Origin of the sequence: Escherichia sp. XD33 (genome assembly GCF_019375075.1) — a bacterium.
Taxonomy (GTDB): domain Bacteria; phylum Pseudomonadota; class Gammaproteobacteria; order Enterobacterales; family Enterobacteriaceae; genus Enterobacter; species Enterobacter flexneri_A.
In genome coordinates this window covers 1-57,671 of record NZ_JAENDM010000012.1, presented here as the reverse complement: position 1 = coordinate 57,671, position 57,671 = coordinate 1, and the positions used below count along the sequence as shown (strand labels likewise).

The 57,671-nt window shown below is 48.3% G+C and carries 48 protein-coding genes and 1 tRNA gene (1 of these 49 running past the window's edge); 18 read left to right on the top strand and 31 right to left on the bottom strand.

The window, feature by feature from the left end; genetic code table 11:
- A protein-coding gene (gene aroC / locus K0778_RS09565; RefSeq protein WP_001333535.1) for a chorismate synthase crosses the window boundary here: on the bottom strand, positions 1–988 show its 5' portion. The gene continues 98 nt to the left of window position 1, outside the view; the window shows 988 of its 1,086 coding nt (coding positions 1–988); its start codon is at positions 986–988; its stop codon lies beyond the left edge, outside the window.
- 34 nt (positions 989–1,022) lie between these two features.
- Positions 1,023–1,955: a 50S ribosomal protein L3 N(5)-glutamine methyltransferase gene (gene prmB, locus K0778_RS09560; protein ID WP_063084751.1), complete on the bottom strand. Its 933-nt coding sequence runs from the start codon at positions 1,953–1,955 to the stop codon at positions 1,023–1,025.
- A gap of 165 nt (positions 1,956–2,120) precedes the next feature.
- On the opposite strand from prmB, the gene smrB reads away from it, so the two are divergent.
- Entirely contained in the window at positions 2,121–2,672 is a 552-nt protein-coding gene (gene smrB / locus K0778_RS09555) for an endonuclease SmrB (protein WP_000730806.1), read from the top strand.
- A 70-nt stretch (positions 2,673–2,742) separates the two neighbouring features.
- On the opposite strand, the gene yfcO is transcribed toward smrB, so the two are convergent.
- From yfcO to K0778_RS09500, 11 genes are all read right to left on the bottom strand, one after another.
- Positions 2,743–3,564, bottom strand: a complete 822-nt coding sequence (yfcO, locus tag K0778_RS09550) for a fimbrial adhesin YfcO (RefSeq protein ID WP_000698745.1) — start codon at positions 3,562–3,564, stop codon at positions 2,743–2,745.
- A gap of 1 nt (position 3,565) precedes the next feature.
- Entirely contained in the window at positions 3,566–4,105 is a 540-nt protein-coding gene (locus K0778_RS09545) for a fimbrial protein (protein ID WP_001043398.1), read from the bottom strand.
- Positions 4,102–4,590, bottom strand: a complete 489-nt coding sequence (locus K0778_RS09540) for a fimbrial protein (protein ID WP_001232541.1) — start codon at positions 4,588–4,590, stop codon at positions 4,102–4,104. Before K0778_RS09540 ends, K0778_RS09545 begins: the two co-directional genes overlap by 4 nt.
- Complete coding sequence (locus K0778_RS09535) at positions 4,587–5,099, bottom strand: fimbrial protein (RefSeq protein ID WP_001311011.1); 513 nt, start codon at positions 5,097–5,099, stop codon at positions 4,587–4,589. The genes K0778_RS09540 and K0778_RS09535 overlap by 4 nt, the downstream gene beginning before the upstream one ends.
- On the bottom strand, positions 5,099–5,851 hold the full coding sequence (locus K0778_RS09530; RefSeq protein ID WP_001281606.1) for a fimbria/pilus periplasmic chaperone: 753 nt from the start codon (positions 5,849–5,851) through the stop codon (positions 5,099–5,101). The genes K0778_RS09535 and K0778_RS09530 overlap by 1 nt, the downstream gene beginning before the upstream one ends.
- A gap of 19 nt (positions 5,852–5,870) precedes the next feature.
- Entirely contained in the window at positions 5,871–8,516 is a 2,646-nt protein-coding gene (yfcU, locus tag K0778_RS09525) for a fimbrial usher protein YfcU (protein ID WP_063084752.1), read from the bottom strand.
- 81 nt (positions 8,517–8,597) lie between these two features.
- Positions 8,598–9,161, bottom strand: coding sequence for a fimbrial protein (locus tag K0778_RS09520; protein ID WP_000033316.1), 564 nt, complete (start codon positions 9,159–9,161; stop codon positions 8,598–8,600).
- 680 nt (positions 9,162–9,841) lie between these two features.
- Entirely contained in the window at positions 9,842–10,327 is a 486-nt protein-coding gene (gene sixA / locus K0778_RS09515) for a phosphohistidine phosphatase SixA (RefSeq protein ID WP_001195819.1), read from the bottom strand.
- A gap of 202 nt (positions 10,328–10,529) precedes the next feature.
- Entirely contained in the window at positions 10,530–12,674 is a 2,145-nt protein-coding gene (gene fadJ / locus K0778_RS09510) for a fatty acid oxidation complex subunit alpha FadJ (RefSeq protein ID WP_001618735.1), read from the bottom strand.
- Positions 12,674–13,984, bottom strand: coding sequence for an acetyl-CoA C-acyltransferase FadI (gene fadI, locus K0778_RS09505; protein ID WP_001530662.1), 1,311 nt, complete (start codon positions 13,982–13,984; stop codon positions 12,674–12,676). Before fadI ends, fadJ begins: the two co-directional genes overlap by 1 nt.
- A 180-nt stretch (positions 13,985–14,164) precedes the next feature.
- Entirely contained in the window at positions 14,165–14,449 is a 285-nt protein-coding gene (locus tag K0778_RS09500; RefSeq protein WP_001296261.1) for a YfcZ/YiiS family protein, read from the bottom strand.
- Positions 14,450–14,820: 371 nt separating this feature from the next.
- Here K0778_RS09500 and fadL point away from each other — a divergent pair, with 371 nt between their 5' ends.
- Positions 14,821–16,161, top strand: coding sequence for a long-chain fatty acid transporter FadL (gene fadL, locus K0778_RS09495; RefSeq protein ID WP_001400735.1), 1,341 nt, complete (start codon positions 14,821–14,823; stop codon positions 16,159–16,161).
- 365 nt (positions 16,162–16,526) lie between these two features.
- A complete protein-coding gene (yfdF, locus tag K0778_RS09490) occupies positions 16,527–17,585 on the top strand; it encodes a protein YfdF (RefSeq protein WP_063084753.1) in 1,059 nt (352 codons plus the stop codon).
- Between the two features lie 181 nt (positions 17,586–17,766).
- Here the strand turns inward: yfdF and mlaA are convergent, their stop codons facing one another.
- Positions 17,767–18,522: a phospholipid-binding lipoprotein MlaA gene (mlaA, locus tag K0778_RS09485; protein ID WP_000776768.1), complete on the bottom strand. Its 756-nt coding sequence runs from the start codon at positions 18,520–18,522 to the stop codon at positions 17,767–17,769.
- 293 nt (positions 18,523–18,815) lie between these two features.
- Between mlaA and K0778_RS09480 the strand changes: the two genes are divergently transcribed.
- Entirely contained in the window at positions 18,816–19,727 is a 912-nt protein-coding gene (locus K0778_RS09480) for a formate/nitrite transporter family protein (protein ID WP_063084754.1), read from the top strand.
- A gap of 75 nt (positions 19,728–19,802) precedes the next feature.
- Positions 19,803–19,877 (top strand) — tRNA-Arg (locus K0778_RS09475).
- A gap of 95 nt (positions 19,878–19,972) precedes the next feature.
- On the opposite strand, the gene dsdC is transcribed toward K0778_RS09475, so the two are convergent.
- On the bottom strand, positions 19,973–20,908 hold the full coding sequence (gene dsdC, locus K0778_RS09470) for a DNA-binding transcriptional regulator DsdC (protein WP_001300996.1): 936 nt from the start codon (positions 20,906–20,908) through the stop codon (positions 19,973–19,975).
- Positions 20,909–21,125: 217 nt separating this feature from the next.
- Here dsdC and dsdX point away from each other — a divergent pair, with 217 nt between their 5' ends.
- Together dsdX and dsdA are read left to right on the top strand one after the other, a co-directional pair.
- A complete protein-coding gene (dsdX, locus tag K0778_RS09465; RefSeq protein WP_000556048.1) occupies positions 21,126–22,463 on the top strand; it encodes a D-serine transporter DsdX in 1,338 nt (445 codons plus the stop codon).
- Between the two features lie 17 nt (positions 22,464–22,480).
- Complete coding sequence (dsdA, locus tag K0778_RS09460) at positions 22,481–23,809, top strand: D-serine ammonia-lyase (RefSeq protein WP_063084755.1); 1,329 nt, start codon at positions 22,481–22,483, stop codon at positions 23,807–23,809.
- A 107-nt stretch (positions 23,810–23,916) separates the two neighbouring features.
- Here dsdA and emrY read toward each other — a convergent pair whose 3' ends face one another.
- Together emrY and emrK are read right to left on the bottom strand one after the other, a co-directional pair.
- A complete protein-coding gene (gene emrY, locus K0778_RS09455; RefSeq protein ID WP_001018731.1) occupies positions 23,917–25,455 on the bottom strand; it encodes a multidrug efflux MFS transporter permease subunit EmrY in 1,539 nt (512 codons plus the stop codon).
- Positions 25,455–26,618, bottom strand: a complete 1,164-nt coding sequence (emrK, locus tag K0778_RS09450; protein ID WP_000435167.1) for a multidrug efflux MFS transporter periplasmic adaptor subunit EmrK — start codon at positions 26,616–26,618, stop codon at positions 25,455–25,457. Before emrK ends, emrY begins: the two co-directional genes overlap by 1 nt.
- 415 nt (positions 26,619–27,033) lie before the next feature.
- Here emrK and evgA point away from each other — a divergent pair, with 415 nt between their 5' ends.
- Positions 27,034–27,648, top strand: a complete 615-nt coding sequence (gene evgA / locus K0778_RS09445) for an acid-sensing system DNA-binding response regulator EvgA (protein ID WP_000991370.1) — start codon at positions 27,034–27,036, stop codon at positions 27,646–27,648.
- A gap of 4 nt (positions 27,649–27,652) precedes the next feature.
- A complete protein-coding gene (evgS, locus tag K0778_RS09440) occupies positions 27,653–31,246 on the top strand; it encodes an acid-sensing system histidine kinase EvgS (protein ID WP_001355656.1) in 3,594 nt (1,197 codons plus the stop codon).
- A gap of 55 nt (positions 31,247–31,301) precedes the next feature.
- On the opposite strand, the gene yfdE is transcribed toward evgS, so the two are convergent.
- From yfdE to K0778_RS09415, 5 genes are all read right to left on the bottom strand, one after another.
- Positions 31,302–32,447 carry a CoA:oxalate CoA-transferase gene (gene yfdE, locus K0778_RS09435; RefSeq protein ID WP_001296867.1) on the bottom strand — a complete coding sequence of 382 codons (1,146 nt, stop codon included), beginning with the start codon at positions 32,445–32,447 and terminating at the stop codon, positions 31,302–31,304.
- Between the two features lie 73 nt (positions 32,448–32,520).
- Positions 32,521–33,465 (bottom strand): transporter YfdV, encoded by a 945-nt coding sequence (gene yfdV / locus K0778_RS09430; RefSeq protein ID WP_000955025.1) that lies wholly within the window; start codon positions 33,463–33,465, stop codon positions 32,521–32,523.
- A 69-nt stretch (positions 33,466–33,534) separates the two neighbouring features.
- Positions 33,535–35,229, bottom strand: coding sequence for an oxalyl-CoA decarboxylase (gene oxc, locus K0778_RS09425; RefSeq protein ID WP_001283499.1), 1,695 nt, complete (start codon positions 35,227–35,229; stop codon positions 33,535–33,537).
- A 53-nt stretch (positions 35,230–35,282) separates the two neighbouring features.
- Positions 35,283–36,533, bottom strand: coding sequence for a formyl-CoA transferase (gene frc, locus K0778_RS09420; protein WP_000106766.1), 1,251 nt, complete (start codon positions 36,531–36,533; stop codon positions 35,283–35,285).
- A 512-nt stretch (positions 36,534–37,045) separates the two neighbouring features.
- On the bottom strand, positions 37,046–37,681 hold the full coding sequence (locus K0778_RS09415; protein WP_000825600.1) for a YfdX family protein: 636 nt from the start codon (positions 37,679–37,681) through the stop codon (positions 37,046–37,048).
- A 295-nt stretch (positions 37,682–37,976) separates the two neighbouring features.
- Here K0778_RS09415 and ypdI point away from each other — a divergent pair, with 295 nt between their 5' ends.
- Entirely contained in the window at positions 37,977–38,252 is a 276-nt protein-coding gene (gene ypdI, locus K0778_RS09410; RefSeq protein WP_000867631.1) for a colanic acid biosynthesis lipoprotein YpdI, read from the top strand.
- A 76-nt stretch (positions 38,253–38,328) separates the two neighbouring features.
- Here ypdI and K0778_RS09405 read toward each other — a convergent pair whose 3' ends face one another.
- Complete coding sequence (locus K0778_RS09405) at positions 38,329–38,571, bottom strand: YfdY family protein (protein WP_000609275.1); 243 nt, start codon at positions 38,569–38,571, stop codon at positions 38,329–38,331.
- Positions 38,572–38,923: 352 nt separating this feature from the next.
- On the opposite strand from K0778_RS09405, the gene lpxP reads away from it, so the two are divergent.
- On the top strand, positions 38,924–39,844 hold the full coding sequence (gene lpxP / locus K0778_RS09400) for a kdo(2)-lipid IV(A) palmitoleoyltransferase (RefSeq protein ID WP_000484404.1): 921 nt from the start codon (positions 38,924–38,926) through the stop codon (positions 39,842–39,844).
- A 355-nt stretch (positions 39,845–40,199) separates the two neighbouring features.
- Positions 40,200–40,271 (top strand): membrane protein YpdK, encoded by a 72-nt coding sequence (gene ypdK / locus K0778_RS09395; RefSeq protein ID WP_010723117.1) that lies wholly within the window; start codon positions 40,200–40,202, stop codon positions 40,269–40,271.
- 64 nt (positions 40,272–40,335) lie between these two features.
- On the opposite strand, the gene alaC is transcribed toward ypdK, so the two are convergent.
- Positions 40,336–41,574 carry an alanine transaminase gene (alaC, locus tag K0778_RS09390; RefSeq protein ID WP_000785931.1) on the bottom strand — a complete coding sequence of 413 codons (1,239 nt, stop codon included), beginning with the start codon at positions 41,572–41,574 and terminating at the stop codon, positions 40,336–40,338.
- Positions 41,575–41,949: 375 nt separating this feature from the next.
- Here alaC and ypdA point away from each other — a divergent pair, with 375 nt between their 5' ends.
- Genes ypdA through K0778_RS09375 form a run of 3 tightly spaced genes read left to right on the top strand, consistent with a single transcriptional unit; the run spans position 41,950 to position 45,266 of the window.
- Positions 41,950–43,647: a two-component system sensor histidine kinase YpdA gene (gene ypdA, locus K0778_RS09385; protein WP_000544359.1), complete on the top strand. Its 1,698-nt coding sequence runs from the start codon at positions 41,950–41,952 to the stop codon at positions 43,645–43,647.
- Between the two features lie 14 nt (positions 43,648–43,661).
- Positions 43,662–44,396 (top strand): two-component system response regulator YpdB, encoded by a 735-nt coding sequence (ypdB, locus tag K0778_RS09380; RefSeq protein ID WP_001295458.1) that lies wholly within the window; start codon positions 43,662–43,664, stop codon positions 44,394–44,396.
- A gap of 12 nt (positions 44,397–44,408) precedes the next feature.
- Positions 44,409–45,266, top strand: coding sequence for an AraC family transcriptional regulator (locus K0778_RS09375; RefSeq protein WP_000646835.1), 858 nt, complete (start codon positions 44,409–44,411; stop codon positions 45,264–45,266).
- 2 nt (positions 45,267–45,268) lie between these two features.
- Here K0778_RS09375 and ptsP read toward each other — a convergent pair whose 3' ends face one another.
- The 6 genes from ptsP to glk form a co-directional block, all read right to left on the bottom strand.
- A complete protein-coding gene (ptsP, locus tag K0778_RS09370) occupies positions 45,269–47,764 on the bottom strand; it encodes a phosphoenolpyruvate--protein phosphotransferase (RefSeq protein WP_001618737.1) in 2,496 nt (831 codons plus the stop codon).
- 24 nt (positions 47,765–47,788) lie between these two features.
- Entirely contained in the window at positions 47,789–48,826 is a 1,038-nt protein-coding gene (gene ypdE, locus K0778_RS09365) for an aminopeptidase (protein ID WP_000366028.1), read from the bottom strand.
- Complete coding sequence (gene ypdF / locus K0778_RS09360) at positions 48,826–49,911, bottom strand: aminopeptidase (RefSeq protein WP_000173291.1); 1,086 nt, start codon at positions 49,909–49,911, stop codon at positions 48,826–48,828. Before ypdF ends, ypdE begins: the two co-directional genes overlap by 1 nt.
- 14 nt (positions 49,912–49,925) lie before the next feature.
- The gene (locus K0778_RS09355) at positions 49,926–51,173 is read right to left on the bottom strand and encodes a PTS fructose transporter subunit IIC (RefSeq protein ID WP_000985359.1); all 1,248 of its coding nucleotides are present in this window, start codon (positions 51,171–51,173) and stop codon (positions 49,926–49,928) included.
- A gap of 21 nt (positions 51,174–51,194) precedes the next feature.
- A complete protein-coding gene (locus K0778_RS09350) occupies positions 51,195–51,521 on the bottom strand; it encodes a PTS fructose transporter subunit IIB (RefSeq protein ID WP_000038456.1) in 327 nt (108 codons plus the stop codon).
- Positions 51,522–51,739: 218 nt separating this feature from the next.
- On the bottom strand, positions 51,740–52,705 hold the full coding sequence (gene glk / locus K0778_RS09345) for a glucokinase (RefSeq protein ID WP_000170346.1): 966 nt from the start codon (positions 52,703–52,705) through the stop codon (positions 51,740–51,742).
- Between the two features lie 203 nt (positions 52,706–52,908).
- On the opposite strand from glk, the gene K0778_RS09340 reads away from it, so the two are divergent.
- Positions 52,909–54,165, top strand: a complete 1,257-nt coding sequence (locus tag K0778_RS09340) for an ion channel protein (RefSeq protein WP_000903148.1) — start codon at positions 52,909–52,911, stop codon at positions 54,163–54,165.
- 114 nt (positions 54,166–54,279) lie between these two features.
- A complete protein-coding gene (gene ypeC, locus K0778_RS09335; protein ID WP_000490072.1) occupies positions 54,280–54,606 on the top strand; it encodes a DUF2502 domain-containing protein YpeC in 327 nt (108 codons plus the stop codon).
- Positions 54,607–54,746: 140 nt separating this feature from the next.
- On the opposite strand, the gene K0778_RS09330 is transcribed toward ypeC, so the two are convergent.
- Positions 54,747–55,985, bottom strand: coding sequence for an Nramp family divalent metal transporter (locus K0778_RS09330; RefSeq protein ID WP_000186369.1), 1,239 nt, complete (start codon positions 55,983–55,985; stop codon positions 54,747–54,749).
- A 335-nt stretch (positions 55,986–56,320) separates the two neighbouring features.
- Here K0778_RS09330 and nupC point away from each other — a divergent pair, with 335 nt between their 5' ends.
- Positions 56,321–57,523, top strand: a complete 1,203-nt coding sequence (nupC, locus tag K0778_RS09325) for a nucleoside permease NupC (RefSeq protein ID WP_000376337.1) — start codon at positions 56,321–56,323, stop codon at positions 57,521–57,523.
- The last annotated feature ends 148 nt before the right edge of the window (positions 57,524–57,671 follow it).

Genomic DNA, 57,671 nt, shown 5'->3' with positions numbered 1-57,671 from the left:
GCACTGCGCGGATCCCGACACAGGGATCGTGACGACCTTTGGTGATCATCTCAACTTCTTCGCCAAAGCGGTTAATGGTACGACCCGGCACGGTAATGCTGGAGGTCGGTTTCAGCGCCATATGGGCAATGATTTGCTGCCCGCTGCTGATACCGCCGAGAATGCCGCCCGCATGGTTGCTCTGGAAACCGTCTTTGGTGATTTCATCGCGGTTCTGGCTGCCGCGCAGCGCCACCACGTCAAAGCCGTCGCCAATTTCCACGCCTTTCACCGCGTTGATGCTCATCAGCGCATGGGCGATGTCAGCATCCAGGCGGTCAAAGACCGGCTCGCCAAGTCCGGCAGGAACGCCACTGGCAACAACGGTGACTTTAGCGCCGATGGAGTCGCCCTCTTTTTTCAGCGCACGCATCAACTCGTCTAACGCGTCGATTTTGTCGGGGTCCGGGCAAAAAAACGGATTTTGCTCGACCTGCGACCAGTCTTTGATATCCAGCGGAATGTCGCCCATCTGGGTCAGGCAGCCACGGATTTCAATACCAAATTTCTCGGCGAGATATTTTTTGGCAATAGCTCCTGCCGCCACGCGCATGGCGGTTTCGCGGGCGGAAGAACGTCCACCGCCGCGATAATCGCGCAGACCGTATTTTTGTTCGTAGGTGTAATCGGCATGGCCTGGACGGAAAACGTCCTTAATCGCACTGTAATCCTGAGAGCGCTGGTCAGTGTTTTCGATCAACAAGCCAATGCTGGTGCCGGTAGTAACGCCTTCAAAAACACCGGAGAGAATTTTGACCTGATCCGGCTCGCGGCGCTGGGTGGTATAGCGCGATGTCCCAGGGCGACGACGGTCGAGGTCATGTTGCAGGTCCGCTTCCGTCAGCGGAATGCCTGGCGGAACACCATCGACGATGCAGCCGAGCGCCAGCCCGTGCGATTCGCCGAAGGTGGTTACGCGAAAGAGTTGTCCAATTGTGTTTCCAGCCATCACGGCTCCGTTATTGTTGTGTTTGCGTGTTTACTTAATCTTTATAAATCGCGAAATGTTCTCGTGCGGCAATAAGCTGCTCTTTGGTGAGCATAAACACACCATCGCCGCCGTTATCAAACTCCAGCCAGGTGAACGGAACATCCGGATATTGTTCCATAAGATGTACCATGCTGTTGCCGACTTCACAAATCAACACGCCATCATCAGCAAGGTAATCTGCCGCGTTACCGAGAATGCGACGCGTCAGTTTCAGGCCGTCAGTGCCAGATGCCAGGCCCAGTTCCGGCTCGTGGCGGTATTCGTTTGGCAGGTCGGACATATCTTCCGCATCGACATACGGCGGGTTAGTGACAATCAGGTCGTACTGCACTTTCGGCAAGTCGCGGAACAGATCGGAACGAATCGGAATGACGTTGTGGATCAGACCGTGTTCTTCGATGTTCTGTTCAGCAACCGCCAGCGCGTCTGGAGAGATATCCACCGCGTCGACTTCTGCATCCGGGAAGGCATAAGCACAGGCAATGGCGATGCAGCCGCTACCAGTACACATATCTAAAATATGCTGCGGTTGCTTGCTGATAAGTCCGGCAAATTTATTGTTGAGCAGTTCACCAATCGGCGAGCGCGGCACCAGCACGCGTTCATCGACGTAAAATTCATGGCCGCAGAACCACGCTTTGTTGGTCAGGTAAGCCACCGGAATGCGTTCATTGACGCGGCGGATCACGCGTTCAACAATACGGTGTTTTTCGCTGGAGGTCAGACGCGCGGTGCGCATATCTTCCGGAATATCCAGCGGCAGGTAGAGCGAAGGCAACACCAGCTGTACGGCTTCATCCCACGGGTTATCGGTACCGTGACCGTACCAGATATTTGCCGCGCTGAAGCGGCTCACCGACCAGCGCAACATGTCCTGAATGGTTTGCAGCTCATTTACTGCTTCATCAACGAAAATTTTATCCACGTATTCCTCCAGGGCATGATCGCAATAATTTCGGCGGCTAGTTTGCCATGAAGATGACGATAAATCAGCATTCACGCGCGGTGAGTGAGGAAAAATACGTTTAAAACGATCGATTGCGCTACGAGTCGGGTAAACTGTAGGAAAATTAGAAATAGAGACAGATAAATGAAAAAGAAAACAACACTTAGCGAGGAGGACCAGGCTCTGTTTCGCCAGTTGATGGCGGGGACTCGCAAGATTAAGCAGGACACGATTGTCCACCGACCGCAGCGTAAAAAAATCAGCGAAGTGCCGGTGAAACGCTTGATCCAGGAGCAGGCTGATGCCAGCCATTATTTCTCCGATGAGTTTCAGCCGTTATTAAATACCGAAGGTCCGGTGAAATATGTTCGCCCGGATGTCAGCCATTTTGAGGCGAAGAAACTGCGCCGTGGCGATTATTCGCCGGAGTTGTTTTTGGATTTACACGGTCTGACGCAGCTGCAGGCCAAGCAGGAACTGGGGGCGTTGATTGCCGCCTGCCGCCGTGAACATGTGTTTTGCGCCTGCGTGATGCATGGGCACGGGAAGCATATTTTGAAGCAACAAACACCGCTGTGGCTGGCACAACATCCGCATGTGATGGCCTTTCATCAGGCACCAAAAGAGTATGGCGGTGATGCGGCGTTGTTGGTGTTGATTGAAGTCGAAGAGTGGCTGCCGCCGGAGTTGCCCTGAGGAGTTGAGCGCGTTGCGCCAGGTACGGGTAATGGCAGGGGCGAATGCCCCTGCCTGGTGTATCTAAGGGCTACAACTCATTCAGTATGTACTGGAACCGGCAAGTAGAATCGATTGGCTGCATACTGCTGGTATCAACACGCACGACCATATCGTGTAACTGTTTGTCCGTTATAGGGTGTCGATTTGGCGTGACCGAGACTTCCGCCTTGTCACATCCCGACGCGGTAAAAGTTATCATCTGTGCAACCCAGCGGCAGTAACCACCTGTTTCATTCATCTGCGTACTGTCGCACAACTTCCCATCTTTCATCAAATACGTTGAAAGCGTTTTCTCAACCACACCGCCCGTCGACTGCAGGGTGAGCAGTTTTGACTTACTGACATAATTCTCATTCCATGAAACGTCATAAGGTTGAACAGAAACGGATGGACAAATCGTGTCGTGACTATCAGGCCCCTGATACGTCACGCCCCCTGGAGAGGCTTCAGAGTCATTCATAATAACCAACCATGGACAAGAAAAGTAAGATTCAATCTCTGCAGAGACAATAACCTCAAATGTATAATACCCGCAGTTCCACCCAGACGGTAATCCAGGACAACTTGCTTTGTTGATATTTTGATGGTAGCCAATCAGCTTAACCGAAGGGGCAGGAGGAGGACCACTCCAGCTCACATTTTGCAATATTTCCCCAGTCATGAGCCATTGACTACTTTTATATTCACCAACGTACACTGCGGATGGCATCATTATTTTTAAATTAAAAGTCGCAATATTACGCGAATCACCGTTGTAACCGTAGTAAACGTCAACGCTATGCCCGGCAGCCATAGCTTCTGTAGTAGCAATAAGCATGACCAGAGCGAACAACCATCGTAGTATTTTCATTTTAAATATACTCAAATGTCGCAGTTAAAGAGGCGGTAAATTCACCGATCGTCACATCACGGCCGCTTTTCGCCTGTAGCCAGGCTCTGAAATTGATATCGTTATTGCCATTGGTTAGCGCAAAGGTCGCCCCATTTGTATTGTTGATGGCAACCTGCATTCCGTCGGTTTTTTCCATGCCAATTCCCACTCCCTGAGCGGTTGATGACGTATCCAGTGCCAGAAAACCGGGTTGTTCGCTGTCTTCTACCCCCGTGAGCGTGACTTTTACGTTGTATCCCGCCGGCCCTTTGCAATCTTTCAGCTTAAAGACTACGGGTACACGAGCGGACTGGCCTGCAACGTTCAAATCCTGACGACTGACCGTGGGAAAGCGCACCTCTGCCAGATATTGGCCATCCACCACCAGCGCACAGGATTTACTTAATAAATTACCGGAGAAATGCAGATTATTATCTGCCGCGAATAACGTGCTACTCATTGCCAATATCAGCCCCGCTAACAGGACGTAACCACCGGACTGAATCATTGATTTATTCATTGATAATCCACCCGTAATGTTGCGTAAGCCGAAAAATTCGTATCGCTTAACACAGCATCACTCGCTTTTACCGGTACGGCCTCCAGCTTCGGCTTTTGCGTAAAATCAGTGGCGTTGATAGCAAGCGGAGTATTGAGTTTAAAACGCTGACCATCGTGCTGAAGCTCGATACCAAAACCGGGTACATCAGTTTCAATTGCTGCATCATTAAAACTGGTTTGTGTACCAGTCCAGGTGAGGGTCATCTCCCAGTCTGGATGACGGGTCGTCGAGTCACAAGTGAGTTCATATGGCACCTCTTTACGACCATAGTTGCCGTTGATGTCGTCGATAATGAGATCGCGAAATTCGACTTCAATGGTTTTACCACCGCTGATGCTACAGGTTGGCGGTGACAATAATGTCCCGTGAAAGGTGATGTCTTCATCAGCAGCATGAGCTATGGCGCTACTGACACAAAGCAGGGTTAAGAAAGTCTTTCTCATTGATAGTCCACCACCATGGTCAAACTGGCGTTAAACTCGCCCGCAGCAAGTTGCGCCCCGCTTGCCTTCACAGGTACAGCCTTCAACTGTGGCTGGTTATTGATATTAAATGGCGTCCAGCTATTTTCACCGACGGCAAACAATGAGTTATCGGCGCTATTTTCTATCCGAATGCCCAGCCCGGTGATATTGGTACTGAGTACCGTTTCGCCGTTAATCGTTGAGGTATTGCCCTTAAGTTGCATCCGCAAGTCGTTAGCAAGACTGTTTGTGCAGTTCAACGTGTATTTCGCATCTTGCCGATAATTGGTGCCATCAACGTTATCAGCAATCATATTGCCGAACTCTACCTGGCTGCCCTTGATTGAACAGGGTGGCGGAGCATCGACCAACACGCGCAGAATTAAATCCACGGGTTTACTACCAGCCATAGCAGATAAACTACAGACACTGCATACCAGCAGCCCTGCGCCCACTACAAACTTTTGACTCATAACTCCCCCCGTCATCAGCCTTTGCGGCTCTGCTCTTCATCCACCTGGCAGCTGTTGCCATTGCACTGGAAGAACAGCGGCATCCGTGCGCCAAAGTCGTTGACGTAAGTCAGCACCGGTACGCTATCCATTTTCACATTCAGCGGTACCGTGGTTTTCGGCTCAATGACCAGAGGCGAGAACCCTGCAGCTGGATTACCGTTTTTCTGCGCACTGGCGTTGCTGATAATCACGTAGTACGGCGTTGGGTTATTGACGGTAAATGCCTGACCGCTGCGGGTGAGCGTCACCTTGTGCTGCCACGGACTTTTCATACTGACCTTTTCCAGCGCCTTTGGTCGCCAGAACAACTTGATACGCGTTTGCAGCGCGATTTGCAGGGTATTGGGTTTGTTTGATTTTGGCGGGATCTCGCGCACGTTAAAGTAGAACATGCTTTCACGATCGGCTGGCAATTTGTTGATATCCGGCATTCCCTGCACTTTTACCTGCCCGTTCATCATTGAATCGATGCGTTGCACTGGCGGCAGCACAGTTAACGGCGAGGTGATCTTGTTACCCTTTTCATCTTCAATCCAGCTTTGAGCCAGATAAGGGAGTTTCGGATCGTTATTACGCAGCGTCACGCTGATTGATTTGTCGCTTTCATTAAATATCAAACGGGTACGATCTGGCGTTACAGACGCCAGGGCAGACAAACTGGTAGCGCTAAGCAGTAACGCCAGCGTCATAGCACCCAATTTGGCAGAGCAAAGTAAATCAGACATGGATCATTCCTTAATCACGTTATTGGTAAGCTGAAACAGAAACAGGGGGATCGGTGGGTGTCACCTGTTGCGTCTGCTCCTGAATGACAGGCTTTATGTCATCAGGAACAACCGGCGCGACGTTGCCTTTATGCTGGCATGGCAGTAACAAGCCGTTAAACAGATCGGCAGGCAGCGGGTCCGGCAGGTTGATATCGCAATGCGCAACACCACTCCAGAACACACTCATATGTTCGCCAGGTTTCACCCCAGCCAGATAGACACTACCGTCATCATCGACAAGGCCCACTGTCTGCTCGTTATCATTTTTTACTTCTGCGCCAAACGGTGGATGGCTGCCATCTTGTAAACGCAGCACCGCCATCGCTTTTTGACCACTGATGACGGCAAATTTGCGGTAGCCAATGGCTCCTTCAGTTAGCGTGGCTTGCACCACCGACTGGGTTGCTTCGGCGTTTTCCGGCAATTTGTTGAGGTCGATATACGCCTGATTGCGATAATAATTGTTAACGTCAGAAACGACGGCTTTACCAAACATATTGGTATAAACAGCAGCCCCGTTACCTTCCACCGGAACATCGGCAACGCCATCGGCATCAATCAGCAGGCGTGTCCCGCCCATATTCTGGGTACGGTGAAGTGCGCCGCCGTGGGCAGTAAGCGTTGCGCCGCCCTGTAACGACAAGCCCGCAGAGGTGTATTGCCCTTCATGGTAGTTCGCACTGAGGTCAACCTGCGCCAGCGAACCATCATGGCTGTAGTAGCCATCAACGCTGGTGTGTTTGTCACTGGTGCCGATGTTCAACTGATAGTGAGTCGCGTCATCGACACGGCTAAAATAACCGACCTGGCTGCTGTCCGTCCCACTGCCATAGTTGCCGTTATAGCTAACGGTACTGTTGTCGCCCCACGGCATACTGAGCGAAATGTACATGCCCTTATCCGCCCGGTTGTCATACTCGTAGCGGTAGCCAGTCAGGGAAACGCTCATATTACGAATGCTGCCCATATTGAAATAGTGGGAGAGCATGATGTTGTAGTTTGTCTGCTCCTCACGATCCCAGTAGGTATGGCGGGTATAGTTGAGATAAACCGAAACACCCGCATCGCGGAAGTTCTGGTTATAAGTGGCGGTGTACATCTCTTTGTCGTTGCCCGTACGGACCATTTCGCTGTCACTGGCATCCAGATACTCGCTCATGGTCATAAAGTTCTCTTCCGAGAAGCGATATCCAGCGAAAGTGACGCGGCTGTTGAGCTGGTCAAAGTCTTTGGAATAACTCACACGGAAGGAGTTACCGTCCAGCGAACCTTTGCCATAAGCGGTGTCTTTATCCAGTTTGGTATGCGAATGAGTAACATCAAACGCGACCGCGCCGAAGGTAGACAAATCGCGACCGACGCCCAGCGCCGCAGACTGATAGTTTTCATCACCCAGCGCACCGCCATATAACGACCAGCCGTTAGCGATGCCCCAGGAGGCTTCAGCACCAGAGAAAAATCCCCCCTCGACATGGTGGCCCCACTCTTGCGGACGTCCCATCATGATCTTATAGCGAACCTGGCCTGGGCGAGTGAGGTATGGCATCGAGGCGGTGCTGATGTCATATTCCTGCACCTGGCCGTTCTGTTCTTCAATGCGAATATGCAACGTACCGGAGACGGAATCACCAAGATCCTGAATACGAAACGGTCCAGCCGGAACCTGCGTTTCGTAAATCACACGCCCCATCTGGCTGACGGTCACTTTTGCTGTGGTGTGTGCCACGCCGGAAATGTCTGGCGCGTAGCCGCGCAGGTTGGGAGGCAACATTTGATCGTCAGTGCTGACACTGCCACCAACATAATTAAAACCGTCGAAAATATCGGAATTGAGGTAATCTTCGCCCAGCGCCAGTTTGGCTTTTAATGACGGTAACGCCCGCCAGGCATAATAGCGACTCCACTCCCATTTTTTTTGTGTGTCATCGCCGCCAAATTCATCGTCATCATCATTACTGCGCGTATGTTGATAGTTGGTCTGCCAGTCAGCGCGCATACGCCATGGCCCCAGGTTAACCCCGACCGTCCCGTTGCCGCTGATCTCGTTACTGTCATCGCCGCCATTTTCTTCGTGTCGTGTTTGCGCAGTGATGCTGTAGTCCGCAATGATCCCGGAGATGCCATCATCCCAACGAGAAGGTGGATCCCAGTCGGGCCAGGTATATTCGAGGTAAGCCTGCGGTAGTGAAATGACTAATGCGGACTGGCTTAAATCAGCCTTAATTTCCATGCCTTCCAGTTGACCGGGCTTCAGGCATTTACCATCGTGGCTCCATTGCAGATTTTTCGCCACGTCTTCTTTTAAACCAAACTGCGCCACCAGTTCCGGTGTCAGACAAGCATAGCTTTTGCTAACGTCATCTTCACCAGCATACCAGTAAATATCGTACTCTTCCGCCAATGGCTGTTTATTTAGTTGAACCTGTAAATTGTATTTTCCGGGCTCAACATACCCCTGGCTGGAAAAACGCTTCAGATCAATTTTTGTGTCGCCTTTTAATTCCAGAAAACGGGAATCAAACTGAATGTCGTCTTCAGCCCAGACACTGCTATAACTCCCTGACATTGCCAGCGCAATGCACCACGGAAGAATCCGTAATCGAAAAAGAGAATGGTCAGGCATACACGTTTTTATCCGTTTTTATTCTTGTTCGGTCAAAATCCATTTAAATACCCCATAGCAGTGTCGCTATGGGGGTATGCCTTACAGGTAAGTAATCTGGAAGGTGGTATTTGCTTCGAAATTACCCAGATCTGGCGCATCAGCTGCGCCGACCAGCCAGGCTTTAAAGTTCAGAGTCTGCTTCGCTTTGCCTTTATTAGTGGCAGTATCTTTCACGATTTTCTGGTCAATACCCATGCCGCTTTTGTAAGAGGTACCCAGAGAGTCACCGATCGCCAGGCTAACATTGTTAAATGCCGCACCGGTATCGGTATTGAAAATGGTGTAATAATTGCCGCTATTTGCAGAAGAAACGGTACCAGTAAAGGTAGTGGTCATTGTTTCCTGAGTATCAAATACGCAATCTTGCAGGCGAATCTGGAAATTTTTCGGCGTGGTGGTGCCGTTATTTTTCAGTTTTTCGGCACCGATATCACCCATATCAACTTCCAGTTTGTGATCGTCCGGAACGATAGAACACACTGAGTCTTCAATGGTGCCGTAAAAACGTGCAGTACCGTTGTTACCCGCAGCGATTGTTGCCGTAGAGGTGAACGCGCCCATCACCATTGCCGCAGCAATAGCTGTTTTAACAAACTTACTCATTATTTGTCCTTAAACTATAAATAATTAAAATATAAACATTGCAATACATTGATTCAGTCAATAGCCAATGTTTATACCCAGCCATTGAATACGGCATGCGATCCAAAAAAACAGGTCGTAAAAAATGTATTCGTTGGTGTGGGGTCGAATAGTGATGTTTTCACTCCCCTGATTCAATTTAATTTTACTAATGAGTAAATGTAGATTTAATTAATATATTGATAGGGGAAAGATTATCTTAAGGATCTTCTAAAAAAACACGAAATATATATTTAGAAAAAACAGGAAGCATATCAACAATGAATGCCAATAGCTTAAAAAACAAACAATGAACATATAATGCGATTGGCATTAACCCGCTTTTGTCGATATAATATATAAACACTATAGCCAGAATTTAATCAAGTTTCAATTACGTCCTGCCTGATTATTCAACTCTATTTTCTCCATTATCTGTATTAATAAATGATAATGAGTGTCAAACAGACATTATTCATTTCAACATGTAACTTTGGGCAAAATCAAGATACGCGCAGAAGAATACTTTCCGAATGAAAGTTAAAGGTGTTTTATTTATAGATGGGGAGAGTCTTCGATAGTAGTGAGGTTGACAGATATCCGCTGCCTGATGAGCAATTATGCCCAATGAATCTACCTCATTGGGCATAATTTGGAACTCATCAGATAGCTTTTGCCATCTTCAGATTACACGGGCTCATCTGCCAGTTGAATGTGCCGTTTCCGCTTTCATCAAGCGTTACGCTGGCAATGGCCGAGGTGGTAAACATAGGCGGCGTTTCGCCCGGACATAACTCGGCAACCAGATACCCGACTAACGGTAAGTGAGAGATCACCAGTACCGAAGCAACACCTTCATTGGTCAACGCCTGTAAATAGGCACTGACCAGACCAACATCGCCGCAGGGCGTTAACTCCGGCAGAACTTCTGCACTGGAAGGCAGGTTCAGACAATCCCCTACTTCTTCCAGTGTTTGCTCGGCTCGCAGGAACGGGCTCACCAGAACGCGTTCGATTTCCACTTTTTGACCTTTCAGCCAGTTCGCCATCAGGCGAGATTCGTCACAACCATTAGTGGTCAGAGGACGAACGGAATCACTGGCGGCATCGAGGGCTGCGTCGCCGTGACGCATGATAAAAACTTGCATATTGCACCGCTTTTGTTAACCAGATTCGCCCGTTTTCTTTCATCTGAAACCAGAGAAAGAAAACGGTGGCCGGCATTGTGCCTTATCCATTCACCGAATGAAACGCTGTTTTTTACCTCAATGGCGTAAGTATAGTCAATATGCGTTTACATTTTGACCAACACTCCGCCATTCAGCGCGGATTCATATAGCTTTGACCTTCTTATTGCAGGTCAGTTGCAGTTGTTTTCCAAAAACTTTCCCCACGCGCGCCCATCTCGACCAAACGCTCGCAAGGGGTAAAACGGGAACCATACTGCGTGGCAAGTCGTTGCATTATTGCAACCACTTCGCCCGCGCCGAGAGAATCGATATAGCGGAACGGTCCACCGAGAAATGGCGGAAAACCAATGCCAAATACCGCGCCAATATCCCCGTCACGCACGCTACGGATAACCTGCTCATCAACACAACGTACTGCTTCATTCAGCATCAACATCACACACCGTTCAGCAACCTGCGGTGCGGAGATTCGCCCCTGCCCTTGTGTGCCAATCAGCGGGTAAATGGCGGGATCGACCTGTTTTTTGCTTTTACGCCCTTTCTGACCATAAAGATAGAAACCCCGGCCATTTTTTCTGCCTTTGCGATCGTCGTTCAAAATTGAAGAAACAACATTTGCAGGCGCGCTAAAACGTTCTCCATAAGCGGCTTCCAGTACAGGAATAATTTTAGTCCCGGTGTCGATTCCTACCTCATCCAAAAGTTGGATTGGGCCTACCGGAAAACCAAATTTCACTAGCGCGGCATCAATGTGCTCTACCCGTTCACCTTGGGTCAACATGCGGATAGCTTCATTAATGTAAGGCGCTAAGATGCGATTGACGTAAAAACCGGCTTTGTCACGCACGACAATTGGCGTTTTACCCTGTTTTTTCGCCAGTTTTACTGTGGTAGCGATGGTTTGCGCCGATGTCCCCGCATGAGGAATAATCTCCACCAGCGGCATTTTTTCCACCGGACTGAAGAAATGCAGGCCAATAACTTGCTCAGGTCGCGCGGCGTGAGCGGCGATATCACCAATCGGTAGAGATGACGTATTCGAAGCAAAGATGGTATGAGCGGCGCAATTTTGCTCCACTTCCGTCACCATCTGTTGTTTTAATTCGAGATTTTCAAACACCGCTTCAATAATCAGATCGCGATGGGCAAAGCCGCGATAGTCCGTCGTTCCGGAGATTAATGCCAGCTGTTTGTCACGTTCGCTGGCTTTGAGATGACGACGGCGAACTTTGCCCTCCAGCTGATCCCAACTGTACTTCAGCGCATGATTTATGCCCTGCGGGTTGATATCTTTAATTCTGACCGGAAGCCCCGCTTTACAAGCAGTGACATAAGCAATACCGCCGCCCATCAAGCCACCACCTAAAATTCCCACGCTGTTTAATGGCGCAGGCGGTGCATCACTACCGGGATCTTTCTTCACGTCCGTACTGGCAAAAAAGATACTACGCAGAGCCTGCGATTGCGGCGTCATCGCCAGTTCGCCAAAGGCGCGAGCTTCAGCGTCATAGCCGCTGCTGGTGCCCTGCGCTAATCCCGTTTCAACAACCTCCAGGATGCGTTCTGTCGCCGGATAATTGCCTTGAGTTTTGTGTTCTGTTTTCTTGCCGACCATTTTGAACAGCAGCGCACGACCTAACGGCCCCGCCAGAATACGCTCGCGTACAGGTAGAGGGCGGGAAGATGGGCGATCCTTCTTCGCCAGCTCAACAGCGGCTTCCAGCAAAATGGAGTGCGGAACAACGTCATCCACCAGCCCCAGCTTTAATGCCTGTTTCGCCCGAAGTTGTTTTCCGGTGAGAATCATCTCTAATGCTGTACTGACGCCTATCAGACGCGGTAAACGCTGGGTGCCGCCTGAACCGGGTAACAATCCAAGTTGTACTTCAGGCAAACCGAGCACCGTTTTAGGATCGTCAGTACAAACGCGACCGTGGCACGCCAGCGCCAACTCCAGCCCACCACCCAGGCAAGCGCCATGAATAGCCGCGATAACCGGAATGGGCAAAGCATGAATCTCCGCCATCAACTGTTGGCCCTGCCGCGCCAGAGCTTCCGCTTCTTGCGCCGTTTTGCAGTTGCCGATCATGTTGATGTCTGCTCCGGCGATAAAATTGTCCGGTTTCGCGGAGATAAACACCACGCCGCGCAACTCTTTGTTTTCACGGAGTTGCTTAATAATGGCGCGCACCTGCGAGGCAAATTCCGCCTTCAGGGTATTCATTTTCTCATCCGGTACGTCGATGGTGATGATAGCAATGTTGTCCAGACGAACATTAAGAGTAAACGCTGATGCCATTTCCATTATTCCGCCTCCAGAACCATTGCCGCGCCAAGCCCACCGGCAGCACAGGCGGTAACTAAACCAAATCCACCGCCGCGACGGCGAAGTTCATGCAATGTCTGGGTAATCATCCGTGCGCCGGTCGCCGCGAAGGGATGTCCGTAAGCAATCGAACCGCCAAGCACGTTAAATTTGCTATCGTCCACTTCGCCAGTGGCATGTGCACGCCCCAGTACATCACGAGCAAAACGTTCACTACCCAGCAACTGAATATTCGCCAGCGTCTGAGCTGCAAAGGCTTCGTGCATATCGATCAATGTCAGATCGCTCATCGTCAAACCGGCACGCTCCAGCGCCAGCGGTGTTGACCAGGCTGGACCGAGCAACATGTCCTGCCAGACATCAATCGCAGTAAATGCGTAGCTGCGCAGATACCCCAGCGGCACCAGCCCTAATTCTTTCGCCCGGGATTCAGTCATCAGGATCACCGCTGCCGCGCCATCGGTCAGCGGCGTACTGTTTGCCGCCGTTACCGTTCCGTGTTTGCGATCAAACGCCGGGCGCAGCTTTGCGTAATCGGCAAGCGAGGAATTACCGCGAATATTGTTGTCTTCGACAAGCGGTTGTTTATAAGGAGGGATAAAGGCAGTCATCACCTCTTCTTTGAGTTTTCCGTCTGACCATGCCTGAGCGGCACGCTGATGCGAACGGTGCGCTAATGCATCTTGCTGTTCTCGGGTGATGCCGTAGGTTTTCGCCATTTGCTCTGCGGTGTCGCCCATCCGCAAGCCGGTAGAATATTCTGCTACCGCAGGCGGTACGGGCATTAAGTCGCGCAAACGCAGGCGAGAGAAGAGTTTCAGTCGCTGGCTCATGGTTCGAGCTTTGTTGACATCAACCAGCACGCGCGCCAGTTTTTTACTGACGCCAATTGGCAATACCGAAGAGGAATCTGCCCCACCGGCAATCCCCGCTCGGATAGTTCCCGCCATCAGGCTTTCTGCGACGTTTGCAACTGCCTGGAAACTGGTAGCGCAAGCGCGGCTGACGCTGTAAGCATCGGTATGCACATTCATTCCCGTACCGAGAACAATTTCACGCGCAATGTTGGGGGCTTCTGGCATTTGTACGACCTGACCAAAGACCAGTTGTTCAATCACTTCAGCGGGGATCTCGCTGCGTGCCAGCAGTTCGCCTACCACCATCTTCCCTAAATCAACCGCGGGAATGCCATGAAAAGCCGTCGCCTGACGGGCAAAAGGCGTACGTAAACCGCTAACAATGGCGATACGATCGCCCTGGCGGGTAACCAGCGGTAAAACCTGACCCATAACACTCCCCTGTAAAAAAATAAATAAAGTGGTCTGACCTGATCATAGTCTTAACCATTTTTTTACATTTAGCCAAGTGGAGAAAAGGGAAAGTGGGAGCTATGACACAGAGAGAAAAGAAGAAGAGAAAAGAAAACGCCCCTGCCAGCAACTGACAGGGGCGTACGTACCCGAGAGGAATTAACGCAGACCCAGCTGGAAAATCAGCATTTCAGCTTCGCAGGCAAAAGTGAAATCGATATCCAGGCGCACACCGTCAGACTCTTCAGTGAAAGTCGGGGTGATTTTGCAAGGTTCAGATTCCACGCTACGGGCTTTCTCAGTCAGCGCCGCCAGCGTTTGTTCTGCTTCTGCGCGGTTTGCAAACACGCGGCTGTAAGACGCGGTGCAGTCGGAGTTGTCCATAATGGTGCCAACATCCATACAGCAGCAAACCGGGGTTTCATCAGCACTACATTTACTCATCGTTGATTTCCTCTGTATGTGCACCCAAGGTGCCAGATAAACGTTGTGGATATTTTACGCTTCCGGAAAGTGCTGCTCCAGTTGTTAATTCTGCAAAATCGGATAAGTGACCGAAATCACACTTAAAAATGATCTAAAACAAAATTCACCCGAATCCATGAGTGCGCCACCTCCAAATTTTGCCAGCTGGATCGCGTTTCTTAGATCATATTTGAAAAAAGATAGAAACATACTTGCAACATTCCAGCTGGTCCGACCTATACTCTCGCCACTGGTCTGATTTCTAAGATGTACCTCAGACCCTACACTTCGCGCTCCTGTTACAGCACGTAACATAGTTTGTATAAAAATAAATCATTGAGGTTATGGTCATGAGCCAGAAAACCCTGTTTACAAAGTCTGCTCTCGCAGTCGCAGTGGCACTTATCTCCACCCAGGCCTGGTCGGCAGGCTTTCAGTTAAACGAATTTTCTTCCTCTGGCCTGGGCCGGGCTTATTCAGGGGAAGGCGCAATTGCCGATGATGCAGGTAACGTCAGCCGTAACCCCGCATTGATTACTATGTTTGACCGCCCGACATTTTCTGCGGGTGCGGTTTATATTGACCCGGATGTAGATATTTCTGGGCGTTCCGATTTAACGGGCCAGCGTGCTGATGCAGATAATATTGCACCAACTGCGTGGGTGCCTAACCTGCATTTCGTAGCACCTATTAACGATCAGTTTGGTTGGGGGGCTTCTATTACCTCAAACTATGGTCTGGCCACGGAGTTTAATGATAACTACGCTGCTGGTATCTATGGCGGTAAAACCGATCTTCAAACAATAAACCTTAACCTTAGCGGAGCTTACCGCCTTAACAATAGCTGGAGTTTTGGTCTTGGTTTTGATGCTGTATACGCTAAGGCGAAAATTGAGCGTTACGCCGGTTCGCTGGGGCCTTTGTTGTCTCAACAGTTGATTGCCCAAGGTGTACCCGCTTCACTAACCAATGGTATTAATACCCCGGACTCTCAAATTGCTCATCTGAAAGGTGACGAATGGGGCTTTGGCTGGAACGCGGGTATTCTTTATGAACTGGATAAAGATAACCGTTGGGGCCTAACCTATCGTTCAGAAGTTAAAATCGACTTCGAAGGGGATTACAAAAGTTCCATTAACCCAAATCTGAACAACATTTTGGGTAGCATGGGTTTACCGTATGGCACAATGGGTGCAACCCAAAATGGATCCTTGACGCTGAATTTACCTGAGATGTGGGAGATTTCTGGTTATAACCGTGTTGCGCCTCAGTGGGCAATTCACTACAGCATGGCCTATACCAGTTGGAGCCAGTTCCAGGAGTTGAAAGCAAAAGGCGATAGTGGTCAGACTCTGTTCTATAAAGATGAAGGATTCCGTGACGCATATCGTATCGCGTTGGGTACAACCTACTATTACGATAAAAACTGGACCTTCCGTACCGGTATCGCCTATGACGATAGCCCAGTTCCGGCCGATAAACGTTCTATTTCTATTCCTGACCAGGATCGCTTGTGGTTAAGTGCTGGGTTAACCTACGCATTTAATGAAGATGCATCCATTGACGTTGGTGCATCTTATATGCACGGTCAGAATGTGAAGTTTACTGAAGGTGAAGGACCGGCAGCTTATTCCTTCGAGTCTGAAGGTAAAGCCTGGCTGTTCGGTACTAACTTTAACTACGCGTTCTGATAACGCGTTCGCCTGGATAAAGTCACCTGCATAGCAGGTGGCTTTAACTCCCCCACTTCACCGAAAGTAGTTTCCTCATTGCTTGCCTCCTGAGTTTTGCAAACAGCCTGTTGGCAGCTTGCCCTTTCAAATCAATAAGTGGTATCCACAGACAAACCTGAAGGGAAAGGCATATTTTCAGGCGTTCTGCTCGTCCTTCTCAAAGAGTTTACTTTTCTGCATTTCCAGGATACTCCCCCCCCCTGGCTATTGTGCGCTCATACACTCAAATTAAAGATAGGTTCTAAATAAATGAGCGTTTTTTGATAGTCTATTTCATTAGGTAATATATATTTGTAACAAATCAATCAAAATGGAATAAAATCATGCTACCATCTATTTCAATCAACAATACCAGCGCAGCTTACCCAGAATCCATCAATGAAAATAACAATGATGAAGTTAATGGATTAGTACAAGAGTTCAAAAACCTTTTTAATGGTAAGGAAGGAATAAGCACCTGTATTAAACATCTACTTGAGCTTATAAAAAACGCCATACGAGTAAACGACGATCCTTATAGATTTAATATTAATAATCCCTCAGTTACTTATATTGATATTGACTCCAATGATACAGACCATATTACTATTGGTATCGACAACCAAGAACCAATAGAATTACCTGCGAACTATAAAGACAAAGAACTCGTCCGTACTATCATTAATGACAACATAGTTGAGAAGACTCATGATATCAATAACAAGGAAATGATCTTCAGCGCATTAAAAGAAATATATGATGGAGATCCTGGTTTTATCTTCGATAAGATATCACACAAACTCAGACATACGGTAACGGAATTTGATGAGAGCGGGAAAAGCGAACCAACGGACTTATTTACCTGGTACGGTAAAGATAAAAAAGGCGACTCTCTCGCTATTGTAATTAAAAATAAAAACGGAAATGATTACTTATCTCTCGGTTACTACGATCAGGACGACTACCACATTCAAAGAGGAATTCGTATTAATGGTGATAGTCTCACCCAATATTGTAGTGAAAACGCCAGGAGTGCTTCAGCGTGGTTTGAAAGCAGTAAAGCTATCATGGCAGAATCATTTGCAACAGGTTCCGATCATCAGGTTATAAACGAGCTCAACGGGGAAAGACTGAGAGAACCTAACGAAGTTTTTAAACGTTTAGGTCGAGCAATAAGATATAATTTTCAAGTGGACGATGCAAAATTTAGACGCGATAATGTAAAAGAAATAATTTCTAATTTATTCGCTAACAAAGTTGACGTTGACCATCCTGAAAATAAATACAAAGACTTTAAGGATCTCGAAGATAACGTTGAAAAAAGACTTCAAAATCGCCAGGCGAAATATCAAAATGAAATTAATCAACTATCTGCGCCAGGTGTTAATTTTGATGATATTTAAAATTATTTTTCCAGTTTTTTGATTTTTCAACGCCTGAATATCGGAAATAGTCAGTGACGAACATCAGTATTTTTACATCATTACGTCCGGGTCATTGTCGGTTTATCTCCTTTTACTTGTGGTAATTGAGGGATAACAACAAAAAAGGTGAGTTTTGCGACTCACCTTTTTTATTTGTTTCTTATTCAGAATCAATATCTTTTAAATCATCCTGAATCGCTTGTGCGTTCGGATTTTCCTGCGGTTTGAGTTCGCCGCCATTAGCGATGAAATCATGACGCTGGAAGTACGCTTCGCGCACCATAATATAAGGATCGGACGACTGACGCAGCAGACCATCGGAATCCAACAACTGCGCACGAGTTTCTATCCCTTCAAGCGTCCATTTACCCACAGACATCGGCCAGGTCAGCCAGGAAAGAACCGGGTAAAGACCATCCGCCATATCACCACCGTCATCACGCAGCGTGAAGCTACCGTAGAACGGTAACTGGACGTAAGGCCCATAACCCACGCCATAATGACCAAGCGTACTACCGAAGCGGTGAGGTTCAGTCCGTTGCAGTTTCGGGTTCGCCATCCCTGCAACATCAATAAAACCGCCCATCCCCAAAATGGTGTTCAGGAAAAAGCGGGTAAAGTGGACCATCCCCTGATAAGGGTCGCCCTGCAAGAAGTAGTTAACCATCACCGCAGGTTCTTCAAGGTTGCCAGTAAAGTTGCTCAAACCGTTACGCGCCGGTTGCGGAACATAATCACGCCAGGCGACAGCGACCGGTCGAACAATATACGGGTCTAATACATTGAAGTTGAAGTTGTACATGGTGCGGTTGAACCCTTCTAACGGGTCAGAACGCCCTTGCTGATCTGTACCGGAACTCGCACACCCCACCAGAAGCGTAGTTCCCAGAGCAAGCGCCGACAGGCGAAGCTTCATAAATGTCTCCCTGTTTTTTTATGGCTTATGCAGTTTGCCATCCATGACGGAACGATACCGTATCCGCCTGTTTAGGTGTGGGCGATTGTAACAGCACGTCAACTGATGTCCAGACGCCCTGATTTGCTGATTTGATCATAGCCTGGTAATCGCCGCCCTGTAGGCTACTTGATTCTATAGAAACAGAAAAAGGCAAACGCAGCCTTTTCTACATTTTCAGAGTAACTCCCGTCAGTTGCGAGCAAAAAAGCCGCTACGCTTTAGCTATACGTGCTAATTCAAGAGAAGAGACCATGGACAACGACAAAATTGAAGTTGAGAGCGAAGAAAAAGAGCGCGGCAAAAAAATAGAAATAGATGAAGACCGACTCCCCTCCCGGGCGATGGCAATTCATGAGCATATCCGCCAGGATGGTGAAAAAGAGCTGGAACGCGACGCAATGGCGCTACTGTGGTCAGCCATTGCGGCGGGTCTGTCGATGGGCGCTTCGTTACTGGCAAAAGGGATATTTCAAGTCGAACTGGAAGGTGTGCCGGGCAGCTTCTTGCTGGAGAATCTCGGTTATACCTTTGGTTTTATTATCGTCATTATGGCCCGCCAGCAATTATTTACCGAAAATACCGTGACTGCGGTACTACCCGTCATGCAAAAACCGACAATGAGCAACGTCGGCTTACTTATACGGTTATGGGGCGTCGTGCTGCTGGGTAATATTCTCGGGACAGGTATTGCGGCGTGGGCATTTGAATATATGCCTATCTTCAATGAAGAAACTCGCGATGCATTTGTCAAAATCGGCATGGATGTGATGAAGAACACCCCCAGCGAGATGTTTGCCAACGCGATCATTTCCGGCTGGCTGATCGCCACTATGGTTTGGATGTTTCCTGCAGCGGGTGCGGCAAAGATTGTGGTGATTATATTGATGACCTGGCTTATTGCCCTGGGTGACACCACCCATATCGTGGTCGGTTCTGTTGAAATCCTCTATCTGGTGTTTAACGGTACGCTGCACTGGAGCGATTTCATCTGGCCCTTCGCACTACCTACTTTAGCGGGGAACATCTGCGGCGGCACCTTTATCTTCGCGTTAATGAGTCATGCACAGATTCGTAACGACATGAGCAATAAGCGTAAAGCAGAAGCACGCCAAAAAGCAGAACGTGCGGAAAACATTAAGAAAAATTATAAAAACCCGGCATAAATGGCGAGGGTTTAAGCAATCGAGCGGCAGCGTACTTACCCCGCACTCCATTAGCGGGTATACTCATGCCGCATTGTCCTCTTAGTTAAATGGATATAACGAGCCCCTCCTAAGGGCTAATTGCAGGTTCGATTCCTGCAGGGGACACCATCCTTGTGTTTATCCCTAAAACCACATAAAAACCGTAAATTAAATTCGAACTAGCAGGCCGAATAAGGCACACCAGGAACTCGTGGTTTTATTCATTATGAAGTGGTTTTTACCTGTTCTCTTAGCCAGGTAATAAACGCTTCAATTTTTGGCCACTGCCTGCCCGGTAATGTGGTGATGTAATAATGCTGATGGCATTTCACCGTCATATCGCCAAACGGCGCGACGAGCTCACCACTGGCAAGCCTTTTTTGTACCAGGCGTTTTCTTCCCATCGCCACCCCAATATGATTCATCGCGGCAATAACAGCTAAATCAGAACGATCAAAGCCAATTCCAGAAGATGTCGGCAAATTAACCGCATAATGTTGCGCCCAACTATGCCATTCATCCGTACCGGAGTCGTTGCTCCATGCCTGTCTGTCATGGAGCAACGTACAGTGACACAGGTTAATTACCGTGTTGGTTAAAGCATGTCTTTGAGCGTATTCCGGGCTACATACTGGCAGGATTTCTTCATCCATCAGAAAGTGATGAGTGAGTTGCGCTGACGGCGCATCATCAAAGTAGATCGCCAAATCGATTCCGGCACGTTGCAGATTGACGTTGTCATTACCAGTGAGCACGGTGAGCGAAATAGACGGATACCGGCGTGTAAAGTCACCTAATGCGGGCACCAACCAGCATTGGGCGATAGAGGGCCGGGAATACAGAGTTAACGTTCCCGATAACTCCTGATTTTTGATATCAAGAATTTCCTGGTTCAGGGTATCCAGCGACGATTTTAGCGCCCAATAAACACGTTTCCCCTCGTGCGTTAATTCCACTTTGCGATGGGAACGAACAAACAACTGAATGCCCAATTCTTCTTCCAGCTGATTGATACGGTGACTTACCGCACTGGGGCTCAGCGACAATTCCTCTGCCGCCAGGGCGAAGGACTGATGCCTGGCAGCCACTTCAAAAGTATGCATTTTTGATAATTGCCAGCCGTTAAGCAGCCGATTTCTTATTTCACGAAGGGGTTCCATAATCACCTCATTTTTCGCTTAAGTGTAAAAAAATAGCGGCAAAATTTCAGCTATGAGATGAGCTAAAGTGAACCATATCTCAATTCACCTTCATTTTTAGATGTAAATCACTCCATTGATGCAATTTACCTCATGTGAAAGGCAAATTTTATCGTTTGTCAGCCTGCGTTGTTTTTTTGTCCAATATCATCAGGTTAATCACAGGGGAAGGTGAGATATGCACTCTCAAATCTGGGTTGTGAGCACGCTGCTTATCAGCATCGTGTTAATTGTACTGACCATCGTGAAGTTCAAATTCCACCCGTTTCTGGCGCTGTTGCTGGCCAGCTTCTTCGTGGGAACGATGATGGGCATGGGGCCACTGGATATGGTAAATGCTATTGAAAGTGGAATTGGCGGAACGCTGGGGTTCCTCGCAGCGGTTATCGGCCTTGGCACGATACTGGGAAAAATGATGGAAGTATCCGGGGCCGCAGAAAGAATTGGTCTGACACTTCAACGCTGCCGCTGGCTTTCAGTTGATGTCATTATGGTGCTGGTTGGCCTGATTTGTGGCATCACGCTGTTTGTTGAAGTGGGCGTCGTGCTATTGATTCCTCTGGCTTTTTCAATTGCCAAAAAAACCAATACCTCATTATTAAAGCTTGCCATTCCGCTATGTACCGCATTGATGGCAGTGCACTGCGTGGTTCCTCCACATCCGGCTGCTTTATATGTTGCCAATAAGCTGGGCGCAGATATCGGTTCGGTGATCGTCTACGGTTTGCTGGTTGGGCTGATGGCATCACTGATCGGTGGCCCACTTTTCCTTAAATTTCTGGGTCAACGACTGCCCTTTAAACCTGTACCCACAGAGTTTGCAGATCTCAAAGTTCGCGATGAAAAAACACTACCGTCATTAGGCGCAACGTTATTCACCATACTGCTACCCATTGCGCTGATGTTGGTTAAAACGATTGCCGAATTGAATATGGCGCGTGAGAGTGGTTTGTATATCTTGGTTGAGTTTATTGGCAACCCTATCACTGCCATGTTTATCGCCGTGTTTGTCGCCTATTATGTGTTGGGTATACGCCAGCATATGAGCATGGGGACGATGCTCACACATACGGAAAATGGCTTCGGTTCTATTGCTAATATTTTGCTGATTATCGGGGCCGGAGGCGCATTCAACGCCATTTTAAAAAGCAGCAGTCTCGCTGATACGCTGGCAGTTATTCTCTCCAATATGCATATGCACCCGATTCTTCTGGCCTGGTTAGTGGCTCTTATTCTGCATGCGGCAGTGGGCTCCGCTACCGTGGCAATGATGGGGGCAACGGCAATTGTTGCACCCATGCTGCCGCTTTATCCCGACATCAGCCCGGAAATTATTGCGATTGCTATCGGTTCAGGTGCAATTGGCTGCACGATCGTTACGGACTCGCTTTTCTGGCTAGTGAAGCAATATTGCGGCGCTACGCTCAATGAAACATTTAAATACTATACGACAGCGACATTTATCGCTTCAGTCGTCGCTCTGGCGGGCACATTCCTGCTGTCATTTATCATCTAAGCGCAAAGAGACGTACTATGGAAAACGCTAAAATGAACTCGCTCATCGCCCAGTATCCGTTGGTAAAGGATCTGGTTGCTCTTAAAGAAACCACCTGGTTTAATCCTGGCACGACCTCATTGGCTGAAGGTTTACCTTATGTTGGCCTGACCGAACAGGATGTTCAGGACGCCCATGCGCGCTTATCCCGTTTTGCACCCTATCTGGCAAAAGCATTTCCTGAAACTGCTGCCACTGGGGGGATTATTGAATCAGAACTGGTTGCCATTCCAGCTATGCAAAAACGGCTGGAAAAAGAATATCAGCAACCGATCAGCGGGCAACTGTTACTGAAAAAAGATAGCCATTTGCCCATTTCCGGCTCCATAAAAGCACGCGGCGGGATTTATGAAGTCCTGGCACACGCAGAAAAACTGGCTCTGGAAGCGGGGTTGCTGACGCTTGATGATGACTACAGCAAACTGCTTTCTCCGGAGTTTAAACAGTTCTTTAGCCAATACAGCATTGCTGTGGGCTCAACCGGAAATCTGGGGTTATCAATCGGCATTATGAGCGCCCGCATTGGCTTTAAGGTGACAGTTCATATGTCTGCTGATGCCCGGGCATGGAAAAAAGCGAAACTGCGCAGCCATGGCGTTACGGTCGTGGAATATGAGCAAGATTATGGTGTTGCCGTCGAGGAAGGACGTAAAGCAGCGCAGTCTGACCCGAACTGTTTCTTTATTGATGACGAAAATTCCCGCACGTTGTTCCTTGGGTATTCCGTCGCTGGCCAGGGTCTTAAAGCGCAATTTGCCCAGCAAGGCCGTATCGTCGATGCTGATAACCCTCTGTTTGTCTATCTGCCGTGTGGTGTTGGCGGTGGTCCTGGTGGCGTCGCATTCGGGCTTAAACTGGCGTTTGGCGATCATGTTCACTGCTTTTTTGCCGAACCAACGCACTCCCCTTGTATGTTGTTAGGCGTCCATACAGGATTACACGATCAGATTTCTGTTCAGGATATTGGTATCGACAACCTTACCGCAGCGGATGGCCTTGCAGTTGGTCGCGCATCAGGCTTTGTCGGGCGGGCAATGGAGCGTCTGCTGGATGGCTTCTATACCCTTAGCGATCAAACCATGTATGACATGCTTGGCTGGCTGGCTCAGGAAGAAGGTATTCGTCTTGAACCTTCAGCACTGGCGGGTATGGCCGGACCTCAGCGCGTGTGTGCATCAGTAAGTTACCAACAGATGCACGGTTTCAGCGCAGAACAATTGCGTAATGCCACTCATCTGGTGTGGGCGACGGGAGGTGGAATGGTGCCGGAAGAAGAGATGAATCAATATCTGGCAAAAGGCCGTTAATAACGTTTCAACGCAGCATCGCAATCCTTTCCCTGGGTGAGCGATGCTGCCGATGGCGCAGACTTAAGATCCCCGGTCTTACCCGCTATAACCCCCTCCTTTTATCATCACCCAACGCCTTTCGCTGTAAACGGCGGTTTCGCAAACCAAACCAAAACCGTAAGTAAGATAAAAGCAATAGCCGCCATACGGAAAATCTCATTTGCAGAAATAGAAAGTGACTGCTGGGTTATTTCATTATTAATTTCATTAAGAACTCCTGAAAGCGAACCATAGTATTTATCCATAATTTGTGACGATGAATTAAACACGGGGTTAAATTGATCGATGGTTGCTGTCAACTGACTATGGTGTAACGATTCGCGTCGTCCCCACAGCGTCATTGTCAACGACGTACCAACTGATCCTGACAAGGTACGAAAAAAATTACTCATACTCGAGGCATTGGCAAATTTATTATCTGGCAAGCCTGAAAACGAAATCGTTGTTAAGGGTAAAAAGAAACAGGCAACGGCGAATCCCTGAAAAAACTGCGGCATAATGATACCTGTAAAATCAATCGTTGGCATAAATGTCACAGAACGCCAGTAATAGCAAACCGCATACATCAAAAAACTGAATGTCACCAACACCCGCATGTCTATTTTGTTGCCATAACGTCCTATCAAAGGTGAAATTAATAGTGGCATGATGCCGATGGGCGCATAAGCAAGTCCGGCCCATATCGCATTATACCCCATCGTTTCCTGGAGTAACTGCGGCATAAGGACGATCGCTCCAGAGTAAAATAAATACGCGCATGTGATACTCACAATACCAATGGTGAAGTTACGGGACTTAAACAAACTGAGATCAAGAATCGGGTTCTCTGAGGTCGACTCCCAAATGACTAAAGAGATCAGAGAAATAACTGATACTACTGTTAATATTATTATCGTACTCGAGTTGAACCAATCCAGATCGCGCCCTTTATCAAGCATAATTTGCAAGCCACCAACACCGAGCACTAACAGGGTCAGTCCTGGTAGATTCATTTTGACCGGTGAAGTCTCAGTTTCTCTTCCTTTAAGTAAGGTTAAGCATAATGTCAGGACGACAATCCCCATAGGGACATTGATTAAAAATATCCAACCCCAGCTAAAGTTATCACAAATATAGCCGCCCAATATCGGCCCACATATCGGAGCGATAATCACGGTCATTGACCATAATGCCAGAGCAAATGTCCTTTTTTCTGGTGGGTAATTCCTTAATAATAAACTCTGTGACAGTGGAATTAACGGCCCCGCCATTAACCCCTGAACGACTCTAAAAAATATCAGCACATCAAGATTGGTCGATAGGCTACACATTAATGAAGACAGCGAAAAAAAGGTTACTGAAAGTAAAAATAATCTTAATTCGCCTATTCTTTGTGCCAACCTGCCAGTAACAGGGATCGCAATGGCATTTGCTACACCAAACGAGGTGATAACCCAGGTGCCTTCGTCTGTTGATGCTCCCAGAAAGCCAGATATTGTCGGTATTGCGACGTTAGAAATAGTGGAATCCAACATTTGCATAAATGTCGCTAATGACAATGCAATAGTGACGCACCATAACGTCCCACCGGTTAATGGTGCCGGAGTTGATTTAGTGATTGCCATTAAAGTTGTCCATTATGCGAAATAATGTTGCTAATTTCTTTTTCTATCGGACTGGTATCGATAACTAAAGCCTTACTGGTATAAGCCGGCATGGAGGTCACGGTTGAAGCCAGCTCAGGCATCTCGGCAATGTCTTCGTTCTTCGTATCAATAGTTGCTGTCATCGATAAACCAATACGCAAGGGATGTTCCATGAGTTCTTTTGGATCAAGAGAAACTTCAACCGGTACACGCTGAACGATTTTGATCCAGTTCCCTGTCGCATTTTGTGCAGGTAATAAGGAGAACGCATTGCCGGTTCCCATATTGATCCCTGTCACCCGACCATGAAACACAACATTTTCACCATAAAGATCGCTGATAATATTGACCGATTGACCAATCCGTACATCCGTGAGTTGTGTTTCTTTAAAGTTGGCATTAACCCACATTTGACGTGCCGGTACGACAGCCATTAACGATTGTCCGGGGCTCACTGTTTCGCCGACCTGAACACTTCTCTGGGCAATATAGCCGGTAACCGGACTCTTAATATCCGTACGTTTAAGCGCCAACCAGGCTTCTTTAGTTGCATCCGCCGCTTCAACGACTTGTGGCTGACGGTTTAATGGTGTGTTCATTACTAAAGCTTTATTCGCTTTATAAGCCTGGATAGCGGCATTCAATGCCGCTTTGCTACTTATTAACGTATCTTTGGTATGCTCCAGCGTTTCTTTTGAAATAACCCCCTGCTTCGCTAACGGCACTCGACGGTTATAATCTTCTAAAGATTGTTGATACTGAATACGTGCTGAAGCGACTTCGGCACTGTATTGTTTATCCTGTAAGTATAGTTTATTCGTTTGCCGAACAATATTTGCCAGATTATTTTTAGCTTTATTGAGTGCGATAGTGGCATCAGTTTTATCCAGTGAAACTAAAATGTCACCTTGTCGAACGTAGTTCGTATCTTTATGATTAACGACAGTGACACTACCTGAGACTTGTGCAGAAATTGGATCTGCATTCCCCGTGACATAGGCGTCATCTGTACTAATCATGTCTTCTAATTCCATTGACCAATAGGCATAGGCACCTGAAAACGCAATAAATAAAACTACCGCCAATAAAGAAAAGTATTTTCTTCTGTTAGAATGTTTTTTATTTGAATTAATCTGTTCCACTATTATCTCTCATTTCTCATAGATGAAATTTATGAATTGAATGAAAAGAGCATTCATTCTTCATATCAAACACAGTGCATGTGTTGCACATTATCCCAGGAACGTTGGAGGCCTAATTTAAATGAGGTGCAAAAAAAACAACAGAGGACTAAACCGTGGCTTTTGCAATACAATTCTTACGCCTGTAGGATTAGTAAGAAGACTTATAGTGCCAACTTGAAACTATAAATCATCGGTACAATCCCTGATTTTATTGTTGACATTTCATTTATGCCGACTATTTATATGGTATACTTGTCGGATTATCTTAAAGGAAGCTCAGATTTTCTTATTTTTATTGAGAAAATGAGATGACGCCTTATGTCTGTATTACTACAGGGAGAAGGGAGATGCTTCATTGCAAAGGGAATAATCTATGAACGCAATAATTATTGATGACCATCCTCTTGCTATCGCAGCAATTCGTAATTTATTGATCAAAAACGATATTGAAATCTTAGCAGAGTTGACTGAAGGCGGAAGTGCCGTTCAGCGGGTGGAAACACTTAAGCCTGATATCGTCATCATTGATGTCGATATCCCCGGAGTTAACGGTATCCAGGTGTTAGAAACGCTGAGGAAGCGCCAATATAGCGGAATTATTATTATCGTCTCCGCTAAAAATGACCATTTTTACGGGAAACATTGTGCTGATGCTGGCGCTAATGGTTTCGTGAGTAAAAAAGAAGGCATGAACAATATCATTGCGGCTATTGAAGCTGCAAAAAATGGCTACTGCTATTTCCCCTTCTCTCTCAACCGGTTTGTTGGAAGTTTAACGTCCGACCAGCAAAAACTCGACTCCTTATCGAAACAAGAAATTAGTGTCATGCGGTATATTCTTGATGGCAAGGATAATAATGACATTGCTGAAAAAATGTTCATCAGCAACAAAACTGTCAGCACTTATAAAAGTCGCCTGATGGAAAAATTAGAATGTAAATCACTGATGGATCTTTACACATTCGCACAACGTAACAAAATCGGCTAACCACATGAAGTTTTTACCCTATATTTTTCTTCTCTGTTGTGCTCTTTGGTCGACCATGAGTTTCGCAGACGAAGATTACATCGAATATCGTGGCATCAGTAGTAACAACCGTGTCACACTTGATCCACTACGTCTGAGCAACAAGGAATTACGTTGGTTAGCGAGCAAAAAAAATCTTGTGATTGCAGTACACAAGTCCCAAACGGCTACCTTGTTGCATACCGATTCGCAGCAACGGGTTCGTGGTATTAATGCTGATTATTTAAATCTTTTAAAAAGAGCGTTAAATATCAAATTAACACTCCGGGAATACGCCGATCATCAAAAAGCAATGGACGCGCTGGAAGAAGGTGAAGTCGATATAGTGTTATCACATTTAGTTGCTTCGCCGCCTCTTAATGATGACATTGCTGCAACCAAACCATTGATAATTACCTTTCCGGCGCTGGTAACCACCCTTCACGACTCAATGCGACCGCTTACCTCACCAAAACCAGTAAATATTGCTCGGGTAGCAAATTACCCCCCAGACGAGGTAATTCATCAATCATTTCCAAAAGCAACAATTATCTCTTTTACAAATTTATATCAGGCATTAGCATCCGTCTCAGCTGGGCACAATGATTACTTTATTGGTAGTAACATCATTACCAGCAGTATGATTTCCCGCTATTTCACTCACTCCTTAAATGTAGTGAAATATTATAACTCGCCGCGTCAATATAATTTTTTCTTGACCAGAAAAGAATCTGTCATTCTTAATGAAGTACTCAATAGATTTGTTGATGCTTTAACAAATGAAGTTCGCTATGAAGTATCACAAAATTGGCTTGATACAGGAAACCTGGCCTTTCTGAACAAACCATTAGAACTCACTGAACATGAAAAACAGTGGATTAAGCAGCATCCCAATTTAAAGGTGCTGGAAAATCCTTACTCGCCCCCCTATTCTATGACGGATGAAAATGGCTCGGTTCGGGGCGTTATGGGGGACATTCTTAATATTATTACCTTGCAAACAGGTTTAAATTTTTCTCCGATCACCGTTTCACACAATATCCATGCTGGAACACAGCTTAGCCCCGGAGGATGGGATATAATACCTGGCGCTATTTATAGTGAAGATCGAGAAAATAATGTTTTATTTGCTGAAGCCTTCATAACAACGCCTTACGTTTTTGTCATGCAAAAAGCGCCTGACAGTGAACAAACATTAAAAAAAGGAATGAAAGTTGCCATTCCATATTATTATGAGCTGCATTCGCAATTAAAAGAGATGTATCCGGAGGTTGAATGGATACAGGTCGATAATGCCAGCGCTGCATTTCACAAGGTTAAGGAAGGTGAACTTGATGCTCTGGTCGCGACACAGTTAAATTCGCGTTACATGATCGATCATTACTATCCTAATGAACTTTATCATTTTCTTATTCCTGGCGTTCCGAATGCATCGCTTTCGTTCGCTTTTCCTCGCGGAGAACCGGAACTTAAGGATATTATTAATAAAGCACTGAATGCAATTCCCCCAAGCGAAGTTCTGCGCCTGACGGAAAAATGGATTAAAATGCCCAATGTGACCATTGACACATGGGACCTATATAGCGAGCAATTTTATATTGTTACGACATTATCCGTTTTATTAGTTGGCAGTAGCCTTTTATGGGGATTCTACCTGTTACGCTCAGTTCGTCGTCGTAAAGTCATTCAGGGTGATTTAGAAAACCAAATATCATTCCGAAAAGCACTCTCGGATTCCTTACCGAATCCAACTTATGTTGTAAACTGGCAAGGTAATGTCATTAGTCATAATAGTGCTTTTGAACATTATTTCACTGCGGATTACTACAAAAATGCAATGTTACCATTAGAAAACAGTGACTCACCCTTTAAAGATGTTTTTTCTAATGCGCATGAAGTCACAGCAGAAACGAAAGAAAATCGAACAATATACACACAGGTATTTGAAATTGATAATGGCATCGAGAAAAGATGCATTAATCACTGGCATACATTATGCAATCTTCCTGCAAGTGACAATGCAGTATATATTTGTGGTTGGCAAGATATTACTGAAACGCGTGATCTAATTAATGCACTCGAGGTAGAAAAAAATAAAGCGATAAAGGCTACCGTAGCAAAAAGTCAGTTTCTGGCAACGATGAGTCACGAAATAAGAACACCAATAAGCTCTATTATGGGCTTCCTGGAACTTCTGTCGGGTTCTGGTCTTAGCAAGGAGCAACGGGTGGAGGCGATTTCACTTGCCTACGCCACCGGACAATCACTCCTCGGCTTAATTGGTGAAATCCTTGATGTCGACAAAATTGAATCGGGTAACTATCAACTTCAACCACAATGGGTCGATATCCCTACTTTAGTCCAGAACACTTGTCACTCTTTCGGTGCGATTGCTGCAAGCAAATCGATCGCATTAAGTTGCAGCAGTACGTTTCCTGAACATTACCTGGTTAAGATCGACCCTCAGGCGTTTAAGCAGGTCTTATCAAATTTACTGAGTAATGCTCTCAAATTTACCACCGAGGGGGCAGTAAAAATTACGACCTCCCTGGGTCACATTGATGACAACCACGCTGTTATCAAAATGACGATTATGGATTCTGGAAGTGGATTATCGCAGGAAGAACAACAACAACTGTTTAAACGCTACAGCCAAACAAGTGCAGGTCGTCAGCAAACAGGTTCTGGTTTAGGCTTAATGATCTGCAAAGAATTAATTAAAAATATGCAGGGCGATTTGTCATTAGAAAGTCATCCAGGCATAGGAACAACATTTACGATCACAATCCCGGTAGAAATTAGCCAGCAAGTGGCGACTGTCGAGGCAAAAGCAGAACAACCCATCACACTACCTGAAAAGTTGAGCATATTAATCGCGGATGATCATCCGACCAACAGGCTATTACTCAAACGCCAGCTAAATCTATTAGGATATGATGTTGATGAAGCCACTGATGGTGTGCAAGCGCTACACAAAGTCAGTATGCAACATTATGATCTGCTTATTACTGACGTTAATATGCCGAATATGGATGGTTTTGAGTTGACTCGCAAACTCCGTGAGCAAAATTCTTCCTTACCCATCTGGGGGCTTACAGCCAACGCACAGGCTAACGAACGTGAAAAAGGGTTAAGTTGCGGCATGAACTTATGTTTGTTCAAACCGTTGACCCTGGATGTACTGAAAACACATTTAAGTCAGTTACACCAAGTTGCGCATATTGCACCTCAGTATCGCCACCTTGATATCGAAGCCCTGAAAAATAATACGGCGAACGATCTACAACTGATGCAGGAGATTCTCATGACTTTCCAGCATGAAACGCATAAAGATCTACCCGCTGCGTTTCAAGCACTAGAAGCTGGCGATAACAGAACTTTCCATCAGTGTATTCATCGCATCCACGGTGCGGCTAACATCCTGAATTTGCAAAAGTTGATTAATATTAGCCATCAGTTAGAAATAACACCTGTTTCAGATGACAGTAAGCCTGAAATTCTTCAGTTGCTGAACTCTGTAAAAGAACACATTGCAGAGCTGGACCAGGAGATTGCTGTTTTCTGTCAGAAAAATGACTAAATAGCGGCTCCCACAATGTTCAAATGTGGGAGCTATTTACCAGCACATCTTACATTTATGATGAGAACTCCTGGCGAATTTGTTCCCCATGCTGGTCGAGCGTTGCCGCTCCCGGCATAACATGCGGGTCCGCGCAGCCGCTGATTTTTATCGGATTACCCGGCATCATTATTCCCCCGGCTTCAATCAACATATTTCTCGCCTGAGTTTGTGGCAATTTAATGGCCTCAGCCACACTTAATAACGGCGCGACGGGTACACCAACTTCATGTATTCTGGCTAACCAAACTTCAGCTGCCTGCGTTTTTAACGTCCGCTCAATATATTGTTTAAGAATAGCCTGGTTTTGTACGCGTAAAATATTGCTGCTAAATCGGGGATCATTAACCAGTTCCGTAAGCTCCAGTGCCTGGCATAACGCAGAAAAAAGCTTGTCATTACCACAACAAATCGTAATCGGCTTATCCTGAGTATTGAAAACATCAAAAGGTGCCATGTAGGGATGGCGATTTCCCAGACGTTGTGGTGACTTCCCAGTTGCGATATATGCCATCAGACCATGCTCCAAAAAACTCAGCGTGGCATCAAACATCGCTATATCGACATGCGCCCCTCTCTGGCTCTTTTCGCGGCCATAAAGTGCACTCACTATTCCGCTGAATAAATAGACACCGCCGCATAGATCCGCAAGAGATGTACCAACGCGCACTGGCGGAGCATCAGGATATCCTGTTTCCATCATTATCCCGCTCATTGCCTGAATGATGGTATCGTAGGCAGGAGCATCTTTTAGCGGACCGGTATGTCCGAAACCTGACGATGAAGCATATATGAGGCGCGGGTTGATTTCTTGAAGCGTTTCCCATGAAAACCCCAGTTTTTCCATTGTACCTGGGCGAAAATTCTCAGCTAATACATCAGCTTGTTTGAGCATATTTATAAATATACTTTTATCGTGATCATTCTTTAAATCAAGAACCACACTCTCTTTGCCATGATTAATAAAACTGTAATAGAGTGACTGTCCATCCACATAGGGACCAAATGTGCGGGTATCATCACCATGACCCGGCGGCTCAACTTTAATTACCCTTGCGCCCATATTACAAAGAAGTTGAGTTCCGAAAGGTCCATTAAGGACATGTGTCATATCGATAACTAATAAGCCTTCAAACGGGCCTTTGCTTTCATTATTTGTCATTTGCTTATGCCTTGAAAAAAGCCGAAGGTGAAAAGACACTTCGGCATTTATGTAAAATCAATAACATGATTAATTATGAAACCAGTCGACTGACATAAATCCACAAGGGAGCCGTGACGACAAAGCCCAGTACGCTCACAGCCAATGACGCTGTACCAGTACGGGTGTAGACATTAAACCGGCTGGCAATAATGATTCCGGAGAATGCCGGCGGTAATGCGCCTGCCAGTACCATCATCTGCAGATGTTCGCTGTTCAAATGACATGCCATACCAACGAAAAGCAGTGCCAGTGGCATCAGAATCAGCTTCAGGAAGGTGTTATAAGCAATTTCGGCACTGAACTCGAATTTATGTGCAGCCAGAGTCAACCCCGCAGCGAATACCGCTACCCCTGAGTTAGCCTTCGCAATCAGATTAAAGGTTGGGTCCCATGCTGCCGGAATTTTTACCCCAACCAACACCAGGATCGTTGCCAGAACAGGTGCCCATACTACTGGCTCCTTTGCCGCAGAAATTAATGCGCTCAGATTACTATTCTTCTTACCATCCGCTCCTGAAGAAGGATTCAGCAAATACAGACCAATAGGAATAGTAATTGCGTTAACAATAATAGAAATAATTGCTACCACTAAACCTGTTGATACGGAATCACCATAAATAGGATCGAGAACTGCAAACCCCAGGAATCCAATGGTAGGTGAACCTGCAATTAATGCACATACAGCTGCTTCTGCATGGGTACGTTTAAAAAATTTGTAGCAACCGAACCAGGAGAAAAAGAAACATCCGACAATAACCACAAGTGATACAAGGGTCAGACGAGTGTCCGCAAAAATCATTTCCCTGTTTGCCCGAGTAATAGATACAAATAGAGCCGCAGGAAGCGCGTAGTTTAATACCAGTTTATTAAATGCCCGAGCTTGATCTTCTGAAAATGTTTCTCGTCTGCCGCTAAAATAACCCAACAGCATGATTACGATAATAGGCAATAAATCGCCAATAAAAAATGTTAGCATAATAGTATTTCCGATAAGGGTCCCTTCACCATCGCATAATGAGTTGGCAAGAGGAGACGATGTCAGTATTTAATTACCAGCGACTTGTTTTGGGTTAAGTTTGGTAATATGGCCACTTTCAGTTCCTGCTGCAGGGTCGATGACCACATTAATAATGGTCGGTTTGCGCGACTGAATACCGGTGGTTAAAGCATGACGAAGTTCATCTGTCGTGGTGACGTTATAGCCAACGCCACGAAACGCATCCATTAATTTGTCATACCTTGCATGGTGCAACAGATCCGTTGGTGATGGTGCACCAGCGCCACTGAGATCAACACCGTCTCCTCTGTAGATGCCGCCATTATTAAAAATAACGATCGTCACCGGCAGGTTATATCGACAAATCGTTTCAATTTCCATCCCACTGAAACCAAAAGCACTATCACCTTCAATGGCGACAACCGGAGAACCAGAAGTCACGCTAGCACCGATGGCATAGCCCATACCGATGCCCATGACACCCCAGGTACCACAATCCAGACGACGACGTGGTTTATACATATCAATAATATTTCGTGCATTATCCAGGGTATTTGCACCTTCATTAACTAAATAAATATCCTGGTTCTCGCGCAATACGTCGCGCACAGCACTTAATGCATTAAAGTAATTTAATGGTTGAGTATCTGTACTTAATTTTTCATGCATTTTTTGTGCATTTTGCTGCTTGTGGATATTTAAAATATCGCGCCATACCAGTGGAGTCGTAAATGTGTTTTGTTTCAGTTCTGCCAGCATACCTTGCATACTGGATGCAATATCACCAACGACTGGCACAGCAATGGGGCGGTTGCTGTCAATTTCCTGCGGTTCAATATCCAGTTGAATAAACTGTGTATCTGCCGCCCATCCTTTTTTACCGTGTGCCAATAACCAATTCAGTCGTGCACCAACAAGCATGACAACGTCAGCATTTGCCAGGGCAAACGAACGCGCAGCTGCCGCAGAAAGTGGATGCGTATCTTCAAGGATCCCTTTCGCCATAGACATTGGCAGGAATGGAATCTGAGTACTTTCAATAAATTCACGAAGCTGTTCATCAGCTTGTGAATACGCCGCGCCTTTGCCAAGGATAATTAATGGCCGTTCAGCTTTTGCTAAAAGCGAAATTGCGCTAGTGACTGACTTCGGGCATGGCAATAATGCTGGCGACGGATTTTCAACTTTAACAATCGTGGTTAACGCTTCGTCTTTTTCCATCGTCGCGGCCAGGACATTTGCTGGCAAATCAAGATAAACTCCGCCAGGGCGACCCGATACAGAGACCCGGATAGCGCGTGCCAATGCAATGCCAAGATCCTGCGGCTGATTAACGCGAAATGCTGCTTTGGCATACGGTTTTGCCGCATTCATTTGGTCCAGCTCTTCATAATCACCTTGCTGTAGGTCGACGATCGCGCGGTCGCTGGAGCCGCTAATCATGATCATCGGAAAACCATTTACCGTTGCGTTGGCCAATGCGGTCAAACCATTGAGGAATCCTGGCGCAGAAACTGTCAGGCAGATCCCCGGTTTTTGGGTAAGAAAACCGCTTGCCGCAGCGGCATAGCCTGCCGACTGCTCATGACGAAAACCAATATAACGAATGCCTTCCGCCTGGGCATGGCGTGCCATATCCGTCACAGGAATACCTACAACACCATAAATAGTGTCAATATTATTCTGTTTTAATGCTTCAACGATGATATGCATACCATCTGTCATTTGAAGTTGATCTGACATGATTAATAACCTCGAAATTTTTATAAATTGGGAGCCAGAAGCCCCCGTTAATATCAGATGGCGTGGTTTTGCTTCATTGCAGCAATTTCATCGTCGCTATAACCCAGCTCCTGCAATACAGCAGCGGTATGTTCACCTAATAGCGGCGCAGCTTTAATATCCGGCGTAAAGGCAGAGAATTTCATTGGACAACCAACGGTCAGATATTTTCCACGCAACGGTTGTTCCACTTCAACAACACTGCCACTTTGGCGCAAAGAGGGATCAAGTGAAATTTCTTTCATACTTAAAACCGGTGCACAAGGAATATCAAACTGAGTCAAATAGGCCACCGCTTCATGTTTATCAATAGTGACAGTGTATTTTTCGATTTCAGCAAAAATATCGAAAATATGTGGCTGTCGTGCATGGGCTGTACTGTATGCCGGATCGGTAATCCATTCTGGTTTGCCGATGGCTTTACAGGTGTTTTCCCAGTTTTGCTCCTGAATAGTGAAATAAATATAGGCGTTAGGATCGGTTTCCCAGCCTTTACATTTCAGGATCCAGCCAGGCTGACCGCCACCACCTGCATTACCACCGCGGGGAACTGCATCACCAAATGTACCATTCGGATACTGCGGGTATTCTTCCAGATAACCCAATTTATCGAGACGCTGCTGGTCACGTAATTTCACGCGGCAAAGGTTCAATACGGCATCCTGCATTGACATGGTGACTCGTTGCCCACGCCCCGTTTTTTCGCGATGCAGCAAAGCAGCAAGTAAACCGATCAGCAAATGCATTCCGGTGTTGCTGTCACCCAACGCTGCAGCGCTTACCAGCGGCGGACCATTCCAAAAACCCGTAGTGGATGCCGCGCCACCCGCTGCCTGAGCAACGTTTTCATAGGCTTTTACATTCACATAAGGCGAACACTCATCAAACCCTTTGATCGAACCAAAAATCAGACGTGGATTGATTTCTTGAATATGCTCCCAGGTGAAGCCCATGTGATCAATGGCCCCTGGATGAAAGTTCTCGACTAAGATATCAGCTTCGCGGATCAGCTTTTCCATTACCTCTTTGCCTTCCGCTGTTTTGGTATTTAACTCAATAGAACGTTTGTTACTGTTAAGCATGGTGAAGTAAAGCGCATCGATATCAGGAATATCTCGCAGCTGGTGACGCGTTACGTCACCAACGCCGGGACGTTCAATTTTAATAACGTCAGCGCCAAACCAGGCCAGCATTTGAGTACAAGATGGGCCAGATTGCACACCGGTGAAATCGAGAACTTTAATTCCTTGAAGTGGAGTTGACATAGCAATACCTATTAGTTAATTAAATATGTGTTAATTTAGCGTTTATTTAAGGCGTAATATCTTCTATAAATAACCCGCAAAATATCGTCGTAGCTGCACTCGATATTTTTAAAATCCTGTATCAAGTGCTGAAAATCATTTCATCGCCACTTCCAATTCCTTTCTGCATGGTAAGTAGTGAGGACGAAAAGAAGAATATGATAAATATTGATTCGTGGTAATCAGAGAGAGTCGCGACATTTGTGATGTTATTCTTACAACTGTAAGAAGCGCCGGTGATTTACAAGCAAGGGTATGATTACGCTTTTTAAAGCGTACCATAAAACATAACATAATAAATGATTTGTGATGACACGGGATTATTGCGGTTTACTTTGAGGAATATAAAATGCGAGTTTATAGCACCGCGAGCGCCAAATAATTTTATGACCACAACCTGTCGTATTGTGGTCATAAAAAATTGTCGGCTGGAGGGAGTTAAATCCTTTACCTCAATATACTGCCTGTCAGCATTAGTTCACAAACAGTGCTTCGCTATCGACGATGATTCCATCTTCCGCACCTTTAAGCGCCAGGTTTGCCTCGTAGTATTGCTTTTTATCAAGCAGTTTCTGCGCATCAGCAAGTGCATTACGAGTCTGTTTAAGTGGCATCAGATATTGGTTTTCCATTACGCCAACACCGGCCAGGCGAAGCTCTTCCATTGCGCCCTTTTTATCCCCTTTCGCCATTTTTTCATTGGCAATTTTTATCGCGGCTTCTTTTTCGGGAGTTGCTACATAACTCTCAGAAATTCCGACAGATGCATTAATGACAATATATTGGTCATCATTGAGATTGGTCTTTTTACCTGGCTTAGCGAACTTTGCCCATTCGGTACTGTCATCTGACAGCAAAGCGGAAGCTTCATTGGTCAGTTCTTTTGCCTTTTCTGGATCGCCATGAAACAGAGCCAGGCGCGCTACCTGCACGTCACGCATCGCATATAAACCTTGTTCAGAGATACGCTCTGCTGCCGCTGCCGTTTTCTGGGTTTGCTGAACTTGCTGAGTTTGCTGTTGTGCCGCTACCGGAGCATTATCAGCAGCCCATACAGTTGAAGATGCCAGAATTGCTGTGACCATCGTGGCCATAATTAAACGTTTCATACTTACCTCATTCTTTAACAGTTTTAGAAAACGCCGCCATCATATTGGGTGAGCATGAAATGAGAAATCAGAGAGCAACGGTCATTTTGAAAGGGTTATCTTACAGTTGTAGTTATTATCGCAAGAAGTATTTTAGTCTTACAATTGTAGGAATATGCTTCCTGTCGCAGAGAACTATTCTTATATACCACAAAGAGATGTCATTTATTATATCGATGTAAATACTGATTAATTAAATGTAAATACAGCCATAACATCGTAGGTTCTCAGTGAACCATTTTCAGGATAACTTTCTATGAAAGTAAACTTAATACTTTTCAGCTTATTTTTATTGGTCTCTATTATGGCATGCAATGTTTTTGCATTTTCCATTTCGGGTGGTGGAAGTGAGAGGAGCTATAAAGAGACTGAAAAAACATCAGCGATGACGACCACACACTCTACAAAACTTCAGCCATCACAGGCGATTTTGTTTAAGATGAGAGAAGATGCGCCACCATTAAACCTCACAGAAGAAATGCCGCCCCCTTTTCCGACAAAGGCGAATTATCTTATTCATCCTGTGCGATAGCGTCTTTCACATGGCAGGTGAACAATCATGTCTGATGCTGATGTGAACACCTGCCCAAATGAGCCATCCTGACCCACTACCGCCTGCCATACCCCACCATAAAGCGAATCATCAAGCCACAAGCCGGGGCAAGAAACATAAATATCCCCGTCACTAGTTCATTACCGCCAGTTAACCACATGGTGAAGTAATAAATGAGTGCAGCGAGGATCACCATGCCGAAGAAAGAAGAGACCGCCGATACCACGTTCAGTACCTGACCGATGTAGCCGCTTACGCAGACAATACACAGGGCGAGAAACATCCATAAATTAATCATAGCTCAACCTCCTGCCGCGCTAAAAAACCTGTAACTTCAGTCACTTTAATAGTAAGACAATCCTTAACCTCTGGCAATTTTTGCTAAGCATCAATGAAAACAGCATGTTAAATGCAAGACTGTTGTGTACGGAAAAATATTTACTTTGCACGATTAATAATCAGTAGCTGAAAGCAGTCAGCGAGTGATAAAGTACAGATACCGCATTCATGCTCCTCGTGGTTATGTCCTGACTAGTCTTTACACTCTTTACAGGAACCATTGTCGTACATGATGGCCCAACCAATTGAGTGTACCGCTGTCGACATGGAATCTTCTGCGATACAACAATTCGTATCTACAGAAGGTAACTATGTTTCCACAATGCAAATTTTCCCGCGAGTTTCTACATCCTCGCTACTGGCTCACATGGTTTGGGCTTGGTGTACTCTGGCTTTGGGTACAGCTTCCTTATCCTGTTCTCTGCTTTCTCGGCACGCGTATTGGCGCAATGGCGCGACCATTCCTGAAACGTCGTGAATCTATCGCCCGTAAAAACCTGGAACTTTGTTTCCCGCAGCATTCTGCGGAAGAACGCGAGAAGATGATTGCCGAAAACTTTCGTTCACTCGGCATGGCGCTGGTAGAAACCGGCATGGCATGGTTCTGGCCCGACAGTCGCGTACGTAAATGGTTTGATGTTGAAGGGTTGGATAACCTTAAACGCGCACAAATGCAAAATCGCGGCGTAATGGTTGTCGGCGTCCATTTTATGTCGCTGGAACTGGGCGGCCGCGTGATGGGACTGTGCCAACCAATGATGGCTACCTATCGTCCACATAATAATCAGCTGATGGAATGGGTGCAGACCCGTGGGCGCATGCGCTCTAACAAAGCGATGATCGGCAGAAATAATCTGCGCGGCATTGTCGGTGCACTGAAGAAAGGTGAAGCGGTATGGTTTGCTCCCGATCAGGATTATGGTCGTAAAGGCAGCTCCTTCGCGCCGTTCTTTGCGGTGGAAAATGTCGCCACAACCAATGGCACCTATGTTCTCTCCCGTCTCTCTGGCGCAGCCATGTTGACCGTAACGATGGTAAGAAAAGCGGATTACAGCGGATATCGTTTGTTCATCACCCCAGAGATGGAAGGCTACCCGACAGATGAAAATCAAGCCGCTGCCTATATGAACAAGATTATCGAGAAAGAGATCATGCGCGCACCGGAGCAGTACCTCTGGATCCACCGTCGCTTTAAAACGCGCCCGGTGGGAGAATCGTCGTTGTACATTTAACAAACTGCTCTTACTCTTTCCCTCCTCAAATCGGCCATAATAACCTCATGGTTTTTATGGCTTTTTTCTTAAGGTTTTTTCCTTCGCTGAATATCTAATTATTACCGTCAGAAATTAAACTGTCGCCGATATGAGACACTTGTAAGTTACTAAAAGTAAATAAGAAAATGCCTCTTGTCTCGTTTCAGTTTTAGGCGTACATTAGCGCCGTCTCGAGCAGTTTAGCTCAGAATTCTGGGGTGATGCCCACGGTAAAATACAGGGCTTTTAAGGTCGCTTTGCCCGGTGTCAACTCACTGTATCAGGTGTAATGAAGTCATTCAGGCGTAACAGTAATTACGCGGAGAGATGTAAAGTGAAATATTTCTTTATGGGCATTTCTTTTATGGTCATCGTTTGGGCCGGTACTTTTGCCCTGATGATCTAAAAGCAAACTGTGCAATGAAAAACAGGAGCCATCAGGCTCCTGTTTGCATTTCTGACGACGGTGTTTATTCCGCGTTTTCGTGAATATGTTTGCTGCTGGCGGGTAGTAAACCGTCGGCACGGAACATCGCTTTAATCCCTCTGATGGCCTGACGAATACGGTCGCGGTTTTCAATCAGTGCAAAGCGAACATGCGTATCACCATAGTCGCCAAAGCCAATCCCCGGCGAGACACAAACCTTCGCTTCGTTAAGGAGCTTCTTGGCAAATTCCAGCGATCCCATGGCCGCATATGGTTCCGGGATTTTCGCCCAGACATACATCGAAGCCTTCGGCATTTCAACCATCCAGCCCGCTTCATGCAGCCCTTTAACCAATACATCACGGCGGCGTTTGTACTGTTCGGCAATGTCGCGCACGCACTGTTGATCGCCCTCCAGCGCCGCAATCGCCGCCACCTGCAACGGCGTAAAGGTGCCGTAATCGTGATAGCTTTTAATACGAGCCAGGGCGCTGACCAGCGTTTTGTTGCCAACCATAAAGCCGATACGCCAGCCCGCCATGTTGTAGCTTTTCGACAGCGTAAAGAACTCGACTGCCACATCGCGTGCACCCGGTACCTGCATAATTGACGGCGCTTTCCAGCCATCGTAGACGATATCGGCATAGGCCAGGTCATGGACCACCAGCACATCGTAGCGTTTCGCCAGCGCCACTACTTTTTCGAAGAACTCCAGTTCCACGCATTGCGCGGTTGGGTTTGACGGGAAGCCGAGGATCATCATCTTCGGTTTCGGATAACTTTCACGAATGGCTCGCTCCAGTTCGTTGAAGAAATCGACACCTTCCACCAGCGGCACTGAGCGTACCTGCGCCCCGGCAATCACCGCGCCATAAATATGGATCGGGTAACTTGGATTCGGCACCAGCACCGTGTCACCATGATCCAGCGTCGCCAGCATCAGATGCGCCAGGCCCTCTTTCGAACCAATAGTGACGATGGCTTCTGATTCCGGGTCGATTTCAACGTCGTAGCGATCCTGATACCAGCGGGAAATGGCGCGACGTAACCGCGGAATGCCGCGTGAAGTGGAGTAACCATGCGTGTCCGGGCGCTGGGCCACAGTACATAATTTTTCGACGATATGCGGCGGAGTCGCACCGTCCGGGTTACCCATGCTGAAATCGATAATATCTTCGCCGCGCCGACGCGCAGCCATTTTCAGTTCAGCGGTGATGTTAAAAACGTAGGGCGGGAGACGATCAATGCGCGTAAAGCGACGTTCAGGGCGAGTGTCAGCCATAATTTCCTCAGATTAACGTTAGCGCCCGGACCGTCCGAGCGACGCTGCCACGATGGTGGCTGTTTTGAAAATAGCCTGATTAATTTCTGTCTGTCCAGCGTTTTAGAACATTTTATTAATGACGTTAAATGAGGAACTCTGCTTTAAAAACAGGAAATTTATCTGCGCTAACAAGAAAATTACCACTCATTTTATTAACATAATAATTTCAATAAATTTACTAACCAGAAGTGCATTATCAAGAGATGCATTGCTAATACACCATTTATCTATCAATCCCCTTTTAAAATTGTGGTTTTTCCTCAAAAACGGCCTGCTGGTCATCAGCCTTCAGGTTACCTATCATAGAGGTTTAATCCTTATTCAGAGTCACCCGTGCACGAAATATTCAACATGCTGCTGGCGGTCTTCGATCGGGCAGCGTTAATGCTTATCTGCCTGTTCTTTCTCATCCGTATCCGCCTGTTTCGCGAACTGTTGCACAAGTCGGCGCACTCCCCAAAAGAATTGCTCGCCGTTACCGCCATTTTCTCGCTGTTCGCCCTGTTCAGCACCTGGTCCGGCGTTCCCGTAGAAGGCTCGCTGGTGAACGTACGTATTATCGCGGTGATGTCCGGCGGGATTCTGTTTGGCCCGTGGGTAGGCATCATTACCGGCGTGATTGCGGGTATTCACCGGTATTTAATTGATATCGGCGGCGTGACGGCGATCCCCTGCTTTATCACCAGCATTCTGGCGGGTTGTATATCGGGCTGGATCAACCTGAAAATCCCCAAAGCACAGCGCTGGCGCGTCGGTATTCTCGGCGGCATGTTGTGTGAGACGTTGACCATGATTCTGGTAATTGTCTGGGCACCAACTACCGCGTTGGGGATCGATATCGTCTCTAAAATCGGCATTCCAATGATCCTCGGTAGCGTCTGTATCGGCTTTATTGTGCTTCTGGTGCAAAGCGTTGAGGGCGAAAAAGAGGCCAGCGCCGCGCGGCAGGCCAAGCTGGCGCTGGATATCGCCAACAAAACGCTACCGCTGTTTCGCCATGTCAATAGCGAGTCATTACGCAAGGTCTGCGAAATTATCCGCGATGACATTCACGCCGATGCGGTGGCGATTACTAATACCGATCATGTGCTGGCCTATGTTGGCGTGGGTGAGCATAACTATCAGAATGGCGATGACTTCATTAGCCCGACGACCCGTCAGGCGATGAATTACGGAAAAATCATCATTAAAAACAATGATGAAGCCCACCGTACGCCGGAAATCCACTCGATGCTGGTGATCCCGCTTTGGGAGAAAGGCGTTGTGACCGGAACGCTGAAAATTTACTACTGCCACGCACATCAGATAACCTCGTCATTACAGGAAATGGCGGTTGGTCTGTCGCAAATCATCTCCACGCAACTGGAGGTTTCACGCGCCGAGCAGCTACGTGAAATGGCAAATAAGGCAGAGCTTCGCGCCCTGCAAAGCAAAATTAATCCCCATTTTCTGTTTAACGCTTTGAACGCTATTTCATCGTCAATCCGTCTGAATCCGGATACCGCTCGCCAGCTGATCTTTAATCTGTCGCGTTATCTGCGCTATAACATTGAATTAAAAGACGATGAGCAAATCGATATCAAAAAAGAGCTGTATCAAATTAAAGACTATATTGCCATTGAGCAGGCCCGCTTTGGCGACAAGCTCACGGTTATCTATGATATTGATGAAGAGGTGAATTGCTGCATTCCCAGCCTGCTGATCCAGCCGTTGGTGGAGAATGCCATTGTCCACGGTATCCAGCCTTGCAAAGGTAAAGGCGTTGTCACCATCAGCGTTGCAGAGTGCGGCAATCGGGTACGCATTGCGGTGCGGGATACCGGGCACGGCATCGATCCAAAGGTGATTGAGCGGGTCGAAGCGAATGAAATGCCGGGCAATAAAATTGGCCTGCTGAATGTTCATCATCGCGTGAAGTTATTGTATGGCGAGGGGCTGCATATCCGCCGCCTGGAACCAGGAACGGAAATTGCGTTTTACATTCCTAACCAACGCACCCCAGTCGCCTCACAGGCTACGTTATTGCTTTGAGCCGGAGTGATATTGTGAAAGTCATCATTGTTGAAGACGAATTCCTGGCACAACAGGAACTGAGCTGGCTAATTAAAGAGCACAGCCAGATGGAGATTGTCGGCACCTTTGACGACGGTCTGGACGTGTTGAAGTTTTTGCAGCATAACCGCGTCGACGCCATTTTTCTGGATATCAATATTCCGTCGCTGGATGGTGTGTTGCTGGCGCAAAACATCAGCCAGTTCGCCCATAAACCGTTTATTGTGTTCATCACCGCGTGGAAAGAACATGCGGTAGAAGCGTTTGAACTGGAGGCGTTTGACTACATTCTCAAACCGTATCAGGAGTCACGCATTACCGGGATGCTGCAAAAACTGGAAGCGGCCTGGCAACAACAGCAGACCAGCAGCACGCCTGCCGCGACGGTAACGCGTGAGAATGACACCATTAATCTGGTGAAAGATGAGCGAATAATCGTCACGCCAATTAACGATATCTATTACGCCGAAGCGCACGAGAAAATGACCTTTGTCTATACGCGGCGTGAATCCTACGTAATGCCGATGAACATTACCGAATTTTGCAGCAAACTGCCGCCGTCGCATTTTTTCCGCTGCCATCGCTCATTTTGTGTCAATCTGAACAAAATCCGCGAAATCGAACCGTGGTTTAATAACACCTATATTCTGCGGCTGAAAGATCTGGATTTTGAAGTGCCAGTCAGCCGCAGCAAAGTAAAAGAATTTCGCCAGTTAATGCATCTTTAATCGGGAACTTTCATGAAAGCACCAGGCTTGCCCGCCGATCAACAATTTTTCGCCGATCTGTTCAGCGGCCTGGTGCTTAACCCGCAACTACTGGGGCGCGTCTGGTTTGCCAGCCAGCCTGCCTCGTTGCCGGTGGGCAGTTTATGTATTGATTTTCCCCGTCTGGATATCGTGCTGCGCGGCGAATACGGCAATCTGCTGGAAGCAAAGCAGCAACGTTTGGTGGAAGGAGAAATGCTGTTTATTCCGGCGCGCGCGGCTAATTTACCGGTCAACAACAAACCGGTGATGCTGTTAAGCCTGGTGTTCGCTCCGACCTGGCTTGGGTTATCGTTTTACGATAGCCGCACCACGTCGTTGTTGCATCCTGCTCGCCAGATCCAGCTTCCCAGCCTGCAACGCGGTGAAGGTGAAGCGATGCTTACCGCCCTCACCCATCTTAGCCGTTCGCCGCTGGAGCAAAATATCATTCAGCCGCTGGTGTTAAGTTTGCTGCATCTTTGCCGTAGCGTGGTGAATATGCCGCCGGGCAATTCGCAGCCGCGCGGCGATTTTCTCTATCACAGCATTTGTAACTGGGTTCAGGATAATTATGCCCAGCCGCTCACCCGCGAGAGCGTGGCGCAGTTTTTTAATATCACGCCCAATCATCTGTCAAAACTGTTTGCTCAGCATGGAACGATGCGTTTTATCGAGTATGTGCGTTGGGTGCGAATGGCGAAGGCGAGGATGATTTTGCAGAAATATCATCTGTCAATTCATGAAGTGGCACAGCGTTGCGGTTTTCCGGATAGCGACTATTTTTGTCGCGTTTTCCGGCGTCAGTTTGGTCTGACGCCGGGAGAGTACAGCGCCCGTTTTCAGGGCTAACGTCAGAAGGTTAATTCTGTTTCCAGCAGCGTCAGGATACTTTGTGCATCTTGCGCGGCAAACAACGACTGGCGGAAGTTTTTATTCACCAGTTTACGCGCCAGCTGCGAGAAGACTTTCACATGATTCATCCCTTCGTTAGCACCCAGCGTCAGCATGATCACCAGTTCGACTTCGCCCATTTCTGACTGCCAGTCAATCGGTTTCGCCAGCCGGGCAATGCTGATACTGGAATGACGGATCCACTGTGATTTGGTATGCGGGATCGCCACGCCAAAACCAACGCCAGTGGTGACTATCTCTTCCCGCTGCCAGACATCTTCTTCCAGCTCAAACGGATGTTCAGTGCGCCCGTTAACGCCGAGGTTGCCGCACAGGAACTGGATCGCCTGCTCTTTATTGCTAAATTCCTGATCAACAAAGATATTCTCCAGCGCCAGCAGTGGGCGAACGTCTTCTTCCGGCGTAAAGGCGGTGAGTAACGCTTCAATTTCCTGCGCACTGCGGCATTCACATGCCTGACGCGCCAGTTCCCGACACGCCTCGCTATCCAGTTGACGAAGCTGGCTTTTCACCGCCGGAATACGCGGGCTACTCATACTCAGCTCATCCAGGCCCAGCCCAAGCAGTAGCGGCAGATAACGGCTTTCACCGCCCAGTTCACCGCAAATGCCTACCCATTTGCCCCGCTGATGCGCAGTGGTAACTATTTGCTGCAACATGCGCAGGAACGATGGCGTAATCGGGTTATATAGCGGCGATACGCGCGGGTTATTACGATCGACCGCATACAGATACTGGGTCATATCGTTGGAGCCGATACTGAAGAAATCGACCTCATCGCAGAAGTGGTCGATGATGTAGCACACCGACGGAACTTCCACCATGATCCCAAGCGTAATCGTCTCTGCATGACGCAGGCCATCGCGCTTAAGCTCAACGATCGCTTTTTGGATCTCGCCTTTCACCCATAAGATCTGATCGAGGCTGTGAACCATCGGGATCATCAACTGGGCGTTGCCGAAACTGGCGGCGCGCAAAATGGCCCGCAGTTGAGTGCGGAACAGGCCAGCAAATTCCGGGTAAATACGTACCGCGCGATAGCCGAGGAACGGGTTCTCTTCCTGGGGAATATTCAGATAAGGAATGCTTTTATCGCCGCCGATGTCCATCGTGCGGAAGATAATCGGCTTGTCGCCCGCCGCCAGTAGCACCTGCTGGTAGGCTTCAAATTGCTCCTGCTCGTCCGGCGCGCTGTCGCGATCCATATAGAGCATTTCGGTACGGAACAGCCCGACACCTTCCGCGCCGTTGGCAAACGCGCCTGGCGCTTCCAGAGCGGTGCCGATATTCGCCGCAATATCAATACGCTTGTTATCACGGGAATAGGCCAGCTGCGCGGCAGCCTGCGCCTGTTGTTTTTGGCGTTTATCCGCCAGCGTCTGCGCGACCTGATAATAACCGCTCACCGCGTCATTCGGGTTAATCGCCAGCACGCCGCACTGGGCGTCAAGCACTGCAGGTTGCCCGGCATAACGGGCAATCGCATCCAGCGGCAAGCCACTCAGTACCGGGATCGCCGAGGCACGGGCCAGAATCAGTGTATGCGAGGTGCGCCCGGTTTTCTCCAGAATCATGCCCGCAAGATTTTTCAAATCAAGGCTCAAAAACTGGCTTGGGGTTAAATCTTCAGCCACCAGAATGGTCGGTTTTTCAAGCACCAGCTTGTTGCGCGGCTTCAGTTCCGGCCAGGTGATATGCAGCAACTGTTCGCTGATATCGCGAATGTCGCTAACACGTTCGCGCAGATAATCGCTGGCAGAGGCAGAAAGTTTGGCGCAAACCTGCTCCATATTGCTGATGATCGCCGCCCCCAGCCCCTGATGCTGTTCTGTCATCAGGCGACGGATATTGCCTGCAAATTCATCATCCTGAATCAGCGACAAATGGGCGCTGAGGATAGTTTTGCTTTCGCCGTCACGCTCACGCAATTGCTGGTTCAGTTGCTCGGCAAGCGTTGCCAGGCTGTGCTCCAGCCGGGTGGAATCTTGCGCACTGGCGGGGATTGCCCGATAACTGTCGAGGCTGTCGCTTTGTAACAGGGTCAGCGTACCCACGCCGACGCCGCTTGCCAGCACATTGCCGTACAGTAAATCCGGGTTAAGGCGGCTTAATGAACGCGGCAGCGGATGCGCCGTCAGTTCTGCCTGCGTAGGCTGAACGCTGTCGCTGTCGATAAAGCGCACCTGGATGTACTCTTCCAGCACGCGCCGCGCCTGCTCTTCATCGCTGCCGCTAATGTTCAGGCTGCAACTGTCATTAAATAGGGTGCCGGTGCCAATCAGCGCCAGCGAGCTTTTCGCATCTGCCTTTGCGTTCTGGCGATGGTTAATAAAAGTGATTTCGCTTTGCCACTGGCTGCACTGTTCTTTAAGTTCCCACGCCGGACGAGCATGTAGACCGTTAGGCAAAGGACAGAGAAATTGAATCGTTAACATAACCGCTCCGGGTTAATCAGGAGATCATCTGAAATCCGTCAGTTGAACAACCGTCTCACGCGTAAGACGTTGAATAAGGGCAGATAAAAGTTGCTGCATCTGCAAAATGTCGCGGCAATCGGCAATCGATGCGGCGCAATGTCCATGGCGGGTTGCTGGCCCCATCACCACTGTGGGCACGCCGGTGCCGGTTAAGTGCACCGCCCCGCCGTCCGTGCCGCCGTTGCTGAACATATCTGCCTGCAACGGCACGCCAATTTCTGCCGCCACGGTTTCGACCCAGGCGGTAAGTTTTGGCGGCGCAATCAGCGACTTGTCGCTTAACACCAGCATCGGCCCGTTACCAATCTGGCGATGGTTAGCCGCGCCATAATCAAAGTTTTTCGCCCAGCAGGCGGTATCAAGCACAATGGCGACGTCCGGCGACACCGCGCGGGTGGCAGTTTGCCCGCCGCGTAATCCCACCTCTTCGCTGGAACTTGCCACCAGCCACACTTCCGCAGGTAGTTCGGCGTCGTGCAGTTCGCGCAGTAACGTCACCAGCAGATAGCAACCGAGGCGGTCATCAAAGGCTTTCCCCATCACTCGCTGGTGAGGGAGAACCTGAAAAGTGGTATCAAACGTGACGCGATCGCCGGGACGAATTCCCGCCTGCATCACTTCGTCATAGGAGCGCGCACCAATGTCCACGCGCATGGCGCTGACGTCATTCCCCTGCCGGTCGCCGTCAAGCAGGCCTGGAATTTTGCACTCTTCACGGGTGGTGATGCGCACCGGCTGCAGCTGGCGGGCAGCCATGCGTACGTTGCCAACCGGCAGCACATCAATCGCCCCTTCGCGGGAGATGCTGCGCACCATAAATCCCACTTCGTCCATATGCGCACAGATCATCACCTTCGGACCTGTCGATTCATTCAGGCGGATCAGCACCGATCCCAGACCATCAAATCGCACTTCTTTTTGCAGGCGATCCGCTTCTTCCAGCAGGATCTGCCGCACTTCCTGTTCCGAGGAGGCGATCGCATCTGCCTCGCTCAACGCTTTTAATAGCGATAAATCCATTATGCCTCTCCCGTGAGCAACACTGTTTTCGGCATGGCGTAGAGCACTTCTGCGCCTTGCGGGGTAACCAGCACAACATCTTCGATGCGCACGCCCCCTTGCCCTGGCAAATAAATCCCCGGCTCCACGGTCAGTAACATGCCTGGCTGTAGCGTCGTGGTGTCCCGCGGTGAAAAACGCGGATCTTCATGAACTTCAATGCCGATAGCGTGACCGGTGTTATGACCGAAATAGTCGCCATAACCTGCTTCTGTAATGACCCGGCGCGCGGCATCGTCAACCTGCTGGCAGCGCACGCCGGGGCGAATCGCGGAGATTGCTGCGAGCTGTGCCTGCAGGACAATTTGATAGACGTTAAACAGCGGGTGAGATTCGGCGCTCACCCCTTCGCCATTCACCAGCAAGGTGCGCGTCATATCAGAGCAGTAGCCCTGATACAGCGCACCGAAATCGAGAGTGACAAACTCGCCCGCTGCAACAATCTTGTCGCTGGCTTTGCCGTGCGGCAGCGCCCCACGCCAGCCACTGGCGACAATGGTGTCAAAAGAGGCTTTTTCTGCGCCCTGCTGGCGCATAAACCACTCCAGTTCAGCGGCTATCTCGCGCTCGCTCATCCCCGCCTGAATAAAGCGGCGAATATGCTCTGCACCGCGATCAGCAATCCCACAGGCGAGGCGGATTTTCTCCACCTCCTCTGGCGTTTTGATTTGCCGCAGCACATCCGGCGTGGCGCTAACCAGTTTCGCATTGAGTTCAGACTGCCAGCGGTGCGCGGTTTCCCAACTCACCTGCTGGCCCTCAAAACCGAGCGTTTGCAACTGTTCATCGGCAATGATTTGATTGACGATAGTGGTAAGCGTGTTCGTCGCGTCAAGCAAATGCAGCTGGTAGCCTTGCGCACGGGCTTCCACCTCAACGTAATAGCGCGAATCCACCAGAATGTGCGCACTTTCACGGCTAATCACCACATAACCTGATCCGGTGGAGATCCCCAGATGCGGCTGTTTGTTCTGCCGTGAGGAGAGAAGCACTGCATCCAGTTGTTGCGCCTTAAGCCAGTCGCGCAGCGAAGCGAGTAATGTCATCTGGATTTTCCTTCTTACAGGCTATCGATTAACAATTTGCCTTTACGGAACATCATCAGACGCAGGAACACCACCATCAGCGCAGTTATGACTGCCCCCAGCGCGATCCCCGCCATATAGACGCCCAGGTTAGTGACCAGCGGCCATGCCCAGATAGCGGACTCCGGGAACCATTGCACTGCGCCCAGCCAGACAGCGGCGGTTGAGCCGACAATAGCGCCGACCATATACGACGGAATGGCGGTGATGGGGCTTTCCAGCGCAAACGGAATCGCACCCTCACTGATCCCCATAAACGCCAGGAACATGGCGGTCTTACCCTGCGGATAAAGTTGAGCGTTGAACAGGCGTTTGCCGGTTAAACGACGGTCGATAATGGTCGCCAGCCCCAGACCAATCGGCGGAATAACGATAGCGATAGAACGAGCGGTGACCGGTAATACGTGGTCAGTGGTAAAGCTGAAGGCAACAAAACCTGCGGCTTTGTTGATCGGGCCACCAAGGTCGATTGCTGTCGCCGCGGCGATCCCCATTGCGTACATCAGCGCGCCCTTCTCACCTGCGGCAGTCAGCACAGTACGGATACCGCCGTTGATCCAGCCACCAAAGGGGGTGATGACGTAGTACATCGCCAGCATGACAAAAATGGCGGAAAGAATCGGGAGCAAAAATGTGGTTTTGAACGCTAACAGGAAATCCGGTAACTGGATTTTCTGGTTCATCCACTTCACAAGGTAACCCGCGACGATAGAAATAATCAGCGCACCAATGAAGGTGGACGGCACCGGCGAAGAGGTCGCCCATTGCATAGTGCTGGGATCGAAGTTCAGCAGTTGCGTCGGCTGGGTAGACATCAACCCGCCGATAAAACCAGCCGGGAACGCCAGTTTGCCACCGATAGAGTTCGCCACAAAAGCAGCAAACATCGGAATGGCAAAACCAAACAACACGCCGCCGAAGGACTGCGACAGCCAGGCAAATTTAAGTAAGGAGAGGTCGAAACCGGAGAATTTCCCGCTATTAAGAGCATCCATGATGCCGATCTCAGCAGGAATTTTAAGCCAGCTATAAGCAATCAGCTGGCTGAAAGCGAGGATCACACCGCCCATAATTAAGGTCGGCACCATGCGTGAAATCCCTGACATCACATGCTGCGGGAGTTCACCCCAGAAGCTGGTTTTAGAGGCCTGCGGATTCTTAACTGCCGCTGCCGCACCGGATGCGCCAGGCACAACGGTTGCACTGCGTTTTTTAATGGCCATAACAATTATCCCTGTCGAATATTACTGTTGTTCAGAGGCAATCATCTCTTCGATTTCTTTGATGATGCCCGCAGCGTTTTTAATTGCGTCCTGCAAAGTGATTTCATAAACGTCGCGTGATTCGAAACGTTCGTTATCTTCCGGGGTAACTGCCACGGAGTGGATGATGATGGTCGCTTCGGCGATATCCTGCGCCGTCAGGCGATTCTGGATACCGTCCGCGCCCTGGGTTTCAATTTTCACTTCATAACCGGCTTCTACCGCCGCTTCTTCCAGCGCCTGAGCGGCCATAAAGGTGTGAGCCAGGCCCATCGGGCAGGCACATAAGGCAATCAGTTTCTTACTCATCGTTAATTCCTCGTTCAGTGATAGTTGACGAGTGAAATTATGAACGTGCAAAACAAATCGCCGTTACCAGACAAATAATGCATTTACTGGAGAATTAATCCCGCTGTACGGAAGTGTGACGCAGGTCGGCCTTGTGAGGGGACACAAAGAAAAATTGAATAAACTGTATGATTTAAAAGATTATCGGGAGAGTTACCTCCCGATATAAAAGGAAGGATTTACAGAATGTGACCTAAGGTCTGGCGTAAATGTGCACCGGAACCGAGAAGGCCCGGATTGTCATGGACGATGAGATACACCGGAATATCATGGACATATTCTTTAAAGCGCCCTTTATCTTCAAATGCGGCACGGAAACCGGAGGCTTTGAAGAACTCAAGGAAGCGCGGCACGATACCGCCCGCAATAAACACGCCGCCAAATGTCCCGAGATTGAGCGCCAGATTGCCGCCAAAACGGCCCATAATGACGCAAAACAGCGACAATGCGCGGCGGCAATCGGTGCAGCTGTCAGCCAGCGCGCGTTCGGTAATATCTTTTGGCTTGAGATTTTCTGGCAGGCGGTTGTCAGCTTTCACAATTGCGCGATACAAATTCACCAGCCCAGGGCCAGAAAGCACGCGCTCCGCCGAAACATGACCAATTTCCGCACGCAATATTTCGAGGATAATGGCCTCTTCTTCACTATTCGGCGCAAAATCAACGTGACCGCCTTCGCCTGGCAAGCTTACCCAACGCTTATCGACATGGACCAGATGCGCAACCCCAAGCCCCGTTCCGGCACCGTAAACCGCAATAGGCTTACCTTCGACCGGTTCTGCGCCACCAAACTGAATCAGATGCTCTTTTTTCAGCATCGGGATCGCCATCGATACAGCGGTAAAATCGTTAATAATTTCCAGATGGCTAAAACCGAGATTCTTTTTCATTTCGGCAATTGAGAACGCCCAGGTATGGTTGGTCATCGCCACCCAGTCACCGGTAATTGGGCAAGCGATGGCAATACAGCCGTCTTTCACCTCGACCTTATGTTCTTCAAGATAAACGCGAATGACCGCTTCGAGGCTGGGGTAATCAAGCCCTGAATAGGTCTTAGCCTGCGAGATTTCACCACTGGCAATATCACACAGAGCAAGACGTGCGTTGGTGCCGCCCACATCACCGACTAATGCATACTTTGTCATTCTTCAACTGCTCCGCTAAAGTCAAAATAATTCTTTCTCACACTGTAAATACCTGGGGGCATAACAACAACGCCGGAAAGGCAGGCTCCCTGTAAATATCGATCTGGGTCACACAATTACTTTATCGTTTCAGCACCAATTGCAGCGATGCCTTTTTGCAAGCTGGGCAAACTAAGTATCTGACCCCGCATAAGGAATAGAACATGCTCCATCCGCGAGCCAGAACCATGTTGTTATTATCGCTCCCCGCCGTGGCAATTGGGATTGCGTCCAGTCTTATTCTGATTGTGGTGATGAAAATCGCCTCGGTATTACAGAATTTGCTCTGGCAACGACTGCCGGGAACTCTGGGGATAGCCCAGGATTCACCCCTCTGGATCATCGGTGTATTAACGCTAACGGGTATTGCGGTGGGGTTGGTTATCCGTTTCAGCCAGGGTCATGCCGGACCAGACCCCGCCTGTGAACCGCTGATCGGCGCACCGGTTCCGCCCTCTGCGCTACCTGGACTTATCGTAGCATTAATTCTCGGTCTTGCTGGCGGCGTCAGCCTGGGGCCGGAACATCCGATCATGACCGTCAATATCGCCCTTGCGGTTGCCATTGGCGCTCGTCTGTTACCGCGCGTCAACCGAATGGAGTGGACTATTTTAGCCTCTGCCGGAACCATCGGCGCACTGTTTGGCACTCCTGTTGCGGCGGCGTTGATATTTTCGCAAACCTTAAATGGCAGTAGTGAAGTTCCGCTATGGGATCGTCTCTTTGCGCCGTTAATGGCGGCAGCAGCTGGTGCACTTACTACCGGATTATTTTTCCATCCTCATTTTTCACTGCCCATTGCTCATTACGGACAGATGGAAATGACCGATATTCTCAGCGGTGCAATTGTCGCGGCGATTGCCATCGCAGCAGGGATGGTCGCCGTATGGTGCTTACCACGGTTGCACGCGATGATGCATCAAATGAAAAATCCGGTGCTCGTGCTGGGTATTGGCGGATTTATTCTCGGTATTCTGGGGGTTATTGGTGGACCAGTTTCGCTGTTTAAAGGGCTGGATGAGATGCAGCAGATGGTGGCAAATCAGGCTTTCAGCACCAGCGATTACTTTTTGCTGGCGGTAATTAAACTTGCCGCCCTGGTCGTTGCTGCCGCCAGTGGCTTTCGCGGTGGGCGAATCTTCCCGGCAGTGTTTGTCGGCGTGGCATTAGGGTTGATGCTGCATGAGCACGTTCCCGCCGTACCAGCGGCAATAACCGTTTCTTGCGCTATTCTCGGCATCGTGCTGGTGGTAACACGCGATGGCTGGTTAAGTCTTTTTATGGCGGCAGTCGTTGTACCCAATACCACATTGCTACCGCTGCTCTGTATCGTCATGCTTCCGGCATGGCTGTTATTAGCAGGTAAGCCGATGATGATGGTCAATCGTCCGAAGCAACAGCCACCCCACGATAACGTTTAGCAAAAAATGCTCTCCTTTATGATTTAAGAGTTATGGCGATGATACGGGGCTTTACCTCCCCGTAATATTGCGTTAACAGGCCGCTGACGGCTTCGAGCGTGAAGGAGAATAACAATGTTCAGGTCACTGTTTCTGGCGGCCGCCCTGATGGCATTTACCCCGCTTGCAGCAAACGCAGGTGAAATCACCCTACTGCCATCAATCAAATTACAAATTGGCGATCGCGATCATTACGGTAATTACTGGGACGGTGGTCACTGGCGCGACCGTGACTACTGGCATCGCAATTATGAGTGGCGCAAAAACCGTTGGTGGCGTCATGATAATGGCTACCACCGTGGCTGGGATAAGCGTAAAGCGTATGAGCGTGGCTATCGTGAAGGCTGGCGCGATCGTGACGATCATCGCGGAAAAGGCCGGGGTCATGGGCACCGCCATTAAACGCGTCCGCCAATGGAGCACAATGCCTGATGCGACGCTAGTGCGTCTTATCAGGCCTACAAACCGGCTCTTTAACGCGTAGGGCGGATAAGGCGTTTACGCCGCATCCGCCAATAGTGCCAGATGCGACGCTCATTCAACTACAATCCCAGCGCCGTCCCCACCAACAACCAGATATTCAGCGCCACGACCAGCACCACAATCACCCAGCCTGTCTGTTTTACGCGTTTGCTGTTCACCAGATCGCCCATCAACTTGCTGTCACTGGTGAAAATCAGCAGTGGAACCAGCGCCAGAGCGATACCAAAACTTAACAGTACCTGACTCATAACCAGAATCCGTGTCGGATCTAATCCCATCAGAATGACAATAAATGACGGCAACATGGTGACTGTACGACGCACCCACAGCGGGATATGAAAGCGAATGAAGCCCTGCATCACCACCTGCCCCGCCAGTGTCCCCACCACCGTTGAAGACAGCCCCGCAGCAACCAGGCTTAATCCAAAGACCGTTGCCGCAGCGTGGCTTAACAGCGGTTGCAGCGTCAGATAAGCCTCATCAAGATCGGCAACACCAGTATGACCGGAAAAGTGGAACGCCGCCGCAGCTGTAGCCATCATCGCCAGATTGACAAAACCGGCAATAGTCATGGCGATAGCCACATCCCATTTGGTGGCGGAATAACGTTGTTGACGCGAACCGCCATGTAAATGCTGAGTGAGCGAGGAGTGCAAATAAATCACATGCGGCATAATCGTCGCCCCTAACACGCCTGCTGCCAGGAAGACCGCTTCCGAAGTAGGTAAACTCGGGATCACCATTCCTTTACCCAGCTGCGCCAGGTTAGGCTGGGAGAAAATCAACTCGACAATGTAAGCCGCGGCAACAAACAACAGTAACCCGCCAATCACTTTCTCCAGCGGTTTTTGCCCGCGACGTTGCAGCATTAAAATCAGGAAAGTCGCGATCCCCGTCAGCACCGCGCCCTGCAACAACGAAACACCAAGAATGAGTTTAAAACCGATCGCCGCACCAATAAATTCCGCCAGGTCGGTTGCCATCGCAATAATTTCTGCCTGAACCCAATAGAACCACACTACGGGACGCGGATAGTGATCGCGAATCTGCTCCGCCAGATTTTTACCGGTGGCAATCCCTAGTTTGGCAGAGAGGATCTGAATCAGCATCGCCATCAGGTTGGCCCAAACGACAACCCACAGTAGCTGATAGCCGAAGCTAGCACCCGCCTGAATATTGGTCGCAAAGTTACCGGGATCGATATAACCAATCGCCGCAATGAACGCAGGTCCCATTAATGCGAGCCTCATCTTGCGCGCCGCCCGTCCGCTGCTACTCTCAACGCGATAGTTCGTCATCTTGTGCCTCTAAAACATAGCCTTTGCTATGTTTCATGCTATGCCAAACGAGAATGATTATCAAATTCATTTAAATGGATTGTGGTGATTTCTCTGATAGACCAGGATTATGACTACGAAAAGATTGATGACTTGAATGTTATGGTTATGTTTAATGTTAGCACATTTACATAACTTTCAGCTTCCATACACAACATAGCAGAAATGTATGACAGATCACTATTTTTGAAGCCTGTCACAGGACGTCATTATAGTGTGTGTCAGATCTCGTTTTCCTTAACCATGTTACATAGAATGTGCACGGAAATTTAACCTGCCTCATATTTGGAGCAAATATGGACCGCGTCCTTCATTTTGTACTGGCACTTGCCGTTGTTGCGATTCTCGCACTGCTGGTAAGCAGCGACCGCAAAAAAATTCGTATCCGTTATGTTATTCAACTGCTTGTTATCGAAGTGTTACTGGCGTGGTTCTTCCTGAACTCCGACGTTGGTTTAGGCTTCGTGAAAGGCTTCTCCGAAATGTTCGAAAAACTGCTCGGATTTGCCAACGAAGGGACTAACTTCGTCTTTGGTAGCATGAATGATCAAGGCCTGGCATTCTTCTTCCTGAAAGTGCTGTGCCCAATCGTCTTTATCTCTGCACTGATCGGTATTCTCCAGCACATTCGCGTGTTGCCGGTGATCATCCGCGCAATTGGTTTCCTGCTCTCCAAAGTCAACGGCATGGGCAAACTGGAATCCTTTAACGCCGTCAGCTCCCTGATTCTGGGTCAGTCTGAAAACTTTATTGCCTATAAAGATATCCTCGGCAAAATCTCCCGTAATCGTATGTACACCATGGCTGCCACGGCAATGTCCACCGTGTCGATGTCCATCGTTGGTGCATACATGACCATGCTGGAACCGAAATACGTCGTTGCTGCGCTGGTACTGAACATGTTCAGCACCTTTATCGTGCTGTCGCTGATCAATCCTTACCGTGTTGATGCCAGTGAAGAAAACATCCAGATGTCCAACCTGCACGAAGGTCAGAGCTTCTTCGAAATGCTGGGTGAATACATTCTGGCAGGTTTCAAAGTTGCCATTATCGTTGCCGCGATGCTGATTGGCTTTATCGCCCTGATCGCCGCGCTGAACGCACTGTTTGCCACCGTTACTGGCTGGTTTGGCTACAGCATCTCCTTCCAGGGCATCCTGGGCTACATCTTCTATCCGATTGCATGGGTGATGGGTGTTCCTTCCAGTGAAGCACTGCAAGTGGGCAGTATCATGGCGACCAAACTGGTTTCCAACGAGTTCGTTGCGATGATGGATCTGCAGAAAATTGCTTCCACGCTCTCTCCGCGTGCTGAAGGCATCATCTCTGTGTTCCTGGTTTCCTTCGCTAACTTCTCTTCAATCGGGATTATCGCAGGTGCAGTTAAAGGCCTGAATGAAGAGCAAGGTAACGTGGTTTCTCGCTTCGGTCTGAAGCTGGTTTACGGCTCTACCCTGGTGAGTGTGCTGTCTGCGTCAATCGCAGCACTGGTGCTGTAAGACCATACATAAAAAAGCCGGGGATAATTCCCATAAGCGCTAACTTAAGGGTTGAACCATCTGAAGAATGCGACGCCTCGGTGCCTCGTTAAGACGATGCCTCGCGTTCTTCAATTGCGTTTTGTAGGCTGTCAGGGATACTGTCCCA

Excerpts from the sequence above, each read along its gene's own strand:
- smrB (WP_000730806.1), top strand. The coding sequence starts at position 2,121 with ATGAAAAAGAAAACAACACTTAGCGAGGAGGACCAGGCTCTGTTTCGC.
- yfcO (WP_000698745.1), bottom strand. The coding sequence starts at position 3,564 with ATGAAAATACTACGATGGTTGTTCGCTCTGGTCATGCTTATTGCTACT.
- K0778_RS09545 (WP_001043398.1), bottom strand. The coding sequence starts at position 4,105 with ATGAATAAATCAATGATTCAGTCCGGTGGTTACGTCCTGTTAGCGGGG.
- K0778_RS09540 (WP_001232541.1), bottom strand. The coding sequence starts at position 4,590 with ATGAGAAAGACTTTCTTAACCCTGCTTTGTGTCAGTAGCGCCATAGCT.
- K0778_RS09535 (WP_001311011.1), bottom strand. The coding sequence starts at position 5,099 with ATGACGGGGGGAGTTATGAGTCAAAAGTTTGTAGTGGGCGCAGGGCTG.
- K0778_RS09530 (WP_001281606.1), bottom strand. The coding sequence starts at position 5,851 with ATGTCTGATTTACTTTGCTCTGCCAAATTGGGTGCTATGACGCTGGCG.
- yfcU (WP_063084752.1), bottom strand. The coding sequence starts at position 8,516 with ATGCCTGACCATTCTCTTTTTCGATTACGGATTCTTCCGTGGTGCATT.
- K0778_RS09520 (WP_000033316.1), bottom strand. The coding sequence starts at position 9,161 with ATGAGTAAGTTTGTTAAAACAGCTATTGCTGCGGCAATGGTGATGGGC.
- sixA (WP_001195819.1), bottom strand. The coding sequence starts at position 10,327 with ATGCAAGTTTTTATCATGCGTCACGGCGACGCAGCCCTCGATGCCGCC.
- fadJ (WP_001618735.1), bottom strand. The coding sequence starts at position 12,674 with ATGGAAATGGCATCAGCGTTTACTCTTAATGTTCGTCTGGACAACATT.
- fadI (WP_001530662.1), bottom strand. The coding sequence starts at position 13,984 with ATGGGTCAGGTTTTACCGCTGGTTACCCGCCAGGGCGATCGTATCGCC.
- K0778_RS09500 (WP_001296261.1), bottom strand. The coding sequence starts at position 14,449 with ATGAGTAAATGTAGTGCTGATGAAACCCCGGTTTGCTGCTGTATGGAT.
- fadL (WP_001400735.1), top strand. The coding sequence starts at position 14,821 with ATGAGCCAGAAAACCCTGTTTACAAAGTCTGCTCTCGCAGTCGCAGTG.
- yfdF (WP_063084753.1), top strand. The coding sequence starts at position 16,527 with ATGCTACCATCTATTTCAATCAACAATACCAGCGCAGCTTACCCAGAA.
- mlaA (WP_000776768.1), bottom strand. The coding sequence starts at position 18,522 with ATGAAGCTTCGCCTGTCGGCGCTTGCTCTGGGAACTACGCTTCTGGTG.
- K0778_RS09480 (WP_063084754.1), top strand. The coding sequence starts at position 18,816 with ATGGACAACGACAAAATTGAAGTTGAGAGCGAAGAAAAAGAGCGCGGC.
- dsdC (WP_001300996.1), bottom strand. The coding sequence starts at position 20,908 with ATGGAACCCCTTCGTGAAATAAGAAATCGGCTGCTTAACGGCTGGCAA.
- dsdX (WP_000556048.1), top strand. The coding sequence starts at position 21,126 with ATGCACTCTCAAATCTGGGTTGTGAGCACGCTGCTTATCAGCATCGTG.
- dsdA (WP_063084755.1), top strand. The coding sequence starts at position 22,481 with ATGGAAAACGCTAAAATGAACTCGCTCATCGCCCAGTATCCGTTGGTA.
- emrY (WP_001018731.1), bottom strand. The coding sequence starts at position 25,455 with ATGGCAATCACTAAATCAACTCCGGCACCATTAACCGGTGGGACGTTA.
- evgA (WP_000991370.1), top strand. The coding sequence starts at position 27,034 with ATGAACGCAATAATTATTGATGACCATCCTCTTGCTATCGCAGCAATT.
- evgS (WP_001355656.1), top strand. The coding sequence starts at position 27,653 with ATGAAGTTTTTACCCTATATTTTTCTTCTCTGTTGTGCTCTTTGGTCG.
- yfdE (WP_001296867.1), bottom strand. The coding sequence starts at position 32,447 with ATGACAAATAATGAAAGCAAAGGCCCGTTTGAAGGCTTATTAGTTATC.
- yfdV (WP_000955025.1), bottom strand. The coding sequence starts at position 33,465 with ATGCTAACATTTTTTATTGGCGATTTATTGCCTATTATCGTAATCATG.
- oxc (WP_001283499.1), bottom strand. The coding sequence starts at position 35,229 with ATGTCAGATCAACTTCAAATGACAGATGGTATGCATATCATCGTTGAA.
- frc (WP_000106766.1), bottom strand. The coding sequence starts at position 36,533 with ATGTCAACTCCACTTCAAGGAATTAAAGTTCTCGATTTCACCGGTGTG.
- K0778_RS09415 (WP_000825600.1), bottom strand. The coding sequence starts at position 37,681 with ATGAAACGTTTAATTATGGCCACGATGGTCACAGCAATTCTGGCATCT.
- ypdI (WP_000867631.1), top strand. The coding sequence starts at position 37,977 with ATGAAAGTAAACTTAATACTTTTCAGCTTATTTTTATTGGTCTCTATT.
- K0778_RS09405 (WP_000609275.1), bottom strand. The coding sequence starts at position 38,571 with ATGATTAATTTATGGATGTTTCTCGCCCTGTGTATTGTCTGCGTAAGC.
- lpxP (WP_000484404.1), top strand. The coding sequence starts at position 38,924 with ATGTTTCCACAATGCAAATTTTCCCGCGAGTTTCTACATCCTCGCTAC.
- alaC (WP_000785931.1), bottom strand. The coding sequence starts at position 41,574 with ATGGCTGACACTCGCCCTGAACGTCGCTTTACGCGCATTGATCGTCTC.
- K0778_RS09375 (WP_000646835.1), top strand. The coding sequence starts at position 44,409 with ATGAAAGCACCAGGCTTGCCCGCCGATCAACAATTTTTCGCCGATCTG.
- ptsP (WP_001618737.1), bottom strand. The coding sequence starts at position 47,764 with ATGTTAACGATTCAATTTCTCTGTCCTTTGCCTAACGGTCTACATGCT.
- ypdE (WP_000366028.1), bottom strand. The coding sequence starts at position 48,826 with ATGGATTTATCGCTATTAAAAGCGTTGAGCGAGGCAGATGCGATCGCC.
- ypdF (WP_000173291.1), bottom strand. The coding sequence starts at position 49,911 with ATGACATTACTCGCTTCGCTGCGCGACTGGCTTAAGGCGCAACAACTG.
- K0778_RS09355 (WP_000985359.1), bottom strand. The coding sequence starts at position 51,173 with ATGGCCATTAAAAAACGCAGTGCAACCGTTGTGCCTGGCGCATCCGGT.
- K0778_RS09350 (WP_000038456.1), bottom strand. The coding sequence starts at position 51,521 with ATGAGTAAGAAACTGATTGCCTTATGTGCCTGCCCGATGGGCCTGGCT.
- glk (WP_000170346.1), bottom strand. The coding sequence starts at position 52,705 with ATGACAAAGTATGCATTAGTCGGTGATGTGGGCGGCACCAACGCACGT.
- K0778_RS09340 (WP_000903148.1), top strand. The coding sequence starts at position 52,909 with ATGCTCCATCCGCGAGCCAGAACCATGTTGTTATTATCGCTCCCCGCC.
- ypeC (WP_000490072.1), top strand. The coding sequence starts at position 54,280 with ATGTTCAGGTCACTGTTTCTGGCGGCCGCCCTGATGGCATTTACCCCG.
- K0778_RS09330 (WP_000186369.1), bottom strand. The coding sequence starts at position 55,985 with ATGACGAACTATCGCGTTGAGAGTAGCAGCGGACGGGCGGCGCGCAAG.
- nupC (WP_000376337.1), top strand. The coding sequence starts at position 56,321 with ATGGACCGCGTCCTTCATTTTGTACTGGCACTTGCCGTTGTTGCGATT.